42 protein-coding genes, 2 tRNA genes, 1 riboswitch and 1 other annotated feature are annotated in these 51,223 nt (G+C 34.2%); of the genes, 15 read left to right on the plus strand and 29 right to left on the minus strand.

All coding sequences use genetic code 11. The features are described from left to right. Nucleotides 1–9 precede the first annotated feature (9 nt). A complete protein-coding gene (locus tag KA909_RS09065; RefSeq protein WP_210130124.1) occupies nucleotides 10–231 on the plus strand; it encodes a hypothetical protein in 222 nt (73 codons plus the stop codon). A gap of 89 nt (nucleotides 232–320) precedes the next feature. Here the strand turns inward: KA909_RS09065 and KA909_RS09070 are convergent, their stop codons facing one another. The 19 genes from KA909_RS09070 to serS form a co-directional block, all read right to left on the minus strand. Further along, a complete protein-coding gene (locus tag KA909_RS09070) occupies nucleotides 321–2,876 on the minus strand; it encodes a DEAD/DEAH box helicase family protein (RefSeq protein ID WP_210130114.1) in 2,556 nt (851 codons plus the stop codon). 2 nt (nucleotides 2,877–2,878) lie between these two features. After that, nucleotides 2,879–4,807: a site-specific DNA-methyltransferase gene (locus KA909_RS09075; protein ID WP_210130115.1), complete on the minus strand. Its 1,929-nt coding sequence runs from the start codon at nucleotides 4,805–4,807 to the stop codon at nucleotides 2,879–2,881. A 137-nt stretch (nucleotides 4,808–4,944) separates the two neighbouring features. Beyond that, on the minus strand, nucleotides 4,945–5,424 hold the full coding sequence (gene rlmH, locus KA909_RS09080; RefSeq protein ID WP_037552500.1) for a 23S rRNA (pseudouridine(1915)-N(3))-methyltransferase RlmH: 480 nt from the start codon (nucleotides 5,422–5,424) through the stop codon (nucleotides 4,945–4,947). 402 nt (nucleotides 5,425–5,826) lie between these two features. Further along, nucleotides 5,827–6,627, minus strand: coding sequence for an MBL fold metallo-hydrolase (locus KA909_RS09085; protein WP_193839831.1), 801 nt, complete (start codon nucleotides 6,625–6,627; stop codon nucleotides 5,827–5,829). Nucleotides 6,628–7,419: 792 nt separating this feature from the next. After that, on the minus strand, nucleotides 7,420–8,211 hold the full coding sequence (locus KA909_RS09090) for a two-component system regulatory protein YycI (RefSeq protein WP_210130116.1): 792 nt from the start codon (nucleotides 8,209–8,211) through the stop codon (nucleotides 7,420–7,422). Continuing rightward, the gene (locus KA909_RS09095) at nucleotides 8,212–9,546 is read right to left on the minus strand and encodes a YycH family regulatory protein (protein ID WP_193839830.1); all 1,335 of its coding nucleotides are present in this window, start codon (nucleotides 9,544–9,546) and stop codon (nucleotides 8,212–8,214) included. It lies immediately after the preceding gene. Further along, nucleotides 9,536–11,362 (minus strand): cell wall metabolism sensor histidine kinase WalK, encoded by a 1,827-nt coding sequence (walK, locus tag KA909_RS09100; protein WP_193839829.1) that lies wholly within the window; start codon nucleotides 11,360–11,362, stop codon nucleotides 9,536–9,538. Before walK ends, KA909_RS09095 begins: the two co-directional genes overlap by 11 nt. A gap of 12 nt (nucleotides 11,363–11,374) precedes the next feature. Then, nucleotides 11,375–12,076, minus strand: coding sequence for a response regulator YycF (yycF, locus tag KA909_RS09105; protein WP_011274375.1), 702 nt, complete (start codon nucleotides 12,074–12,076; stop codon nucleotides 11,375–11,377). 518 nt (nucleotides 12,077–12,594) lie between these two features. Then, a tRNA-Asp gene (locus KA909_RS09110) sits at nucleotides 12,595–12,667 on the minus strand. A gap of 7 nt (nucleotides 12,668–12,674) precedes the next feature. Beyond that, nucleotides 12,675–12,749 (minus strand) — tRNA-Glu (locus KA909_RS09115). A 368-nt stretch (nucleotides 12,750–13,117) separates the two neighbouring features. Then, nucleotides 13,118–14,401, minus strand: a complete 1,284-nt coding sequence (locus KA909_RS09120; protein WP_053030338.1) for an adenylosuccinate synthase — start codon at nucleotides 14,399–14,401, stop codon at nucleotides 13,118–13,120. Nucleotides 14,402–14,680: 279 nt separating this feature from the next. After that, nucleotides 14,681–16,075: a replicative DNA helicase gene (gene dnaB, locus KA909_RS09125; RefSeq protein ID WP_053030337.1), complete on the minus strand. Its 1,395-nt coding sequence runs from the start codon at nucleotides 16,073–16,075 to the stop codon at nucleotides 14,681–14,683. 682 nt (nucleotides 16,076–16,757) lie between these two features. Next, nucleotides 16,758–17,204, minus strand: a complete 447-nt coding sequence (gene rplI / locus KA909_RS09130; protein WP_016930923.1) for a 50S ribosomal protein L9 — start codon at nucleotides 17,202–17,204, stop codon at nucleotides 16,758–16,760. Then, nucleotides 17,201–19,168, minus strand: coding sequence for a DHH family phosphoesterase (locus KA909_RS09135; RefSeq protein WP_053030336.1), 1,968 nt, complete (start codon nucleotides 19,166–19,168; stop codon nucleotides 17,201–17,203). The genes rplI and KA909_RS09135 overlap by 4 nt, the downstream gene beginning before the upstream one ends. Before the next feature lie 27 nt (nucleotides 19,169–19,195). Beyond that, the gene (locus KA909_RS09140; RefSeq protein ID WP_247878250.1) at nucleotides 19,196–20,122 is read right to left on the minus strand and encodes a YybS family protein; all 927 of its coding nucleotides are present in this window, start codon (nucleotides 20,120–20,122) and stop codon (nucleotides 19,196–19,198) included. Between the two features lie 122 nt (nucleotides 20,123–20,244). Beyond that, nucleotides 20,245–21,213 (minus strand): homoserine O-acetyltransferase MetX, encoded by a 969-nt coding sequence (gene metX, locus KA909_RS09145; protein ID WP_053030334.1) that lies wholly within the window; start codon nucleotides 21,211–21,213, stop codon nucleotides 20,245–20,247. A gap of 69 nt (nucleotides 21,214–21,282) precedes the next feature. Next, nucleotides 21,283–21,384, minus strand: a riboswitch (SAM riboswitch). A gap of 100 nt (nucleotides 21,385–21,484) precedes the next feature. Further along, nucleotides 21,485–21,814, minus strand: a complete 330-nt coding sequence (locus KA909_RS09150; protein ID WP_053030333.1) for an AzlD domain-containing protein — start codon at nucleotides 21,812–21,814, stop codon at nucleotides 21,485–21,487. Next, nucleotides 21,811–22,506, minus strand: coding sequence for an AzlC family ABC transporter permease (locus KA909_RS09155; protein ID WP_193839827.1), 696 nt, complete (start codon nucleotides 22,504–22,506; stop codon nucleotides 21,811–21,813). Before KA909_RS09155 ends, KA909_RS09150 begins: the two co-directional genes overlap by 4 nt. Nucleotides 22,507–23,017: 511 nt before the next feature. Next, a complete protein-coding gene (gene serS, locus KA909_RS09160) occupies nucleotides 23,018–24,304 on the minus strand; it encodes a serine--tRNA ligase (protein WP_193839826.1) in 1,287 nt (428 codons plus the stop codon). A gap of 86 nt (nucleotides 24,305–24,390) precedes the next feature. Beyond that, nucleotides 24,391–24,589 (minus strand) — a binding site (T-box leader). A 366-nt stretch (nucleotides 24,590–24,955) separates the two neighbouring features. Between serS and KA909_RS09165 the strand changes: the two genes are divergently transcribed. Next, on the plus strand, nucleotides 24,956–25,768 hold the full coding sequence (locus tag KA909_RS09165) for an NAD(P)H-hydrate dehydratase (protein WP_053030330.1): 813 nt from the start codon (nucleotides 24,956–24,958) through the stop codon (nucleotides 25,766–25,768). 97 nt (nucleotides 25,769–25,865) lie between these two features. Here the strand turns inward: KA909_RS09165 and gyrA are convergent, their stop codons facing one another. The 6 genes from gyrA to dnaA form a co-directional block, all read right to left on the minus strand. Beyond that, a complete protein-coding gene (gyrA, locus tag KA909_RS09170) occupies nucleotides 25,866–28,565 on the minus strand; it encodes a DNA gyrase subunit A (RefSeq protein WP_210130117.1) in 2,700 nt (899 codons plus the stop codon). A gap of 96 nt (nucleotides 28,566–28,661) precedes the next feature. Continuing rightward, nucleotides 28,662–30,596 carry a DNA topoisomerase (ATP-hydrolyzing) subunit B gene (gene gyrB, locus KA909_RS09175; protein ID WP_193839824.1) on the minus strand — a complete coding sequence of 645 codons (1,935 nt, stop codon included), beginning with the start codon at nucleotides 30,594–30,596 and terminating at the stop codon, nucleotides 28,662–28,664. A 9-nt stretch (nucleotides 30,597–30,605) separates the two neighbouring features. Next, nucleotides 30,606–31,721, minus strand: a complete 1,116-nt coding sequence (gene recF, locus KA909_RS09180; RefSeq protein WP_193839823.1) for a DNA replication/repair protein RecF — start codon at nucleotides 31,719–31,721, stop codon at nucleotides 30,606–30,608. Next, nucleotides 31,718–31,960, minus strand: a complete 243-nt coding sequence (gene yaaA / locus KA909_RS09185) for a S4 domain-containing protein YaaA (protein WP_174841934.1) — start codon at nucleotides 31,958–31,960, stop codon at nucleotides 31,718–31,720. Before yaaA ends, recF begins: the two co-directional genes overlap by 4 nt. A 393-nt stretch (nucleotides 31,961–32,353) precedes the next feature. After that, nucleotides 32,354–33,487 carry a DNA polymerase III subunit beta gene (dnaN, locus tag KA909_RS09190; RefSeq protein ID WP_053030325.1) on the minus strand — a complete coding sequence of 378 codons (1,134 nt, stop codon included), beginning with the start codon at nucleotides 33,485–33,487 and terminating at the stop codon, nucleotides 32,354–32,356. Between the two features lie 300 nt (nucleotides 33,488–33,787). Beyond that, nucleotides 33,788–35,146 carry a chromosomal replication initiator protein DnaA gene (gene dnaA, locus KA909_RS09195; RefSeq protein WP_210130118.1) on the minus strand — a complete coding sequence of 453 codons (1,359 nt, stop codon included), beginning with the start codon at nucleotides 35,144–35,146 and terminating at the stop codon, nucleotides 33,788–33,790. A gap of 683 nt (nucleotides 35,147–35,829) precedes the next feature. Between dnaA and rpmH the strand changes: the two genes are divergently transcribed. The 10 genes from rpmH (at nucleotide 35,830) to KA909_RS09245 (ending at nucleotide 43,836) form a co-directional block, all read left to right on the plus strand. Further along, nucleotides 35,830–35,967 (plus strand): 50S ribosomal protein L34, encoded by a 138-nt coding sequence (rpmH, locus tag KA909_RS09200; protein WP_000240855.1) that lies wholly within the window; start codon nucleotides 35,830–35,832, stop codon nucleotides 35,965–35,967. 112 nt (nucleotides 35,968–36,079) lie between these two features. Further along, nucleotides 36,080–36,430, plus strand: a complete 351-nt coding sequence (gene rnpA / locus KA909_RS09205) for a ribonuclease P protein component (RefSeq protein WP_174841452.1) — start codon at nucleotides 36,080–36,082, stop codon at nucleotides 36,428–36,430. Nucleotides 36,431–36,586: 156 nt separating this feature from the next. Further along, nucleotides 36,587–37,966 carry a tRNA uridine-5-carboxymethylaminomethyl(34) synthesis GTPase MnmE gene (gene mnmE / locus KA909_RS09210; protein WP_193839822.1) on the plus strand — a complete coding sequence of 460 codons (1,380 nt, stop codon included), beginning with the start codon at nucleotides 36,587–36,589 and terminating at the stop codon, nucleotides 37,964–37,966. Nucleotides 37,967–38,081: 115 nt separating this feature from the next. Then, nucleotides 38,082–39,959 carry a tRNA uridine-5-carboxymethylaminomethyl(34) synthesis enzyme MnmG gene (gene mnmG, locus KA909_RS09215; RefSeq protein WP_210130119.1) on the plus strand — a complete coding sequence of 626 codons (1,878 nt, stop codon included), beginning with the start codon at nucleotides 38,082–38,084 and terminating at the stop codon, nucleotides 39,957–39,959. Beyond that, nucleotides 39,959–40,681 (plus strand): 16S rRNA (guanine(527)-N(7))-methyltransferase RsmG, encoded by a 723-nt coding sequence (gene rsmG / locus KA909_RS09220; protein ID WP_210130120.1) that lies wholly within the window; start codon nucleotides 39,959–39,961, stop codon nucleotides 40,679–40,681. The genes mnmG and rsmG overlap by 1 nt, the downstream gene beginning before the upstream one ends. Nucleotides 40,682–40,726: 45 nt before the next feature. Then, nucleotides 40,727–41,566: a nucleoid occlusion protein gene (gene noc, locus KA909_RS09225; RefSeq protein WP_053030319.1), complete on the plus strand. Its 840-nt coding sequence runs from the start codon at nucleotides 40,727–40,729 to the stop codon at nucleotides 41,564–41,566. A gap of 158 nt (nucleotides 41,567–41,724) precedes the next feature. Beyond that, the gene (locus KA909_RS09230; RefSeq protein ID WP_053030318.1) at nucleotides 41,725–42,087 is read left to right on the plus strand and encodes a DUF3147 family protein; all 363 of its coding nucleotides are present in this window, start codon (nucleotides 41,725–41,727) and stop codon (nucleotides 42,085–42,087) included. 18 nt (nucleotides 42,088–42,105) lie between these two features. Continuing rightward, a complete protein-coding gene (locus KA909_RS09235; protein ID WP_210130121.1) occupies nucleotides 42,106–42,498 on the plus strand; it encodes a DUF3147 family protein in 393 nt (130 codons plus the stop codon). After that, complete coding sequence (locus KA909_RS09240; RefSeq protein WP_193839820.1) at nucleotides 42,467–43,003, plus strand: TetR/AcrR family transcriptional regulator; 537 nt, start codon at nucleotides 42,467–42,469, stop codon at nucleotides 43,001–43,003. Before KA909_RS09235 ends, KA909_RS09240 begins: the two co-directional genes overlap by 32 nt. A 260-nt stretch (nucleotides 43,004–43,263) precedes the next feature. Continuing rightward, nucleotides 43,264–43,836, plus strand: coding sequence for a helix-turn-helix transcriptional regulator (locus KA909_RS09245; protein WP_053030315.1), 573 nt, complete (start codon nucleotides 43,264–43,266; stop codon nucleotides 43,834–43,836). Nucleotides 43,837–43,922: 86 nt separating this feature from the next. On the opposite strand, the gene KA909_RS09250 is transcribed toward KA909_RS09245, so the two are convergent. Genes KA909_RS09250 through KA909_RS09265 form a run of 4 tightly spaced genes read right to left on the minus strand, consistent with a single transcriptional unit; the run spans nucleotide 43,923 to nucleotide 47,206 of the window. Next, complete coding sequence (locus KA909_RS09250) at nucleotides 43,923–44,117, minus strand: VraH family peptide resistance protein (RefSeq protein WP_053030313.1); 195 nt, start codon at nucleotides 44,115–44,117, stop codon at nucleotides 43,923–43,925. Nucleotides 44,118–44,143: 26 nt separating this feature from the next. After that, complete coding sequence (locus KA909_RS09255) at nucleotides 44,144–46,027, minus strand: FtsX-like permease family protein (protein ID WP_210130122.1); 1,884 nt, start codon at nucleotides 46,025–46,027, stop codon at nucleotides 44,144–44,146. Further along, the gene (locus tag KA909_RS09260; RefSeq protein ID WP_193839817.1) at nucleotides 46,017–46,775 is read right to left on the minus strand and encodes an ABC transporter ATP-binding protein; all 759 of its coding nucleotides are present in this window, start codon (nucleotides 46,773–46,775) and stop codon (nucleotides 46,017–46,019) included. The genes KA909_RS09255 and KA909_RS09260 overlap by 11 nt, the downstream gene beginning before the upstream one ends. A 23-nt stretch (nucleotides 46,776–46,798) precedes the next feature. Then, entirely contained in the window at nucleotides 46,799–47,206 is a 408-nt protein-coding gene (locus tag KA909_RS09265; protein ID WP_193839816.1) for a YxeA family protein, read from the minus strand. Between the two features lie 351 nt (nucleotides 47,207–47,557). On the opposite strand from KA909_RS09265, the gene lepB reads away from it, so the two are divergent. The 3 genes from lepB to KA909_RS09280 all read left to right on the plus strand — a co-directional run bounded on the left by lepB (nucleotide 47,558) and on the right by KA909_RS09280 (nucleotide 51,031). Further along, a complete protein-coding gene (gene lepB, locus KA909_RS09270) occupies nucleotides 47,558–48,133 on the plus strand; it encodes a signal peptidase I (RefSeq protein WP_053030309.1) in 576 nt (191 codons plus the stop codon). A gap of 418 nt (nucleotides 48,134–48,551) precedes the next feature. Beyond that, nucleotides 48,552–49,619, plus strand: coding sequence for a zinc-ribbon domain-containing protein (locus tag KA909_RS09275; RefSeq protein WP_193839815.1), 1,068 nt, complete (start codon nucleotides 48,552–48,554; stop codon nucleotides 49,617–49,619). Continuing rightward, nucleotides 49,619–51,031, plus strand: a complete 1,413-nt coding sequence (locus KA909_RS09280) for a zinc ribbon domain-containing protein (protein WP_210130123.1) — start codon at nucleotides 49,619–49,621, stop codon at nucleotides 51,029–51,031. The genes KA909_RS09275 and KA909_RS09280 overlap by 1 nt, the downstream gene beginning before the upstream one ends. Nucleotides 51,032–51,223: the final 192 nt, after the last annotated feature.

Below are 51,223 nucleotides of genomic sequence, written 5' to 3' on the forward strand. Positions count from 1 at the left end.
GGATTATCTATGAACCATGAAACCACACACTCAGACTGGCGAACAGTTGCTAATTGCTTAGCATCGCAAAATTATATTTCAATTGTAAAAGGTATAGTACATCATTTTACAGCGATTGAAGATGAAGAAATACTTCATAAAATCTATGAAGATTTTATGAATGATGATACTATAACAACGGTATTTAATAATGATTTACAGACAATTATTAACCATTATATATCAAAATGAAAACTATACTAATTACAATAAAAACAGAGCATCCTTCACTTTGCAGTGAGGGATGCTCTTATTAATTTATTTTTTTATGATAAATAAATTTAACTTAATAATTTGTCATTAAGTTGCTCTTTAAATTCTTGACGTTTTAACGCATCATCAGAATAAAAACATAAACCAACTAATCTAACACTTTCATTTTCAGCGAGTACTTCAATATCTTCTCTCTTATTGATAGATAACATAAACTGTTCTTTCCACTCATCATTTAATAATAAATGTTGGCCTTTAGGTTCTACAAATACTTGATAAGTATAATTATCATCTTTTAAGTAGAGTAAGAAATCAGGCATAAATCCTCTTACACCATTAATTTCTCTAAATTTAATTTTACGTTCATTACGAATTAAATAGATTTCATCATATTTTTTTTGTAAATCTTCCATCATATTATTAATTAAATCAATCAAATCACTCTCTAAACCATTTACAATCGCTTTATTATAAATATACCAATCATGTTGAATCATATTTTTGGGTCGTTTCTGACTCTCTAAATCTGAAACATCTCTATTAACATTATTAACTTCAACCACGTAATCATCGATTAATTCTGACATTTTAATACCTTCAAAAATTGTTGTACCTTTAACTTTTAGATAATTATTTTTTATTTTTGTTTCCAGTTTGCTCAAATACTCATTTAATACAGATAATTTGACTTTAGGCGTTATATCACTGACATCCATATCTTTAGGAATGGTTACGCTTATATCTAAATTGCCTAGAAAATCTTTTGATTCAATAAATGTCTGCATACTTGTAATACGCGGTACGTACTCTTTTAAATTAGAATATCTAAAAAACGGATTACTTCTTAATGCTTTTTGCAATAATGGTTTACTTAAACTTAGTTTCACTTCTTTTCGATTTTCTGCTATATTTTTAATCCCTTGAATTAAATTTGATTCACTCGTTTTATATAAGTCTTTTTTATAAATTCTTGTCGCACTGTAATCTTCTAGATTTTGATAATCTTCTGAGGTTGTCGGGACTGTTTTATTGATATATATGTTTCCATTCTTAAAAAGCTCTGTCTTTTTAAATTTACTTTTTACTTTGCCTTCGTACACTTCACTAATATCTGCGTTGGTTTGTACTTTTGCTTCTGTTAAAGATTGATGCAAATTTTTAATATAAGTAGAATCATTAATCGTGTGATAATGTAAAGTCTCGATAACTTTTAAATCACTAAGTTCATAGTCAAATCTACGTTTATAAGAGTTTTTCCTATTATAAATAAATGGATAATATCTAGCCCCTCGACCAATAAGTTGCGCTTCTGCATTTGTTGCAGCTTTATTCACTTTCTTCTTCTCATCAATTTTCACAATATCAAAAAGATTTAAAACATCCCAACCTTCATTGAGTTTGTACACTGCAAAAATAGCTCTTATTGGGTTATCTATATCTTCTAAATTATTCAGTAACTGAGCATTTTTTTCTTTTTCTTTATCATTATTTACATTTAATGTCGTTTGTTTATTAAAATCCCATTTCAAGTCATTTAATACTTTTGTTAAATTAGAGTGTTTATAAAAGCTAAAAACTTTACTCCAAATACTATTTTGGCCAGAGTAAAATTTATAGCCGTCATTAATAACCTTTTCTAATTGATCAAAGGTTAGATGTTCTAGATGATTTAACATCATTTGTTGTATTTCTTGGGAACCTTTAATAGAGGTAGATTGAAACATAATAACCGGTTTAAGTATAATGTCATTTTTTTCAGCTATATATTTTTTATATTCACTCATTAGCAAAGCATGTAAAATTTTTGATTCATTTTCTTCACTTGCATGTAGAAGCGTTACATTTTTTGAATAACCATTTTGCATGAATTCTTTTAAATCATATCGATATAAAATTTTATCTTTATATTTTTCAAAAATATCGTCTTCTAACTGTACCGTTGCTGTAAATTCTAGTAATTTATTCTTATTGTTTTGCTTCATAATTCGGTCAACAGTTACTTCCCAGTTCGTTTCTTCAATTTGTATTGTATCCTTTTTTCCTTTTTTCTTTGTACTTACATTCAAATGGTGCGCTTCATCAGCTAATAATACAAGTGGAAATTGAGCTAAATCCTCATATGTAATTTCATTTTCTCTTGGATAATTTAATTTATCGTGTAACGCATTAATTGTTGTTAATTTAAGATAAATCGTATTTTCATCAGGTAAAATAGGATAATTCTCTACTAATTGAATATTAATTGATTTACCGTCAATCACGATACCTTCTGGATTGAATAAATACTTACTAGATACTGTATTCGTTAAATTGTCATACGTTTTATTAACAATTGCTGTACTATTAACAAAAAATAAAAAATTTTGATATCCTTTTTCTTTAAATAAATATAATATTGAAGCGGCTAATACAAGTGTTTTTCCAGAACCTGTTGCCATATTAAACATCAATCGATCACATTTAATTTTAGCTTTTTCTTCTAAAAACATTAATCTTTCTACTGCTTCTTTTTGATATGGTCTTAATTTATGATTTAAATTGTCAACTATATAATTTGGCACTTGTTCATAAGGATTAAATATATCAAAACTATATGTAAGCTTATCATGTAATAATTCTGACATTACTACTCGCCTCCATAAAAACTATGATTAAATGCTATTTCATCTTCGGTAAAATTATATGCAGTATCCTCAATATCAGAGTAATTAACATATAGTTGATTACTATCTAAGACTCTAATTAATACTTCTTTTTGTTCATCAAGCTTCAATTCATTGAACTCTTTTTTTCTATTTACGAACTCGTTAAAGTCTACTTCATAATTAAGCACACCATTATCTAATAAATTATCAATTTGTTGGTTAAGCTCTTCTTTTGTTTTACTACTTATAATTCTATCTACAATATCTTGGTTTTCTTTTGCTAATTCAGCATATACAAAAGAGCCTCCTCCATGCCAATCAACATCTTTAGAAATACCACCTTGTTCGCCTTCAATTACTTTCTGTAATCTTGGAACTGAGACAGTGTTAATGTAGTCCATTTGTTCTATACCTATATACTGACGGTTCATCTTGTGAGCGACAGCTTGAGTTGTAGCCGAACCCATAAAGAAATCCAACACTAAGTCTTGTTCCCTTGTTGATATTTCTATAAAATCTTTAATCAATTCTTCTGGCTTAGCAAAATTAAAAATTTTTTCTTTAAAGAGATTCTTAATCTGATTGGTACCATTTCCACTACTATACGTCGGTTTGTACATCAGAGTTTTTGGCTTATATGATGGTAAATCCCCTATTTCTGGTCTTTGTTTTTTATAAAGACTTATATTATTATCATTATTAATCACAATAACATCTTCAATATTTCTTTCTAAAGTAGATTTTTGCCATCTCCAAGACATTTCTTGACCATTTGTAATTGGTAATATTTTTTCTTTATACCCCTCTTTTTCGATAGTACTAACACTACCATCGTCAAATAAAAATATTGGATAAAATAGGTTTGGTCTTTTATTTCTAGGAGCATTCACTCCGGTTGCTTTTAAATTCGCCCCTCTTTTATAGAAGCCTATTTCATCTTGTTGCCATTCTTCTAGTTTTTCAGAATTTTTTAAACTGAGTTGATAAAATTCTGCTTTCGTTTTATTTTTGCAATAAACTAAAACATATTCATGTGTACCTGCAAAAGCAAATTGATCTTGATTTCCTTTTAAGTTCATGACCACTGTCAAATTATTAATGAAATTTTCTCTACCAAAAATCTCATCTGCTAATACTTTTAAGTACGCTTGTTCGTTATCATCACATTGAATCATAATTATTCCATCGTCCTTCATAAAATCTTTAGCTAAAACTAAGCGATTTTTTATAAAGGTGAGCCATGTTGCATGATTAAACTTATCGTTATATACAAAACTATCACCTTTAGTATTATAAGGTGGATCTATATAAATCATTTTTACTTTACCGGCATACTTTTTTTTCAAGCTATATAATGCAATTAAATTATTTCCTTTGATAATCAAATTATCATTTTCTGAAAATTTTACATTTTTACATTTTTTGTTTTCGTCGTATTTTTTTATATTTGTAAATACCTTTGGTGACACTAATGTATCAATTTCTTCTTTAGCAATGACTTGATTGTAAAATTTTTCGTCATTTTTTAAAATACTGTCTTCTTTTGTCATTCCACCTTCAAGAACACAGTCCTTAAATGGAAAATCTAATACGATATCAGAATTATAATCTAAATATTTTCCTTCAGATGTTAACCCAATTTTATTAGCGTACTTTGTATAGCTGTCTTGCCAATAATTTTTATAGCGTAGCATTGAAATAAACGCTTCTTTATCAAATATTTTATAACCGTCAATATCTTGAACATATGTTTCATAGATAGATTGACTAGATAAAAGCCTAGAAATCAACTTGCTATTATTATCTCTTAAATCTTCTATTACCAATTGTTTTGCTAATTTCCCATTTATCCAATATCTTTCAATATTATTTAATATCTCGCTTATTTCATCGAGTAATCTTACATTCATATTATCACTCCATATTATGTGTTGAATATTAGTTTATATATTTATGATAATAGACATTGTAATATAGATATACTATGAATGTAGATTTTTTAGAAATTTTATGATGAAATTATAATTAAACTGCATAAAAAACCGCATCACTTATGATATGCTTCGCCTCGCATGATCTTAAATGCTCTGTATACTTGTTCGATTAAGACGACGCGCATCATTTGATGTGGGAACGTCATTTTGCTGAATGAGAGTGCGTAGTTGCTGCGTTTTAAGACGTCTTCATGTAATCCGTTTGATCCGCCAATCACAAAGACGAAGTCACTTTGTCCTTGTGTCATGCGTCGTTGCATTTCCTCAGCTAAACCTTCTGAGGACAACATTTTACCTTGTATTTCTAAAGTGATGACTGTGGCTTGCGGCTTTATTTTAGCTAATAAGCGTTGGCCCTCTTTTTCTTTCACTTGTTCTATTTCTTTATCACTCATATTTTCAGGTGCTTTTTCATCGGGTACTTCAATAATTTCAATTTTGGAATATGCACCTAATCTTTTTTCATATTCTGATATTGCTTGTTTCCAATATTTTTCTTTTAATTTACCCACAGCTAAGATTGTTATCTTCATAAAATCCTCCATAGATCTTAATAGTTATCCTACTTATCCACAAGTTATCAACTTGTTAACAGAATTCCCTCTAATTATAACAGTAATGTATACGAATTACGGGAAAATCTTTTAAAATATCCCGCTTTATGTGATTATCTTTGTATATCTGTGGATAAGTCTGTGAATAATGTGAGTATTTCTGTGTGTATTATACACAAAAGTGGATAACTCATCCTCGTTTTGGGGATAACTTTAAGTAAGTCTTAAATATTTATTCACAGATTTGAGCTAAATCTTGTTATAATAAGGTTCATTTTGAATAATCATGTATAGTCCAAATTATTAGATAATTAACTCAATACATAAAAAACAACCTACTTACAAATACTAAGTTTATAAGTAGGTCGTTCGTCTAAATAATTACAATGTATATATCGGTGTAGCTTGGGCTTTATCTGTATCACATAATAGCACTTCTTTTTCAGTGTCTATATCATGTTCATTTAATACTTGTCCAACGCTCATACGTGCTAAATCTTTCATATTGTTATCTTGTGATAAATGTGAAAGGTAGATACGTTTCGTATTACCTGTAATCACGTCTGTCATCGCTAGTCCTGCATCTTCATTAGACACATGCCCCATATCACTTAAAATACGTTGCTTCGTCTTCCAAGGATAGCGACACATACGTAACATATCCACATCATGATTACTCTCGAACATAAAAGCATCACTACCTTGAATCATACCTTTCATTCTATCTGAAACATAGCCTGTATCTGTGATCATCGTAAATTTCTTATAGTTATTGTGGAAAATGTAAAACTGTGGGTCAATCGCATCATGCGATACATTAAATGATTCAATATCAAAACCTGCAATTGATTTTGTTTCATACGGATTAAAAATGAATTTTTGATCCATTGGAATTTTACTATCCTTCTTCTCTATTGCTTTCCAAGTATTTTCATTCGCATAAATCGGTAAACCATATTTACGCGCAAGTACACCCAAACCTTTAATATGGTCACTATGTTCATGAGTAACTAGAATGCCGTTTAAATCTTTTATATTTCTATCAATTTGACTAAATAACGCTTCCATCTTCTTGCCAGTGAGTCCAACATCTACTAATAGACTGCCTTTATCACTTTCAACATAAGTGGCATTCCCTGTACTACCACTCGCCAATACACTCATTCGTATCAAGCGACTCATCCTTTCTACTTCCGACAACTTACACTATATTTTAGAGTGCCTTCAGTCTAATTCCTTATATTCTGCACTCTTTAATTAAAAAAATGAAGTTTCGAACAAACCATATCATTCGAAACATTCCAGTTCTCTAAAATACCTTTATATTATACTATACCAATACAAAAATTAAAGTTCCAATCCCTTGTTTATATACAACACTTACACATATAAATAAAATAAGTGCATGAGACACTAATAGACTCACACACTTACTATACTTTCCACACCAAATATCATTTCTTTCTAATTAAGAACAGAGAATGGTAATCTATTGAAAATAACCATTCACACACTCACATACGCAGTTCTAAGATAGATAACGAAACAGAGTTGCGGAAACTCCTAGGGGAGCAGTAGTTTCAAAGAACCTAAGTGCTTTAACACTTAGGTAAGTAGCTCTAATGATGGATAATAAATGGTGTTGCGCGACTCCTAGTGGAAAAGAAAGTGTCGAGTGACTACAGGCACGAGCCTTTCCCACAGGAAAGCGTCGCAACCAAAGAATATTATCCATCCAAGAGCTGCTTTAGAGACAGCACCCCAGGAACGCGAAGCAACTTAAACGAAATTAAAACATTTTAATTCGACAATAAGAGCCTGAGCATAATTCAATGTCTCAGGCTACATATATATTTGGCAGTAGTTGACTGAATTAAAAATGCACTTGTAACAAGCTTTTTTTAATTCTAGTCAACCTTGCCGGAGCAGGACCACGAAATAAATTTTGGAAAAATATTATTTCTGTCCTGCTCCCTAGTTATCAATCACTTTAGGATTTGATGATGTCGCTTCAACATAATAGGTCTTCACATCTTCCTTACCTTTATGCTTCACTTTAATTTCCCAGTTTGCTTGCAACAACTGCACGTTCGTTTCTCTCACAACAGAGTAATATCCTAATCGTGCATCCAACACTTCATCGCCTGATTTTAAGTAACGATTAAAGTATAACGTTTCAATCGCTTTACGTGGTGTAATGACCTGTTTCTTAGGATTATTATCACTCTTCGCAGGTTCAATCTTATTCATTGCAGATTGCTCATAACTTGTCGCTTTACCATCATTTACATTAAAACGTAAACGTGCTTTGTTATTATTCATCAAAGGATAACCTTCATACGTCTGCTCGTATGTCACAGCATTAGATGAAACATCGCCAAGTTGATACATCTTACCATTGTAGATGTTGCTCATGATATAGTCTTTTAAATCACTTAAATTACTATCACTCACATTAACCGTACTATCGATTTCACCTGTTAACGTATTACCTGAATACTCCGTTTCTAATGAGGACTTACCTTTCGCATAACTCTTAAAATCTTTAGACTTAGCCGTAATCATCTGCATCTTCGTACCACTCACATCTTTATTTAGCAGATCATTCGAAATTTTAATTTCTTCTTGTTGAAATTTCACTTCATTATCACTTTCAGATTCATTGATTTGAGACTTCGTAACCTTATTCACGTAAATCAATACAAGCAGGATATTGACTAGAATAAATACGAAAATAAACAATGTCTTCGTTCGTTTCCAATTCATTTATTCAAGCCTCCCATCCTCATAAGCATACCAATCGCCATCGTATTGAATATACCACGTTGGCACAAGCTCACTATTACGCTGCACTTCTATATCATCTTTATCAGGTCGATCATCCTCTTTATAGCCAATGACCATATTCGTAACCTTTTCAAAATCTAGGTTATGATTATTTGCCAATGAAGAACGCACACTTTCAACACTATCCAGTGACTTCGTTTCACCCTCTAGAGGTACACTAGAACGTAATAAAGCGCGTTTATAATCATAAATACCTTTGTCTCCCCAAGTCACTTCAATATCATTTAATTGCTGATCATTAAATGTTGGATAGCCATTGAGGAAGAGTTGATACGTTAATTCACCGGATAAATTTTCTGTATTGAACAGACGGAAATCATCGTTAAAGAAGCCACCATGCCCATTAATATATTCAAATGTGCTTGGAATGGTTGAGTCCATATCACTCGAACTTGATTCATCTTCAGATAAATTTTTATAATGATATTTTTTGCTTTCATCATTATAGTTCGCTACACCAGTGTTATTATTATACGTCGTCGAACCACTCTTACCGCTTCGGATAATCACTGAGTCGTCAAATAAAATCGCATTCATCGTTTCGACTGGAATCGTATCATAAACCATACGGTATGAACGCATATCTTTCGGATGACTTGGTGCGAATATATGTGTCGCTTTATCAATCGTATCTTTATTCGTAATCACTTCTGAATATTTCTGCATTTCATTATTTAAATGATCCATCACTTTAATAAAGTGATTTGCCTTTGCAGTCATCGTTACTTTCATGACTTCATGACGGTCTTCGCTAATCGCAAACAACTCTAAATTACCTTTAGGGTTTTGGCTAACGATGATTCGATTAAATTTGAAATTTTTAGGTACTTTCGCTGATGAATTTAACACTTGGCCTAAATACGTTGTTAAAGGCATATCATAAGTGAAATCCAGTACAGTAAAGTGGTGGTCATTTAACATAGGGATATTTAAATTATAATCTCGTTGAATGTGTTCCACTTTACTGACTTCGTGATTTTTCAATGTACCTATGACTTGAGACAACTGCGCTCGAGAAGGTGCCAAACCTTTCACTTTATCGCCTTTAACTTCTACAATTTGATACGGCGCTATGACATTTTCGATATTGGCAGACATTGGCTTGCCGATTGTCTTAGTATTGCTCTTTTTACTATCTGTACTATCGATGTTATTCAAGTCTGGTGAGAAATTCCATACCATAAACGTTAGTACCACACTCATCATGACTAATAGGAAAAGAATAATCGATTTAATATGTTCTTTACTCTTCATCCCAATCACCGTCGTCTATAACTTCACATGGAAGTGTAATAAATATCGATGTACCTTGTCCTTCAACACTGTTTGCCCAAATACGTCCATTGTGTGCTTCTACAATCTCTTTCGAAATGGCTAGTCCTAAACCAGTACCTCCCATTTTACGTGTACGCGCTTTGTCTACACGATAGAAACGATCAAAGATTTTATCTACTTTGTTAATCGGGATACCGATACCATTATCTTTAATACGAATCGTCATACGATTATATAACGCATTCTGTTTCACGTGGAACTCGACGCGTTTTTCACCACGAGAGTATTTCATCGCATTCGTAATAACGTTATCAAACACTTGCGTCATCTTATCTGGATCGATTTCTGTGAAGATCGTTTCAGATGGAATTTCACGTACAAATGTCGTGTCTTTAGCTGCCATTTCATGACGATTAATAATCTTATTGATGAACATGTTAAAGTCGACAATTTCTTTCGTAATTTGTTCAGATTCGTTATCCATTTTCGATAATTGAAGTAAATCATTAACAAGACGAATCATTCGTTCTGTCTCTTCACGTGTAACGGATAAGAATGATGGTGCTAAATTGTCATCTTTCCAAGCACCTTCTTCAAGTGCCTCTATATAACTGTTCATAGATGTTAAAGGTGTACGCAATTCGTGTGATACGTTTGCAACGAATTCACGACGTTCACGTTCAACTTGTTGTTGCTCAGTAACATCATGTAATACCGCTATGTAACCCGTCACAAATCCAGTTTCTTGAACAATTGTACTGAAATTCACACGTGCGATAATCCCTTCCTCTTCATTCATATCTAATAAGAAACTATCGTTATTCTCTTGAATTTCATCTAATGAGAACTCATCTTCTAAATTCAATACACTAAGCATATAGTAGCCAATTAAGTCTTCTCTAGCCATACCTAGCATTTTGATAGCCATATCATTGACGATACGTACACGACCACGTCGGTCTGTTGCGATAATACCGTCACTCATATGTGTGATAACTGAGTCTAATCGACGTTTCTCACTCTCAGTATTTGCTTGTGCTTCTTGAACACGCTTAGACAGGTTATTGAAGGCTAAAGCTAATTCACCGATTTCGTCATTACCATATATCTTAACGCGTTGTGTGTAATTACCTTTAGACATCTCTACCGTCTGATTACGCATATCTGTAATCGGCCTTGTAATCGTCCTTGCGATAAAGAAACCAAGTATCACTGTAATGAATAGGGAAATCGCAGTACCAATAATGAAGATTTGGTTGATGTTGTTCAACTGATTATAGACATCATTGATATTCGATTCTATGTAAATATTACCAATCGTCTCATTGCCATTTTTGACTGGCAAATTGTAAATCCAAATTCGTTCTTTACCGCTACCATAGTCTTTCAAGACATTGTGACTATTAGATTCACCTAGCGATAAGGCTTTTTGAACGGAGTTATCATTTACCTTCTGATTAATCATATTATGCGATGATACCTTCGCTGTAGCCATTATGATTTGATCTTTATCAATAAAACGAATTTCTTCAATTTCTTGACGGTTGGCATACTCATTTAATAAACTTTGAACTTCTTTTTGAGCGTTAGATGGATCATCTCTATATATCCGCTCAATATTAACTTCGAGCTGAGTCGCATATTGCTTAATATTCTTCATGAAGTTATTTGTCAGTTCTTTTTCTAAACTATTAGTGAAATACAGACCGATAATCTGCATTCCAATAATAATCAATAACACATAAACAATAACGAGCTTGGTGTGAAGGGATTGTAACTGTTTCAGCCACTTCATAGTCGCAAACTCCTAATCGTGTTGTTGGAGGAAGTATCCAACGCCTCTACGTGTCACAATATACTCAGGGTGTGAAGGATCGTCTTCAATCTTCTCACGTAAACGACGAATCGTTACGTCAACTGTACGCACGTCACCAAAGTAATCATAGCCCCATACAGTTTGTAATAAATGTTCACGTGTCATCACTTGACCCATATGTTTAGAAAGATAGTGGAAGAGTTCAAACTCTCTGTGTGTCAATTCAATATCTTCCCCGCGCTTCTTAATAGAGTAAGCGTCTGGATAAATCACAATATCTTTGATTGTAATTTCATTTGTCGTACCACTTACCTCTTGCGCTGGCTGAGAATAATGACGACGTAAGTTCGCTTTCACACGTGCGATTAATTCACGTGTACTGAACGGTTTCGTAACATAGTCATCTGCACCCAGTTCAAGGCCTAATACTTTATCGATTTCAGAGTCTTTCGCTGTTAACATAATAATAGGCATTTCGAATTTCTTACGTACTTCACGGCACACTTCCATACCGTCACGACCAGGTAACATGATGTCTAATAATACGATATCTGGTTCTTCTTCATATATTAAATCTACTGCATCATTACCATCATAGGCACAGTAAACATCATAACCTTCTTTTTTCAAATTAAACTCTAAGATGTCCGCAATTGGCTTTTCGTCATCGACAACAACTACTTTTCTTGCCATATCTATAAACCTCATTTCTCAAATTATAGTTCTATATTTCAATATTCATTCTTATAAATTAGTAAAGATTAAACTGTGATTTGATGCGTTTTAATAAGTTTATAGCGCATATTAATCTACTATATAATTTACCATTAATATTCATGTAATTCTATTTTCATATTTAAAATTATAGAATAATATTCGTTTAAAGTTTACCACTCTAATTTAATATTACAAATAAGTTGAACCCTTTGAATACGGGACAAAAGTCGTAGTGACGCCTATTCAACGCATTATTACAGAAAGATGATACGACTCAATAGTTGTGTAGCAAGCATTCTATTTTAAACCGATGATTAATATTAAGATTCTGTTGCGACGTCATCTATTTGTAATGCAAATGAATGTCTTACAATATTTTGATTTAGTTTGTATTGATTTTTTGGGAAAAGATTTCAAAAAGGGATTAAAAATAATATATGAAAAATAGCATGATGAAGGCATAAAAAAATGCCTATCCTTTTGGATAAGCAATACGGTCTCGACGGGAATCGAACCCGCGATCTCCTGCGTGACAGGCAGGCGTGTTAACCGCTACACTACGAGACCTAAAAAATGGTGACTCCTACGGGACTCGAACCCGTGTTACCGCCGTGAAAGGGCGGTGTCTTAACCGCTTGACCAAGGAGCCGTTCTTAAGCACAAGATAGATTATAGCACAGGCTTTATTTTGAAGACAAGACATTTTTTACATAATTTTAATATTTTTTTATAAATCCCTTAATTTTTAGAAAAGCATTATTGTAACAAGGATTTTAAGGTTATATATGTATCATTTTAAATCTTTTTACACTCATATTTGTATAAAAAATAGGCACTGAACGAATCAATGCCTACAAAAATAAATGGTATTTCCGGAATGATGAACGGGTTTCAGTGAGCAGGTTTTTCGGCAGAAATTCTCAAAGCTCGGCAAAACTTGAGAAACAGTTTTGCTCACTTTTCGATTCTGCTCAAAACCTAAACGCTCACTTCCACACCTTTTCTTCGCACCTTTTCTTACCACAATTGTTCTAATAAATTTGTTTGATCACGGTCTGGACCTACTGAGAAGATTGAAATACGTACATTACATAATTCAGAAATGCGTTCTAAGTATTTACGTGCATTGTCTGGTAATTCTTCCAATGTACGGCAACCAGTGATATCTTCTTTCCATCCTGGTAATTCTTCAAAGATTGGTTTACAACGACGTAATTGATCAAGGTTAGCTGGATATTCTGTAATTTCTTCTCCATCTAATTCATATGCAGTACAAATCTTCACTGTATCAAGACCTGTAAGCACGTCGATAGAGTTAATAGATAAGTCTGTAATACCGCTAACACGACGAGAGTGACGTAAGACAACTGAATCAAACCAACCTACACGACGTGGACGTCCTGTTGTTGTACCGTATTCACGACCAACCTCTCTAATATGATGTCCATCTTCATCAAATAATTCTGTAGGGAATGGACCGTCACCTACACGAGAAGTATATGCTTTACATACACCAATCACTTTAGATACGAAAGTTGGGCCTACACCTGTACCAACTGTTACGTTACCTGCAACAGGGTTACTTGAAGTTACGAAAGGATATGTACCGTGGTCAATATCTAACATGACACCTTGTGCACCTTCAAATAAAACTTTTTCTTCAGCTACAAATGCATCGTCTAAGATTTTAGAAGTATCCGTAACAAATTCTTTTAGACGTTGACCTGCAGCATAGTATTCATCAAAGATTTCATCGAAACGTGGGCAAGTTTCATTAAACATACCTTTGAAATATGCATTTTTAACTTCAATGTTTTCTTTTAAACGTCTTTCGAATGTTTCTTTTTCTAATAAGTCAGCCATGCGGATACCAATACGTTGTGCTTTATCAACATAAGCTGGTCCGATACCTTTTTTAGTCGTACCGATTTTATTATCGCCACGACGACGTTCTTCATATTCATCTTGTGCTAAGTGATATGGAAGAATGACTTGCGCACGGTTAGAAATACGTAAGTTTGAAGTAGATACACCACGTTCATTTAAAGCGTCTAACTCTTTTAATAATGCAACTGGATCTACAACAACGCCGTTACCAATCACTGCTAATTTATCTTTGTAAAAAATGCCTGATGGTACTAAATGTAATTTATAAGTTTCTCCACCAAATTGAATCGTATGACCTGCGTTATTACCTCCTGAAAAGCGCGCAATAACATCTGCTTGTTCTGCTAAGAAATCTGTAATTTTACCTTTACCTTCGTCTCCCCATTGTGTCCCAACAACTACGATTGATGACATGTGAGCACCTCCAAAGTTTTCTCAATTAACCATTAAGTATTCTATCAATACGAACCTTATAATGCAAATAAAAATCGAACATTAAATTTAAGACATATCACGTCATTACTTAAATATTATTCTATTCAATAAATCTTTTAAAACGTTGATATTAAGCGTATTAAAGTTCTTTTTATCAAAAATCATTATACATACTTACGCTTAAAAATCATTGCCAAAACAAAATAAAAACCGTACATTTAAGTTTACAAAACTTTTAATGTACGGTAAAAAATATTTTTATGACATATCCGCATGTGCATAATCAATGTCTGTAAATTTATTATATTGTTTCATAAAGTGTAGCTTCACAGTCCCTGTCGGACCATTACGTTGTTTAGCGATAATGATTTCAATTTCGCCATTTTCATCATTTGATTGTGGTTCGAAACCTGCGTCATCATCCTCACCCTCGCCACGATTATAATAATCATCACGATATAAGAAGGCAACGATATCAGCATCTTGCTCGATAGAACCAGATTCACGAATATCACTCATCATTGGTCGTTTATCTTGACGTTGTTCCACACCACGAGATAACTGACTTAGTGCGATAACAGGACATTCTAATTCACGCGCAATCGCTTTTAATGTACGTGAAATCTCAGATACTTCTTGTTGTCTGTTATCAGAAGCACGAGAACCACTACCTTGAATCAACTGTAAGTAGTCAATCACAATCATATCTAAACCGTGCTCTTGTTTTAAACGACGACATTTAGAACGTAAGTCTGTAATTCGAATACCAGGTGTATCATCGATGAAAATTTTAGTACGTGATAATTTACCGACTGCAATTGTAAATCGATTCCAGTCTTCTTCTGTCATCGTACCTGTACGTAATCGGTTAGAGTCCACATTACCTGAACTACAAATCATACGTGTTGCTAATTGGTCTGCCCCCATCTCGAGTGAGAAAATACCAACAGTATAATTACCTTCATGTGTCGCTACCTTTTGCGCAATATTAAGAGCGAAGGCAGTCTTACCTACTGAAGGACGGGCTGCTAAAATAATTAAATCATTTCGGTTAAACCCAGCTGTCATTTGATCTAAATCGCGATACCCGGTAGGAATACCCGGTGTTTGACCACTATTTTGATCGAGTTCTTCAGCTGTTTCATAAACTTGCCCTAATACATCTCTAATATCCTTAAATCCATCACTTTGTCGATTAGATGATAGTTCAAGAATGCGTCGCTCTGCATCACTTAAAATCGCATCTAATTCGAGTTCATTATCATAACCATCATTCGCAATGCTATCCGCAGTTTGAATTAATCTGCGCTTCAATGCATGATTTGAAACGATATTTGTGTAGTACTGAATATTACGTGTCGTTGGTACATTATTTGAGAGTTCCGCTAAATATTGAGGACCACCAGCCTCACTTAATGTACCTTCTTTAGTTAATTGATCCATTAACGTTACGACATCAATTTCATCACCATCTTCATTCAGATTCATCATCGCTCTGAAGATGTGTTGGTGGGCACCTCTATAAAAGGACTCAGGAAGAAGCACTTCCTGAGTCGAATTAATCAATTGTGGATCTAAAATAATTGCACCTAAGACAGATTGTTCAGCTTCATTGTTATGTGGCATTTGTTTTTGCTCATACATATTATCCATTGATTCATACACCTCTAAATCTAATCCATCTAAAGTTTCTCAAACACAGTGCAACATTGCTCAATTAAATTTTAATTCTAAGATAAATGGTCACTTGCTTAAGTTGTTTCGCTTTCCTGTGGGAAAGGGAGTGGGACAGAATTCTTTTAAATTCGTCGTCCCACCCCTGCAAGGGTGACTAGAACTGAGAAAAGCTTGATTTAAGCGCCTTCTCAGTTCAGTCAACTACTGCGAATTTGCTAAATAGCATTATTATATTATTTATGTCCCACTCCCGCTTTCTTTTCCACTAGGAGTCTCACAACTACGCTGCGTTATTTATCTTAGCATTATTTGTTTGAGTTACTTATCTTCCCAAATTATTATAATTAGCAATTAAAATTAAAAACTTGTTTTACTTTTTCAAGTTAAATAATAACTTTATTTTTAAAATTACGATTTTGAAGAATTCCACTTAAGATAAAATAATAAATTCTTTTTAGAAAAAGAGAAATTTTGTGGTTGGCTAACGAAGCGTAGTTGAAAGACTCCCGAGGGAACAGTACAAGTTGAAGACCTTAGAATTACCCACAGATTTATCTGTGAGGTAATTCTGGCTAAAACTGTACCCTGGGAAAGCGTATCAACTTAAGCGTAGTTAAAAGCCAACCAACAAAATTTCTTTCCGCTAGGAAAGGAAAACTTATTTTTCTACTGTATGAACACGAATAGTTCCTTCAACTTCTTTATCTAATTTAACAGGTACATTTGTATAACCTAATGCATGGATACCTTGAGGTAAATCCATTTTACGTTTATCAATTTTAATATCATGTTGTGTTTTAAGTGCTTCAGCAATTTGTTTCGTACTTACAGAACCAAACAATTTGCCACCTTCACCAGTTTTAGCACTTACTTCAACTTCGATTTCTTCTAATTTAGCTTTTAATGCTTTAGCGTCATCGATTTCTTTTTGTCTGTCCGCTTCAGCACGTTTATTTTGTTGTTCTAATTGTTTTAAATTACCTGGAGTTGCTTCAACAGCATAGTTATTTTTAATTAAAAAGTTATTTGCATAACCTACTGGTACATCTTTAATTTCGCCTTTTTTACCTTTACCTTTAACGTCTTGTGTGAAAATTACTTTCATGCGTCTTCACTCCTACTCATTTGTTCTGTAATTGCTTGTTGTAATTGTTCAATCGCTTCTTCAATTGATAATCCTTTCAATTGCGTTGCAGCATTCGTTAAGTGACCGCCGCCACCTAATGCTTCCATCGTTAATTGAACATTAATAGAGCCTAATGAACGTGCTGAGATACCTATTAAGTTATCTTCACGTTTAGCCACAACATAAGAAGCCTCTATACCTTCTAAACTTAACAACTCATCCGCAGCTTGTGCAACTGTAACAGGATGATAAATTTTTTCGTTAGAACCATGTGCTATCGCTATACCATTATCTTGAACTTCAACTGTTCGAATAAGCTCTGAACGATTAATATACGTATCGACATCATCTTTTAAGAAATGTTGTGTTAATATCGTATCTGCGCCGTGAGCACGTAAATAGCTTGCAGCGTCAAACGTTCTAGAACCTGTACGTAATGTGAAGTTACGTGTATCAACGATAATACCTGCATACATGACTGTAGATTCTAAACGTGTTAAACGTTGTTCAGTTGGTTGATATTCTAATAACTCTGTCACAAGTTCTGCTGTCGAACTTGCGTAAGGTTCCATATAAACTAATAACGGGTTAGAAATAAAGCTTTCTCCTCGTCTATGATGGTCAATGACCACTTTACGGTTAGCTTTATTTAAAATGTTCTCATCTAATACCATCTCTGGTTTATGTGTATCCACAACGACGATCGTAGATTTAGATGTCATCATATCCCAAGCTTCATCTGATGTGACGAATCGCTCTTTCAATTCTGGTTTCTTATCGATTTCATCCATTACACGACGTAATGTTGGATCAATATCTTCCTCATTCAAGACTACGTAGGCTTCTAAGTTATTCATTAATGCGAATCTTGATACACCTATCGCTGCACCAATCGCATCTAAATCGGGACGTTTGTGTCCCATAATAATTACTTTGTCGCCTTCGGTTAAGATATCCTTTAATGCATGAGAAATAACACGCGCTCTTACACGCGTACGTTTTTCCATCGGGTCAGTCTTACCGCCATAGAATCGTACATTTCCGTTCATATTTTTAATTGCTACTTGGTCACCACCACGACCTAATGCTAAATCTAAACCAGATTGTGATAACTCACCAAGATCAATTAAGTTCTCAGTACCTTCACCGACACCGATACTCAATGTTAATTGGGCACGGTAACCAACACTTTTTTCGCGTAGTTGGCTAAGAATTTCAAAGTTCGATTCTTCAACTTCGGCTAATATTTTTTGATTTAAATACGCAACGAACTGGTCAGAATTATAACGTTTGAAGAAAATATTATATTCTGATGCCCAACGACTAATCACTCGTGTTACCATTGAGTTGATTTCAGAACGTTGTGTGTCGTTCATATTTTGCGTGATTTCATCATAGTTATCTAAGAATAATGTTGCAATAATCGGTTTTGATTCTTCATATAGTTCATTGGTATGCACTTCATCTGTGATATCAAAGAAATATAGACAATTTTCCTCTTCAGAATGACGTACATGGTAATGATATTGGCCATGTTCGATTTCGACTTCTTGCACCTTTTCCAACTGCTTTAAAATATTCGGAAAAACTTCATTGACTGGTTCTGAGATGACATTCGTTTCTAAGTGTTCAGACATGTACTGGTTAATCCATTCAATATGATCATCAGCATCAAGAACGACCATGCCAATTGGCAATCGTTTAATTGCCCTATTGCTTCCAGCCGAGATATGACCACTTAAATTATCCACATAATTATCCATTTTCAACAAGGCCTGTCTTACTAATACAATGCCAATAATAATCATCACGACTAAAATAGCTGCTGCAATGGTCGCAACTAATGGTTTAAAGATAAACCATACTACGACAAGTGCAATTGAAGTAAGTACCATTAAAATAAATGGTATGAGTAATGCCTTCTTAGTGGATTGACGGTTCATTATTCCACCTCTATTCACTTTTTAAAGTCATTTTTTAATCATTCGTTTTAAATTAATTCCTAAATCAAGTACACCAAGTAATGCAATGATATGTGTTGCTGGTGTAATAATTGTCCCCACAACCATCAGCAATATCGTTACAACATTTGGAATACGTTTTGCTTTACCAAAGAAATGAATTAAACTCAATCCTTGGATATACATCAGTAATGATAACACAACTTCGAAATTTAATACGATGCTTTGGAAAGTACTTGGCCCTGTTGCGAACATTACGCATAATAAAACAACCATATAAACCCAAAGTAATGAACGGTTAAGCTGCCAAGCAAATAATGGTTTAAAAATTGGTGTAGCTACTTTAAATTTACGAAGAATTGGAAATGTAATAATTATGTTAATTAAGACTAAAATAAAGACTATAACGATTATAAAACTTGGAAGTTGGACTGCCATTTGACGGAACCCTTCTTCAAGAATCGTTTTATAATCTGATTCTACGCCTGTCGTTACAACCGCATTGTGCATTGCATCTTTGAAAGGCTTAATTAATGTCGTAGCGCTAGGTATCTTTTTAAACGTTTGTAATAGCATAAATGCGACTAAAGTAAATATACTTAAATATGTTGTAGCTATAAATAAGATGCGTTCTTTAGAGGCACGTTCTTTCAATAATTGGCCAATAATAAAGCTAAGCATTAAAACTAAAATCATGGCACTTAATACAAATGTATTACCCAATAATGTGGTAAGAATAACTGTGATTAGCGCTCCAATTCCAAATGATGGAATAGATTTATTCCATAAAATAATGCCTGGAATCGTAGCGAATAAACATAGAATCAGCCCTAGTATTGGTAATACATACGTAACTAAAGCAACCATAACAAGTGCAATTGTTCCTATAATTGTTGCTTTAGGATGTACTTTTGAAAACACATTCGCCACTCCTATACTTTTTTGACTATAACCTCTATTTTAACCTCTAAGCAAAATTAAAACAAATTGTGAAGATTGAGTAATATACGATTCCATCATTGCGTGTTTTCTTCTATATTCTAACTTACCCGCTTCATCTATTTTCGTTTGAAGTTCGTTACTTTAAGAAAATGATATAAGTTCGGTGCCCAGTCATTGAAATTTAATAAAAAGCCATCATGACCTACATTATCTGGAACGAAGAAATGGCGATGATATTTAAAACGCTCCCCTACTGCTCTCACTTGATCATCTGGATATAATAAATCATCCGTGAAGCCCATAGTTAAAACCTTTGTATCTAATGATTGATAAACATCATCCACATTTGTACGTCCACGGTCAACATTATGACTATCTAATACATTTAACATTGTCAGGTAGCAGGATAAATCATAAGTTTCTTTAAATTTATTACCTTGATGTCGTTGATAGCTTACAACTTCGTCGGGTGAAAAGCGTTGATCATAACTTTTAGATGACCGATACGTTAGAAATCCTAATTGTCGGGCAATACTAAGGCCTTCTTTGCCGCCAAGATGAATCGCCTCACGTGCAATTTCGTTGAACGCACGACTATACGATGATGTTTTATCCGTAGCCGCTAGAATAACCGCCTTATCCACTTGAAATTGATGGTTGTAGAGCAGTTCCATAACTTGCATACCACCTAAACTACCACCAATTAAAATATTAATCTTGTTGAAACCAAGCGCTTGAATCCCCATTTCAATTGCTTTCACAATATCCCTCAACGTTAAATGCTCCGGAAAATTAGGATCAGTTAAAGGAGAACTTGAACCAAAGGGGCTACCGATGACATTGAACGTAAGAAATTGATAATCATAAATCGGCATATAACCGCCATCTATGATTTCACGCCACCAACCAGGCGCATCATCTGTGCCATATGTTAAATGATTACCAGTAAGCGCATGGCAGACCACAACGAGTGGTTGCCCCGCATAGCCCACATGTTCATAACGCAATTGTAAGTTTTTAATCATTTCGCCTGATTCAGTTGTAAAAGGTCCTAAATTTAATGTTTCTACCGTGTAATTGGTCATGCGGTTACCTCCTTTGAATACTAAAAAAATCGCCTATACTCTTCAAAGTATGAGGCGATTCGTCTCTATTACTTATCATTCGAGTATCTCGTTGGTCGTAGCACCGTGCGTATGCATCGCCGGTTGCTGAAGTTTCTTAGGGCCGTGTCCCTCCACTTCTCTTAATAAGTTCTATTATCTCTATTCATTTACTTATTCAAATTGTAATTTGAATTTATTGTATCTAATTGTATAGCTAACTTCAATCGTTAGCTATTGGGTTCTGCCTTTTCTAAAAGAAAAAACGTAGGCCTGCAATCAGCACAATACCTACTAGAATGGTTGTAGTCAGACTACGCGTGAAAAGTGCAATAAACACCGTTGGAATCGTCACAAGAATAAACGGAATATTAAGGGTGTATCCTGCTACACCTTCCTGTTGTACGATAATGCCATCTAATATCAGTGCTGTAAATAATGTAATTGGAATAAATGATAGCCATTTAATTACCGTTTCTGAGAGTTGAATACGTGAAATCATTAAGAATGGAACTACTCGAATGATTAACGTTACAAGTCCACATAACACGATTAAGATAAACATATGCCAAGATGTTGTCATTTATCCATCACCACCCCTAATGTTGCTGCTAGCATCGATGCAATCAGAATTGCAACGTATGATGGCATAAACCAACTTAAGCTGAGCATCATCACGATAACAAATACGATAAGTACAAGGTATATGCGTAGTTTAGATGATGTGATTGACTCAAATTGTGCCATGGTTAAAAAGATAAACATTGCTGTAATCGCAAAATCGAGACCCAACATGTCTGGATTAGAGATATATTTACCAAGTAATGCACCAACAATACTGGCTAGTGCCCAAAATGCATATGCGGTTAAATTTAAGCCATGTAACCACCGATCGTTTATCTTCTCCCCTTTTAAATGCGGTGTGATAGCGACGCCAAATGTTTCATCTGTCAAAATTGAAGACAGACCTAGACGATTCCAAATACCATAGTCTTTATAATTGGGTGCTAACGTCATTGATAATAGGAAGAAACGTGAATTGACAATCAATGTTGTAAGAACAATAGCAGAAATCGGTGTGCCTGTAGCAACGAGTGCACAAATAATAAATTGTGCTGCGCCAGCATAGACAAGTAAACATAATAATAGTATTTCAATGATACTAAAATGTTGTGACGCAGCTACAATGCCAAACGATAAACCAATCCCAACGTATCCTAACAAAGTAGGTATACATTCTTTAACGCCTTGCTTAAACGTCACATGTGATGTCATCTTTGTAACCTCCCTTTATGCTTAATATTTTAGAACAGTATTTTATTAATAATTTTAGTCTAATATACGGATGCTAGAGTGGCAACAACGTTAGACATAGGGTTGTGTGATGTTAGACTAACAGAATACTTAGAACTACTGATTTAAAGGGATATCTAATGTGTCTATTTTTTGACAACAAAGCGTATATTACACCTCTGAAAGTAGTCTAAATCCATCCTTTTTACTTCATCACTTTATTAAGAAAAAGTGAATTTTTAACATGATTGATTGTATATTCAAGACATCATAGACCACAATTCAATGTAGTTTCATTGCAGCATTCCTGCCACCTATTCACTTTGTTTATGACATTCATATTGGTTTAACACCATAAAAAGAGAGCTGAAAAAGTGTTATATAAACACCTTCTCAGCTCAGTCAGCTACTGCGAATTTGCACTGTAGCTTTAGTATATTATCGCTTATTCCGTACTCTATAAATTAACGTTATAAGCTAACTAATAATCGAATTAATCGTTAACTGGACGGATTTCAGTTTTACCACCCATGAATGGTACTAATGCTTCAGGAATTGTAATTGAGCCATCTGCATTTTGGTAGTTTTCAACGATTGCTGCAAATGTACGACCTACTGCAAGACCACTACCATTTAATGTATGTGCTAATTCTGGTTTAGAAGCTGCATCACGTTTGAAGCGGATGTTAGCACGACGCGCTTGGAAATCAGTACAGTTTGAGCAAGAACTGATTTCTTTATAGTTGTCATAACTTGGTAACCAAACTTCTAAGTCATATGTTTTACTTGCACTGAAACCAATATCGCCAGTACATAAGATAACACGACGGTAAGGTAAACCTAATTCTTCAAGAATTGCTTCCGCATTTTGTGTCATATCTTCTAATGCATCCCAAGAATCTTCTGGTTTTTCGATACGTACCATTTCAACTTTGTCAAATTGGTGTAAACGGATTAAACCTCTTGTGTCTCTACCTGCTGATCCAGCTTCACTACGGAAACAAGCAGTTTGAGCAGTGAATTTTTCAGGTAGTACGCCTGGTTGAATGATTTCGTCTCTGTAGAAGTTTGTTAATGGTACTTCTGCAGTTGGGATTGTGTATAGACCTTCTTTTTCAACTTTGAATAAGTCTTCTTCAAATTTAGGTAACTGACCAGTACCAAACATTGTATCTGCGTTAACTAATTGAGGTGTCATCATTTCAGTGTAACCATGTTGTGTTGTATGTTTTGTAAGCATGTAGTTCATTAATGCACGTTCTAATAATGCACCATCTTTAGTTAAGTATACGAAACGCGCACCTGAAATTTTTGCAGCACGTTCAAAGTCTGCCATTTTTAATTCTTCAACTAAGTCCCAGTGTGCTTTAGGTTCGAAGTCAAACTCACGAGGTGTACCCCATTTTTTAACTTCAACATTTTCTTCATCAGAATCCCCTTGTGGTACATCTTCAGCAATTAGGTTAGGAATACGAATTAAGATATCTCTAACTTTATTATCCACTTCATTAAGTTTAGCGTCGTTTTCTTTGATTTCGTCACCAAGTTCACGCATTTCTTTAATAACGTCGTCTGCATTTTCTTTATTACGTTTCTTTTCAGCGATTTCTTCACTTACTTTGTTACGACGTGCTTTCATTTCTTCAGTCTTACCAATTAATTGACGGCGTTCATTATCTAATTCTAATACCTCGTCAACAACTTTAGGATCATCTCCACGTAATTCAATTTTGCTCTTAACTTTGTCAGCTTCTTCTCTGAATAGTCTAATGTCTAACATGTAACATTCATCCTTCCCAATTTTTTGAAAATTTTTATTTTGGATAACATGCGTCTTGCTCAATAAAAAAAGACCACATCCCCTTTACAAGGGACGTGGTCTACGCGTTGCCACCCTATTTAACAATTTGACACAATAGATGTATCGAATTGCACTTTCCTTAAAATAACGGTTATTACCGGTTGTTCACAATTGTAGGTAGATTCGCATAATCATCAATTACTTGTTCACACTCAACACAAGCTCTCTGAAATTAATTGATTATGTTACTTGTCCCACGAACAATAACTTATTAAGTTATTTTTAATATAGCAAACTCCTTTATAATTAGCAAGTAAATGCTAAATAATATTATATTTATCTTATTGTATACGCCCTCTATAAAGCCATGTAGGGACCTTATGATACGTATAATTAAATATTCTTCATAATAGTGTTGACGAAAGTCTTTCACAGGTATAATATTTTCTATTGTATTTAAAAAAGGTATAGACAAACAATCCAATTTAGAACTCAATCAACTAAGTCATCATGGATGCTATCGCTACGCATTTCATTGTCACTTGAAATTTGAGTTATATACAGTAATGGCGGTACACACATTTTTCTAACATTATACGTTCACAACGTCTTCAAGGGAGGGTTTAATTTATGGAAACATTAACAACTGTTAATATTCCGAAGAGAAAAGAAGAGACACATAAAGGTGACTATGGAAAGATTCTACTGATAGGTGGAAGTGCCAATTTAGGTGGCGCAATCATGTTAGCTGCGCGTGCATGTGTTTATAGTGGAAGTGGGTTAATTACAGTAGCTACACATCCTACAAACCATGCGGCACTCCATTCACGTTGTCCAGAGGCAATGGTAATCGATATTAACGACACTAAAATGTTAACGAAAATGATCGAAAACACAGATAGCATTTTAATTGGACCAGGGTTAGGTGTCGATTTCAAAGGTAATAACGCAATTACGTTTTTACTACAAAATATACAACCACACCAAAATTTAATTGTTGATGGTGATGCGATTACAATATTTAGTAAACTAAAACCTGATATTCCAACTTGCCGTGTCATCTTTACACCACATCAAAAAGAATGGGAACGTTTAAGTGGTATCCCTATTGAAGAGCAAACTTACGAACGTAATAGAGAAGCTGTTGATAAGTTAGGTGCTGCTGTTGTACTGAAAAAACACGGTACTGAAATATTCTTCAAAGATAAAGAATATAGACTGACAATTGGTACGCCAGCAATGGCAACTGGTGGTATGGGCGATACATTAGCTGGAATGATTACTAGCTTTGTTGGCCAGTTTGATGATTTTAGAGATGCAATTACAAGCGCAACATATACACACAGTTATATTGGAGAGAAATTATCTGAATCTATGTACGTCGTGCCACCTTCACGTTTAATTAGTGAAATCCCATATGTGATGAAAGAGTTAGAAAACTAATTGAATCAAATAAAAATAAGACTTCCCTAGCGAAAGGGAAGTCTTATTTTTATTAAATGAATCTATCCTGTTATCGCTGATCACTATGGATTAGCCTTTAATTCTCATCGTTTTCATCATCGTTAGATGCATTATCAATGTCTTCATTCACACGATCCATAAAGTCTTGTCTAACTTCAATACGTTCATCTGTTGCATTATCCTCAGTTACTGTTTCCGTATCTTCATCCGCTTCCGTATGAAGTGCATTACCTGGTGTATCATCATCTACAACTTCTTCGCTAGGGCTTTCTGTACTTTCTGCATTTGTTTCACCATCTTCAACTTGTGCTGCTTCAGTTGCATCTTCATCTTCTGTTTTATCAATGACTTTAGCAACCGTTGAAACAAATTGATCTTCGCCTAATTTCATTAAGCGTACACCTTGTGTTGCACGACCATTTTGAGAAATATCTTCTACTTCTAAACGAATAATCACACCACTATTGGTAACAATCATTAAATCTTCTTCACCAGTAACTGTTGTGATACAAACGATGTTACCATTACGTTCTGTAATCTTCGCAGTCTTAATACCTTTACCGCCACGGTTTGATAAGCGATATTCACTTACTGGCGTACGTTTACCATAACCATTTTCAGTGACAACAAGAATTTCATCTTCACTATCGGCATGGGCAACATCTAGACCTACTACAACATCATCTTCACGTAATGAGATACCTCTTACACCTGCAGCAGTTCGACCTAATGGACGTAAACTTGTTTCTGCAAATCTGATTAATGAAGCGTGAGATGTACCAATTAAGATGTCTTGGTGACCATCTGTAAGACGGACTGCAATTAATTCATCATCTTCTTTGAAACCAATCGCAATTTTACCATTCTTATTGATATGTGAGAAATTGCTTAACGCAGAACGTTTCACAATACCGTTTTTAGTTGCAAATACTAAGTAACTATCTTCATCTTCGAGATCTCTAACCGCAATCATAGTACTGATTGTCTCATCATTATCCAATTCAATCGCATTGATGACTGGAATACCTTTAGATTGTCGAGATAATTCTGGCACTTCATAACCTTTAAGTTTGTATACACGACCTTTATTCGTGAAGAATAAAACATGATCATGCGTACTTAACGTAACAAGTTGGCTGACGAAGTCTTCTTCCAATGTATTCATACCTTGAACACCACGTCCTCCACGGTGTTGCGAACGATACGTAGAAACAGGTAATCGTTTAATATAATTATTATGACTTAATGTAATAACAATTTGTTCTTCTGGAATAAGATCTTCATCTTCGAGATCATCTAAACCACCTAATTGAATTTCCGTACGACGTTCGTCACCGAAGCGTTCTTTGATGTCTGTTAATTCATCTCGAACTAATTGAAGTAACACTTCGTCATCGGCTAAGATTGCTTCTAATTCAGAAATATAGCCGAGCAATTCGTTATATTCATTTTCAATTTTATCTCGTTCTAAACCTGTTAAACGTCTTAAACGCATATCAAGAATAGCTTGTGCTTGGCGTTCAGACAATTTAAAACGCGATTGTAATGTTTCCATTGCGACTTTATCTGTTTCTGATTCACGAATTGTCGTAATAATCTCATCGATATGATCTAATGCAATGCGTAAACCTTCTAAGATATGTGCACGGTCTTTCGCTTTTTTCAAGTTATATTCTGTACGACGGCGTACGACAGTCTTTTGATGCTCTAAGTATTCAACTAAAGCTTGTTTTAAATTGATTAATTTTGGACGTCCATTAACCAGTGCAATCATATTCACACCGAATGACGTTTGTAATGGTGTTTGTTTGTAGAGATTGTTCAAGATAACATTGGCGTTTGCATCTTTACGTACATCAATAACTACTCTAACACCTGTACGTAAACTTGTTTCATCACGTAAATCTGTAATACCTTCGATTTTCTTGTCACGAACAAGTTCCGCTATCTTTTCAATCATACGTGCTTTATTAACTTGATATGGGATTTGAGTCACTACGATACGTTGGCGACCGCCACCACGTTCTTCAATTTCTGCACGTGCACGCATTTGAATAGATCCACGTCCTGTTTCATATGCACGTCGGATACCACTCTTGCCTAGGATTAAACCAGCTGTTGGAAAATCAGGGCCTTGAATATCTTCCATAAGTTCTGCAATCGTAACATCTGGATTCTTACTTAAATGTAAAACACCGTTGATGACTTCAGTTAAATTGTGAGGAGGAATATTTGTTGCCATACCTACAGCAATACCTGATGCACCGTTCACTAATAAGTTAGGGAAACGAGAAGGTAAGACTTCCGGCTCTCTTTCAGTACCATCATAGTTATCTAGGAAATCAATCGTATCTTTATTAATATCACGTAGTAGCTCTAACGTAATTTTAGTCATCTTGGCTTCAGTATAACGCATGGCAGCGGCACCATCACCGTCCATTGAACCGAAGTTACCTTGACCATCAACAAGTGGATAGCGATAGCTGAATGTTTGTGCCATTCTAACCATGGCATCATAAATTGATGAGTCTCCGTGAGGGTGATATTTACCCATTACATCCCCAACGATACGTGCTGATTTTTTATATGGTTTATCAGGGGTCATACCTTGTTCATTTAAGCCATATAAGATACGACGGTGTACAGGTTTTAAACCATCACGTACATCAGGTAACGCACGTGAAACGATAACGCTCATTGCATAGTCTAAAAATGATTCGCGCATCTCGCTGGTTATATTTCGTTCATTTATTCTTGATTGAGGTAAGTCAGCCATCAAGATATCCTCCTTCTATAATCAATTCACTTAAAATAGCAAGACTGCAAGCCATTCGCTATACAGTCTTCAACATGTTCATTCGTTCACGCTAATTTAGAAATCTAGGTTTGCATATACTGCATTGTCTTCGATAAATTGTCTGCGATTTTCAACGACATCACCCATTAACATTTCAAACGTTTGGTCCGCTTCAATCGCATCATCTAATTTAACTTGTAACATCATACGGTTTTCAGGATTCATTGTCGTTTCCCATAATTGATCCGCATTCATTTCTCCTAAACCTTTATAACGTGAAATTTTCCATTTAGGCGTAGGACTTAATTCTGATTTTAATTTATCAAGTTCACGATCGTTAAATACATAATATTTTTGTTTACCTTGTGCCAATTTGTACAATGGTGGTTGTGCGATATATACATATCCCGCTTCAATTAATGGTCTCATGAAACGATAGAAGAACGTTAGTAGTAGCGTTCTAATATGTGCACCATCGACATCAGCATCTGTCATAATTACAATTTTATGATAACGTGCTTTAGTGATATCGAACTCGCCGCCAATACCAGTACCAAAGGCTGTAATCATTTGACGTATTTCATTGTTATTTAGAATACGGTCTAGACGTGCTTTTTCAACGTTTAAGATTTTACCTCTTAATGGCAAGATTGCTTGTGTTTTAGAGTCACGACCTTCTTTTGTAGACCCCCCGGCAGAGTCACCCTCTACTAGGAAGATTTCACTTTCTTCAGGTTTCTTACTTGAACAATCGGCAAGTTTACCTGGTAAGCTTGAAATTTCTAAAGCTGATTTACGGCGTGTTACTTCACGTGCTTTTTTAGCTGCAACACGTGCACGTGATGCCATGATTCCTTTTTCCACAACAATACGAGCAACATTTGGATGTTCGTATAAGAAACGTTCAAAATGTTCAGCAAACAATCTATCAACAATTTGACGTACTTCAGAGTTACCTAATTTCGTCTTTGTTTGTCCTTCGAATTGAGGATCACCATGTTTAATTGATACGACAGCTGTTAAACCTTCACGTGTATCTTCACCAGACAATCTTTCTTTGTCATCTTTAATGATTTTACTTTGTGTGCCGTAACTATTTAATATACGTGTTAATGCACGTTTAAAGCCATCTTCATGCGTACCACCTTCATATGTGTGAATATTATTCGCATAAGATAATAAGTTCGTTGCATAACCACTGTTATACTGCATAGCGATTTCAATTTCTACATCATCTTTAGTTTGGTGAATATAGATTGGCTCTTCATGAATTGGCTCTTTATTTTCATTTAGTAATTCAACGTAAGATTTAATACCGCCTTCATAATGATATGTATCTTCACGTTGTTCTTCATCTTCACGTTCATCTCTTAAAGTGATTGAAATACCTTTGTTTAAGAATGCCAGCTCTCTAATACGTTTTTGAAGTGTTTCATAGTTATAAACGGTTGTTTCAGTGAATATTTCGCCATCTGCTTTAAAGCGAATCACTGTACCTGTTTTATCAGTGCTACCTACTTCTTTAAGATCAAATTGTGGTACACCTTTTTTATATGCTTGATGATAGATTGTATCGTTACGATGAACGTATACCTCTAAGTCTTCAGACAATGCGTTAACAACTGAAGAACCTACACCATGTAGACCGCCAGATACTTTATAACCGCCACCGCCGAATTTACCACCAGCATGTAGTACAGTTAAGATAACTTCAACTGCTGGACGACCCATTTTTTCTTGAATATCAACAGGAATACCTCGACCATTGTCAGTTACTTTAATCCAATTGTCTTTTTCAATAATCACTTCAATTTGATCTGCATAACCAGCAAGTGCCTCGTCGATACTGTTATCCACGATTTCCCATACTAAGTGGTGCAAACCTCTCTCTGAAGTTGAACCTATATACATACCAGGTCTTTTACGAACGGCTTCTAACCCTTCTAATACCTGTATCTGTCCAGCACCATAGTTATCTGTGTTGTTTACATCTGACAATGTATTCACCATCACTTTCTATTACTTTATAATTTCACCTTGATTGATTCGATAAAGCTTAGCATTGTTCATAATCTCATGATCTATGCCGTCTACGGATGTTGTCGTTACAAAGGTTTGTACTTTATGTTGAATCGTGCTTAGTAAATGTGTTTGTCGAGAATCATCTAATTCGCTTAACACATCATCTAGTAGTAAGATTGGATATTCTCCAACTTCAATGTTCATTAACTCTATTTCTGCTAGTTTAATGGATAATGCGGTCGTACGTTGTTGTCCTTGAGACCCATATGTTTGCGCATCCATATCATTTACATTAAAGCCTAAATCATCTCTATGCGGGCCAAATAAACAAACACCACGTTCCATTTCACGCTTAATATTGTCATTTAACAGTGTAATCACTTCGTCTAATAATGCTTGCGCGTCTTTATCCATATCACTGAGTTTTATACTTGGTAAATAAGTCAACGATAGCGTTTCTCTGTCATTAGTGATACCAGCATGAATCGGTTTAGCCAATGATTCTAATTCTTTGATGAAATGTGCTCGTCTCAACGTTACATTCAATGCATATTGCGCAAATTGTTGGTTTAAGACTTCTAACATCGTAGTGTCTTGTTTATGACCAAGTTGCAACTGCTTTAAGTAGTTATTCTTCTGTTTAAGAATACGTTGGTATTGAGCCAAGTCATTTAGATACACTGCAGAGATTTGGCCTAATTCCATATCAATGAACCGTCTCCGTATCTGTGGTGCCCCTTTGACAATATTTAAGTCTTCTGGCGCAAAAAGAACCACGTTAAGATGTCCAACATACTGCGTTAGTCGACTTTGTTCTAAGTGGTTCACTTTTACTTGTTTACCTTTTTTAGTTATAAACATCGTTAATGGCATCGTTCCATGTCTATAATTTAGTACACCCTCTATTTTAGCATACTCTGAGTTAAACCGTATAAGCTCCTTGTCATTTGATGTGCGATGACTTTTAGCTAAAGCTAATGTGTAAATTGATTCAAGTAAATTCGTCTTCCCTTGTGCATTTTCTCCGATCAGAATATTCACATCAGGATGACATTTAAGCGTAACTTCTTCATAGTTACGATAATTCTCTAATTGGAGTGTTTTAAGTTTCATTGTTCACCTTGATGAATAATGATTACAGAATCAATTTCAGGGATATCAGGGAAATCAATTCGATCTTGGTTGGCTAGTTTTTTACCACGACGTGTTTCGCGTTCACCATTAATTAAAACTTCATAATCTTGTAAGAACCATTTAGCTTGGCCACCTGATTCTATAATGCCTTCAGTTTTAAGAAACTGGCCTAACGTAATATCGCCTTCAACCACTACTTCTTGAACCAAAATAATCACTCCGTTTCTTTATGTGTCATTAATATATTATACCTTTTTTAGGTTTAAATTTCATTTAAAATGGAATGTGAAACCGTTTACTTCACAATATCTTTATACATATTTAAATTTTGAAGGAAAATTGCCTATATTTTTCAAATTGAAGCGGCTTTTTTTGAATAACAAAAGGCGTTAAAAATGATTTTATTACTCATATAGCCCTATTTTTAATTTTAAGGGCCATTTTTGCGTAAAAAGAAGTTGTTTAGAGTTATCCACTAGTTTTTAAGATTAACGTCTATATTGAAGGCTGAATGTGCTTATTATGCATTTTAAAAAGGAGTTAGACAACATTCTTTAAGAATGCATTGTCTAACTCCTAATTTTTGATGCTGAGGGTATGCCCCTCTAAAACTAATATGTTCTAATTGGTAAAATTAATTGCGTAACAGAGTCATCTGCTTTTGGTTTAAGAATGAATGGTTTCATCGTACCAAAGAATTCTACTTCAACTTCATCGTTATCAATTGCTTTCAGCGCATCCATCATATAACGAGAGTTGAATGAAATCTTCAAGTTGCCACCTTCCACATCAGTTGCTGTCACTTCTTCTTTTACAGTACCGATTTCAGGTGATGTTGATGATAATTCTACAACGTCATTACCTGTGCTCAACTTAATAACATTGTTACCACCTTCTCGTGCTAATAAAGAAGCACGATCAATTGCGTGATAGAATTCACCGTTGTCTAAACCTAATTTAATTTCATAATTCTCTGGGAATAGACGTGTCGTATCTGGATAATGACCTTCTAATAAACGAGAAATAAAATTTACATTACCAACTTTAAATAATACTTGGTTTGAAGCGAAGAAAATATCGATTTCTTCATCACTATCACTCATAATTTTATTCAATTCTGATAAAGCTTTACCTGGAATGATGACATTTTTGTTTTCTGACTCATCTTCCAACTTCAATTTTCTTACAGCTAAGCGGTGTGAATCAGTCGCAGTGCATATTAATTCATTATCTTGTATAAGCCAGTTCACACCAGTAAGTACTGGGCGTGTTTCTGAGGTGGACACTGCGAAATTTGTTTGTGCAATGATATTTTTTAAGACTTTTACTGATAATTGAATGGCGTCATCACGTGATACTTGAGGTAATAATGGATATTGATCAGGATCTAAGCCACTTAAGTTAAATTCTGAATGTCCAGATGTAATCAGTGTTTGGAATTGTTCGTTTGTTGATAATTTTACGTCTTTACCTGGTAATTTTTTAATAATATCTACGAAGAAACGACCAGGAAGCACGACTGAACCTGTTTCAGAAATAGTGACAATATCCTCACCATCAACTTGTTTAGGGATTGTAATTTCAATAGATATCTCAGAATCTGAACCAGTAAGAATGACCTCGTTGTCTTTAGCATCGATTTTGATACCTGTTAAAATCGGTAATGTTGTTCTTGGTGAGATGGCTTTTAATGTGTCATTTAATTGATTAATAAAATAATCTCTTCTAATTGTGAATTCCATTATTAATTTAAACTCCTTCCAGTCGTTTATATATAATTATATAGGTTTTAAATTCATAGTAATAGTAGTAGGGCTTGTGGATTAGTGGATATGTTAAGAAAATCCTTGTGTGCCAAAGTTATACACATGTGGATAAACTGTTGATGCTGTGTATTACTTTTTAACATTATCCACAATTACTAACAAAATCATCTTGTTCACTTGTCAGAGTTATTGGCGCTTAATTCAAGGTAACAGACCATTTACATTATTTCCCACTATTAAACGTCGTAATCTGTTGTATAACAGTTTCGACTATTTACATTATTGATTGCGAATTTCTTTTTCTAAATCTTCTACTTCTTGTTTAAAAATTGGATCTGCTTTGATATCCTTTGCAATTTTCTCATGTGCATGAATAACCGTTGTATGATCTCGACCACCGAATTCTTCACCGATCTTAGGTAATGAGAAATCAGTAAGTTCCCTTGATAGATACATAGCGATTTGACGAGGATACGCAATTGATTTGGTACGTTTTTTCGCACTAAAATCTTCAATACGAACGTTATAGTAATGCCCAACGACTTTCTGAATATCTTGAATTGTAATTTTTTTAGATTTAGGAACTTGAATAATATCTTTAAGTGCTTCTGCTGCTAATTCAGTTGTAATCGGTCTGCCTTGAAGCTTCGAATAGGCAAGTAAACGCGTGAGTGCACCTTCTAATTCACGAATGTTTGATTGAATTTGATTAGCAATATAATTTAATGCTTCAGCTGGAATTTCTAAATTTTCTTCTTCGATTTTTTTCTGAAGAATTGCCATACGTGTTTCATAATCAGGAGGCGTAATATCAACGATTAAGCCCCATTCAAATCGAGAACGTAAACGGTCTTCTAATTTAGCGATTTCTTTAGGTGGACGGTCACTTGAAATGACAATTTGTTTCTTATTTTGATGTAATTCATTAAATGTGTGGAAGAACTCTTCTTGCGTTTGTTCTTTATTTTGAATGAATTGAATATCGTCAATCAGTAACACGTCAATGTTTCTATATTTTTCTCTAAAAGCTTCTGGTTCATTGTTACGAATTGATTTAATGAAGTCATTTGTGAATTTTTCACTTGAAGTGTATAGCACTTTAGCATTTGGCTGATTACTGAGAACATGATGACCAATCGCATGCATAAGGTGCGTTTTACCAAGACCAACACCACCATAAATAAATAGAGGATTGTATGCTTGGGATGGTGCTTCAGCAACTGCAAGACTTGCTGCATGTGGAAATCTGTTACCAGGTCCAATAACGAACGTATCAAATGTATTATGTGTATTAAATTGATCTGTACCTTCATGAACATCCTCGATGATGTGACGTTGAGGTTCGTTGCTTGGCGATTTAGCTTTACGACTCTCTTCGTCAAGTTCTGCTAATTGTTCAGCAGTGAAAAATTTGGGTTCAACTTCATAACCAATAACATCTTTCATAATTGTTTGAATAACTTCTTTATAGTTAGAATTTAACCATTCTGCATAAAATTCATGTATTACGAAAATGATTGCAACGTTATCACGAATTTCTTTAAGCTCCGTATCTTTCAAAAAAGTATTAAATGTCGATTTAGATATTTCTGATTCAGCAACGTCTAATACTTTTTTCCAAATTTCTTGTTCTGACATATAATAAACTCCATCTTCTTTAAATTTAAGACTTATACACAGACATTTAGACAAGTGGATAAAAATAATCACAGCATGTTAATATTTATCCACAAGTTAATAACAATCGGTGGATAACTTTATATATGCTATGATTTATTCACACTAAAAACGTATATAAAATCAATAAATAAATCCTGTTAAAATAATGAATTAGACGACTTATCCACACAATTATACTTTTTAACCAAGAGAGATGTCAAATAGGTGTGAATATGTTGTTAAATTAGGTATAAATCTGTTAATAATGGTTATATTATCCACAATTATTGAATGGCCATCTGTGTATAAGTGGATAATTTTTAAAATGAAAGTACGATGTATTATAACAGCTTTGGGAAATAATTTATAAAGATGTATTTAAAATGAATAATGAAAGCACTAAGGACTCGGCGTAAAATGTATAAATATTAAAAAAATGATTTTGTGACGAAGTTTACTAAAAAAATATTATCTTACTGCAAATGCTGCTTGCTTTATAAATAGTAATTTGTTATATTGTAGTAGTTGCTTGAATTATGACTAGATAAAATTGAATTAAAACAAGAATTCTGATATCAGAAAGTATAATTTATCTATTAAAATAATCAGGATCACTACAAGAGCGAGTGAGCTGGATAAATATGTAGATGGAGGTGTTTTGCATGGTAAAACGTACTTATCAACCAAATAAACGTAAACATAGTAAAGTTCATGGTTTCAGAAAACGTATGAGCACTAAAAATGGCCGTAAAGTTTTAGCACGTCGTCGTCGTAAAGGCCGTAAAGTTTTATCAGCATAAGATCACTGACTTCTCAGTGGTCTTTTTTTTCGTTTCAATAGGTATAAATTGGGACACGCTATATCAGAACGAACATAAACTAGAATGGCAAAGAATAATATAAGCGAGTGATGTGAACGTGGAGAAAGCTTACCGTATTAAAAAGAATACTGATTTCCAAACCATTTATAAAAGAGGCAAATCGGTAGCAAATAGACAGTTTGTTGTTTATACCTATAATAGTAATAAAGATCATTTCCGATTAGGAATTAGCGTATCTAAAAAGTTAGGTAATGCAGTGACTCGAAACAGAATTAAACGTGCGATTAGAGAAAATTTCAAAGTTCATAAAGAAGATATCATCGCACGTGACATTATCGTTATCGCTAGGCAACCAGCTAAAGACATGTCTACACTTGAAATTCAAGGTAGCTTAGAACATGTACTTAAAATTGCGAAAGTGTTTAATAAAAGGATTAAATAAGCAGGGTAGGGGAGGTATTAAGACTACCGTCAGTCTGACGTCAGACAAACAGGAGTCTTCCTTTTATAACGCTCAATCAACTTGTTAGCAATTTTAATAGAAACAAATTACAATGTTATAATGAAATTTTACTTGAATAAGGAGGCGAGGATAATCATGGATTTCGATACAATTACTAGTATATCAACGCCAATGGGTGAAGGTGCAATTGGTATTGTCCGTTTATCTGGACCGCAAGCCGTTGAAATTGGAGATAAACTATATAAAGGAAAGAAAAAATTAGAAGATGTAGACTCCCATACGATTAACTATGGTCATATAGTCGATCCAGAAACAAATGAAGTTGTTGAAGAAGTTATGATATCTGTGTTGAGAGCACCAAGAACATTTACCCGTGAGGATATTATTGAAATTAATTGTCACGGTGGTATTTTAACCATTAATCGTATATTAGAACTAACAATGACGTATGGTGCTAGAATGGCAGAACCGGGTGAATATACTAAGCGTGCATTCTTAAACGGACGAATTGATTTATCTCAAGCTGAAGCTGTTATGGACTTTATTCGTTCTAAAACAGATCGTGCTTCTAAAGTTGCTATGAATCAAATTGAAGGGCGCCTCAGCGACTTAATTAAACGACAACGACAATCCATTTTAGAAATTCTAGCCCAAGTAGAAGTGAACATTGATTATCCTGAATATGACGATGTTGAAGATGCTACAACAGAGTTCTTATTAGAACAATCTAAAAAAATTAAAAACGAAATTAACCTTCTATTAGAAACTGGCACACAAGGTAAGATTATGAGAGAAGGTCTTTCAACGGTAATTGTTGGTAAACCAAATGTAGGAAAATCATCAATGCTAAATAATCTTATTCAAGATAATAAAGCGATTGTAACTGAAGTTGCAGGTACGACGCGTGACGTCTTAGAAGAATACGTTAATGTTAGAGGTGTACCTTTAAGATTGGTAGACACTGCGGGCATTCGTGACACTGAAGATATCGTTGAAAAGATTGGTGTCGAACGTTCACGAAAAGCCTTAAGCGAAGCAGATTTAATCTTATTTGTCTTAAATAATAACGAACCTTTAACACAAGAGGATCGTACTTTATATGAAGTTATCAAAAATGAAGATGCCATTGTCATTGTAAATAAAACAGATTTAGAACAACATTTAGATATAAATGAAGTCAAAGAAATGATTGGTGATACGCCACTTATTCAAACCTCAATGCTTAAACAAGAAGGCATCGATCAACTAGAATTACAAATACGTGATTTATTCTTTGGTGGCGATGTTCAAAACCAAGATATGACATATGTATCTAATTCAAGACATATTTCTTTATTAAAGCAAGCTAGAAATGCAATTCAAGATGCGATTGAGGCAGCGGAATCTGGTATTCCTATGGACATGGTTCAAATTGATTTAACGCGTACATGGGAACTATTAGGTGAGATTATTGGTGAATCCGCAAGTGATGAATTAATTGACCAATTATTTAGTCAGTTCTGTTTAGGAAAATAATGAAATTGCAGATCATAGCCATTCGGGAACGAAATAATAAACATTAAACAAATTAAGACGGTAGGAAGTCTTAGCAATAAATACAGATAATGGAAATTTAAAGGAGGTCAATCAGGTGGTTCAAGAATATGATGTAATTGTCATTGGTGCTGGGCATGCAGGAATTGAAGCAGGTTTAGCATCTGCAAGACGTGGTGCCAAAACGCTAATGTTAACAATTAATTTAGACAACATTGCCTTTATGCCATGTAATCCATCAGTAGGTGGTCCAGCTAAAGGTATTGTCGTTCGTGAAATTGACGCATTAGGTGGCCAAATGGCAAAAGCAATTGATAAAACGCATATCCAAATGCGTATGTTAAATACTGGTAAAGGCCCAGCTGTACGTGCATTACGTGCGCAAGCCGATAAAGTATTGTACCAACAAGAAATGAAACGTGTAATTGAAGATGAAGATCATTTAGATATCATGCAAGGTATGGTAGACGAATTAATCATTGAAGATGATGAAGTTAAAGGTGTGCGTACAAATATCGGCACTGAATATCGTGCACAAGCGGTTGTAATTACTACAGGTACGTTTTTACGTGGTGAAATTATTTTAGGTAATATGAAATATTCAAGTGGTCCAAACCACCAACTTCCATCTATTACGTTAGCTGATAATTTAAGAGAATTAGGCTTTGAAGTTGTACGTTTTAAAACGGGTACACCACCACGTGTGAATGCAAAAACAATCGACTACTCTCAAACTGAAATTCAACCAGGTGATGAGGTAGGTCGTGCATTTAGCTTTGAAACTACAGAATATATACTTGATCAATTACCATGTTGGTTGACGTATACAAATGATCGTACACATAAAGTCATCGATGATAACTTACACTTATCAGCCATGTATTCAGGTATGATTAAAGGGACAGGTCCACGTTATTGTCCATCAATTGAAGATAAATTTGTCCGTTTCAACGATAAACCTAGACACCAACTTTTCTTAGAGCCTGAAGGTCGTCATACGAATGAAGTATACGTTCAAGGGCTTTCAACAAGCTTGCCAGAACATGTGCAACGTCAAATGTTAGAAACAATTCCTGGTCTTGAAAAGGCCGACATGATGCGTGCCGGTTATGCGATTGAATATGATGCCATTGTACCAACGCAATTATGGCCAACATTAGAAACTAAAATGATTAAAAACTTATATACAGCCGGTCAAATTAATGGTACATCAGGATATGAAGAAGCGGCTGGACAAGGTATTATGGCGGGAATCAACGCAGCTGGTAAAGTGTTAGGAACAGGCGAAAAAATCTTAAGCCGTTCAGATGCATATATCGGTGTGTTAATTGATGATTTAGTTACGAAAGGTACAAATGAACCGTATCGTTTATTAACTTCTCGTGCTGAATATAGATTGCTATTACGTCATGATAATGCCGATTTACGTTTAACAGATATGGGCTATGAATTAGGTATGATTTCTGAAGAACGCTATGCACGTTTTAATGAAAAGCGCCAACAAATTCAAGATGAAGTTGAACGTTTAACTAATATTCGCATTAAACCAAATGAACATACGCAATCTGTTATTGAAGCACATGGTGGTTCACGTCTTAAAGATGGTATATTGGCGATTGATTTATTACGACGTCCAGAGATGACTTATGATACGATTTTAGAAATCTTAGAAGAAACGCATCAATTACCTGAAGCGGTTGAAGAGCAAGTTGAAATTCAAACGAAATATGAAGGTTATATCAATAAATCATTGCAACAAGTTGAGAAAGTTAAACGTATGGAAGCGAAAAAAATTCCTGAAGACTTAGATTATAGTAAAGTTGATAGTTTAGCGACTGAAGCACGTGAAAAATTAGCTGAAGTTAAACCATTGAATATTGCTCAGGCATCACGAATCTCTGGTGTTAACCCAGCAGACATTTCAATCTTACTTGTTTATCTAGAACAAGGTAAATTGCAAAGGGTGAAAAATTAATGAGTGGCGTAGAATGGCTAGCTAAAGAATTAAGTGAACATGGAATTGAGTTGTCAGATAAACAAAAAGAACAATTTCAGACATATTATCGTCTACTTGTTGAGTGGAATGAGAAAATGAATCTCACTAGTATTACAGATGAACATGAAGTTTATTTGAAACATTTCTATGATTCCATTACACCAAGCTTTTATTATGATTTTAATCAGCCCTTAGCCATCTGTGATGTTGGCGCGGGTGCTGGTTTCCCAAGTATTCCGTTGAAAATTGTATACCCTGAGTTGAAAGTGACGATTGTAGATTCACTAAATAAACGTATCCAATTTTTAAATCATTTAGCTGCCGAACTCGGCTTAACACAAGTTAGCTTTGTGCATGATCGAGCTGAAACATTCGGCAAAGACGTCAATAGAGAAACATATGATGTTGTAACCGCACGTGCAGTAGCCAGACTTACAGTGCTAAGTGAATTATGTTTACCTTTAGTTAAAAAGGGTGGCCATTTCATCGCATTGAAGTCTTCTAAAGGAGAAGAAGAATTAGAAGAAGCGCAATTTGGGATTAGTATATTAGGTGGCGTCTTTAGTGATTCTTACACTTTCGATTTACCTGAAGATGCTGGAGAACGACAAATGATTATAATTGATAAACGTCGTCAAACATCTAAAAAATATCCTAGAAAACCTGGTACGCCTAATAAATCTCCTTTACTAGAAAATTAATAGCACTTACATGTTAAAATTAATTTTAAGAGGAGTGAATGGATAATGAAAAAACCTTTTTCAAAATTATTTGGATTGAAAAATAAAGATGACATCGTTGGATACATTGAAGAAGATCGCAATTCTAGCGTCGAATCCATTCAAATTGAGCGTATTGTACCTAACCGTTATCAACCAAGACAGGTGTTTGACTCAAGTAAAATTACAGAACTTGCGGAATCCATTGATGAACATGGGCTATTGCAACCGATTGTCGTGCGACCAATTGAAGAAAATATGTATGAAATCATCGCAGGTGAACGCCGTTTCAGAGCGTTACAATCTCTGCATAAAGCACAAGCCGATGTCATTATTCGTCATATGAACGATGAAGAAACTGCTGTTGTTGCTTTAATTGAGAATATTCAGCGTGAAAATTTATCTGCAGTAGAAGAAGCGGAAGCATATAAAAAACTGCTTGAAATTGGTGGAACTACGCAAAGTGAATTAGCTAAAAGTTTAGGTAAAAGTCAGAGTTTCATTGCGAACAAGTTGCGTTTACTGAAGTTAGCACCTAAAGTCATCAGTCGTTTAAGAGAAGGTAAGATTACAGAGCGTCATGCTCGAGCAGTATTATCTCTTAAAGAAGAAGATCAAGAACAACTCATTGAACAAGTCATCAATCAAAAGTTAAACGTTAAACAAACAGAAGCACGTGTTAAACAAAAAATTGGGCCTGAAAAGGTTAAAGCCCAATCTTTCCAATTCTCCAAAGATTTAACACAAGCACGTGATGAAGTTGGAAAGAGCGTTCAAGCAATTGAACAATCTGGTATACGTGTAGAACAACGTGATAAAGATCATGATGATTATTATGAAATTAAGATAAAAATTTATAAAAGATAGTAAAACATCTCCTTTTAGGCACCGGCTGAAAGGAGATTTTTTTTATAAAAATTTGAAAATTAGTTTTATTTCGTACGCCATTTACATTATACTGAAATAGTTTTACAATATTATTAAACGAAACGTATCGTTTAATAATTAAAGAAGAAGGGTTTAATGTGTTTGGAATATCCGTTTCTAGTGCTATTCTTCATTTTGTTATTGGAGGTCTTGCAGTAGCATTTGCATCTATTATGGCTGAGAAAGTCGGCGGTAAAATGGGTGGCATTATCGCTACTATGCCGGCAGTCTACTTAGCTGCAATCATAGCGCTTGCGATAGATCATCGTGGTAATCAACTCGTGCAAATGTCAATTCATCTTAGTTCTGGTGCGATTATTGGTATTATATCGTGCATTGTTACTGTCTTTCTAACTTCTCTTTATATTAGTAAAAGAGATTATAAAAGAGGTACAGGTTTTGCATTGATATGTTGGCTTGTCATTTCAATTGGCATGTTTGTCGTTAGACATATGAATTAATCATTGGAGGCTTTTGTAATGAAATTAGCATTAATTAAATTCCTCGTTGGGGGATTAGCGGTTACACTTAGTTATATTATTTCTGTAATATTACCTTGGAAAGAGTTAGGTGGTGTCTTTGCGACATTACCGGCAGTATTCTTAGTTTCATTATTTATCACAGGTATGCAACATGGTGATGTTATTGCTAAACACGTAAGTAGAGGGGCAGTGTTCGGTATGACTGGCGTGTTAATTAGTATATTAGCAATATGGGGGATGCTTTATTACACAAATCAATGGCTATTAAGCATCGTTGTTGGCTTTATTGCGTGGTTTGTAAGTGCAGTAATTATATTTGAAATCGTTGAAATTATTTCGCATTTAAGAAGGGGAAAACATGGCTGGAAGACCGAAAGATCCGACAATTAATTATAAAATCTTTAATGAAATAGATAAATTGTTAACTAAGACGCATTTTAGAGAAATTACAATTGATCAACTATCTGAAAATACAGGCGTTTCCAAAGCGACGATTTACCGTCGTTGGAAAGATAAGTCATCTATTATTGTAGATATGTTTGTAAGTAGAACACAGATTTTCGAAAATAATGATAAAGATTTATATACGGGATTATATCAATATTTAATAAAAATAATGGAAATTTATAAAACGAATCTTGGACGAGCGGTAATTGAGATATTGATTAGTAATCAACAAAATGATGCACGTGAGTTGTTTATGAAAGGTTATTTTAAAAGTAACCGAAAAGTATTAAAATCGATTATCGCACAACATATCAAAGAAGAGGACCAAGATTTATTTATTGATTTAATTTTCTCACCTATTTATTTCAATATTTTAATTAAACCTGAAACTTTAGATGAAGCCTATATTAAAAAGATGCTTGATGTTATTTTAAAATCGTTTAATTAATAATGGCTTATAGCAAAGAGGAACTGCGTTTTAATAAATAGCGCAGCTCCTTTTTTTAGACGTCAGGAAGTCTTGTAAATGTTGATATTACAGCATGTAAAAGGATTTTGACAATGAAAAAGATGTGATTGTCAAAGAAATTTGGTAGTTTTTTATATACAGAGACGTTTCTATGGAGTTGAAGTGAGATACGATTATTCATTTCAATCTTGTTTCTATTCTAGACAAGATTAATCTAAATGGTTAAGGAGTTATGGGTGATGGAAATCGGTCAACAAATTCGAAAATATAGAGAAAAAGAAAATTACTCCCAAGAGTACCTAGCTGAAAAATTATATGTTTCAAGACAAACGATTTCTAATTGGGAAAATGAAAGAAGTTATCCAGATATCCATAATTTATTAATGATGTGTAATTTATTTAATGTTTCATTAGATGATCTTGTCAAAGGAGACGTGAAACGTATGGAACATGAAACTATTAAAAAAGACATGGATTTTTGGACGTGGATGATGTTGGTTTGGATGTTATTAGCATGTGTTTTAATAGGACCACTTTTATTTTATCTGAGTTGGTGGGGCGTTGCGATTACCTATGTCATTTTTTCTGTAGGTTTTTATAGTAGTACGCAAATCGACAAAATTAAATACAAGCACGGTATGGATAATTACGATCGAATCGTTGCATTTATGAATGGTCAAGATCCTAATGAAGTTCAGACAAGTAAAACACGTAATCTCATTACGAGCATCTTATCATTTGTCTTTGTAGTAGGCGCATTTGTAATCATATGTTGGTTGAGTATTTATTTATCATTTAAATTTTTACCATAATCAATGATAAAGACCTAAGAAGCGGAAATGCTTCTTAGGTCTATTAAAAATATCACTTTGAATTCTATTCATCTCTCTGTTGATTATTAATTGTCTTGTTTTTCTTCATAACGTTTCAAGAGATAACCGCCACCAAGTAAGCCTACCGGTACACCAATAAATGGCGTCGCAATACTACTCAAGACAAAGACGATAAGTACTAACATTAGGCCATTAAACCAGTTGACTTTTAAACTTAATAAATCCTCATAAGATTTACGAATTAATTCTTTAATATTCATTTAAAAACATCCTTTCTTCTTAATCATTATATAGCGTGTTTTACAATTCGATTTGCGTGAACAAACGATATCACAGCAAAGATAAGATACACAAGTGAATACACAATCATCACAATGATAATTGGTGTTGGAGAAAATTCTCCCATCAGTTTCATAAATACTAGTGCTGCAAATAAGGCGTGTAGTAACGCGATAATTAAAGGTAAACCAAAGTTGAATAATATCTTTAAGGCCAAACCTTTCATCATATCAGTATATGTGAAACCGATACGTCTTAAGATCCGGTAATTGTTAATTTCATCTTCAGTTTCGTCCATTTGTTTAATATAAATAATGCATCCAGCTGCGATTAGGAATGCTAATCCTAAGAATGAAGTCACAAACATTAAAATACCGTTACTTTCATCAAGCATTTGTTTTGTATCACTTTTCAGCGCTACAGTTGGACTCACTTTTTTAGCTAATTTTTCCGCTTTTGATATGTCTTGGTGATGTTTAATATCGAAACCATAATGATGTAATAATTGATCTTTCAGTTTCAATTTATTGTAAACGTCTGGACTCACTTTTAATACGGGACCACCTATAGACACATTTGATGGGATGACTTCATTGTCATTTTTTTGATTTACAAGTAATGTCACTTTCTGTTGGCCTTGAAGTGTCATATCATTATCTGTATGAACACTTACCATACCTGACAGTGGACCTTGTGTATTCGTAATTGTAGCATGGTTACCTTTGATTTGCGCATCTGACATAACAATGACACCAGCATTTTGTATACCGTTAGATGTTTTACTTTTTAATACATCATTTTTGAGCAGTTTCGTGTTACTTCCCTCTAATGTTTTAGTGTCATATTGAATATGATGCTGTTTTAATAATTGCTCGTATTTTTGAGCTGATTGCGATTTAGTAAAGTTAATGTCTTGAGGAGATGATGTTTGAATCATATAATCCGTATTGGCTTTACTAATTGCACCAAAACATAGAATCGTTACCGTTATTGCTGAAATAATCGCGATAATTGTTAGTGACATCGCATTTTTCTTCATGCGGTGCATAATAGATGATGTAAATACAACATCTGTAATTGAAACACGACCATGTTTTGATTTTTTCAGAGATTTAAATATGATAGATACTGAACTTCTAAAGAATAGATACGCTCCTACAACAGTTAGAAATAAAATGAGAAAAGGTGTTACTAAGGCCATCGTTAATCCTTGGAATTTGCCAAACATTTCAGTGGAGATGTAATAGCCTAAGATAATCATGACAATGCCTAGAATACCTGCAATAAGTTCAGGAACAGTAATTTTTGATTTAGTAGCTTCTGATTTTGTACTATCTTTCATCATTGACAGTATCGTTCTTCTTTTTAGAAAAAGGTAGTTCTGAAACATAATCAAGATAAATGCGAGTATAAGCATTACTATTGTTTGAATTAATGCAGGTAATTCAAATCCTATCGACACGTCTACTTTTAGATGCATCATTTTCACTAGAATATTAAGTAAAAGTTCGGAACCAACAATGCCTACTAAAATACCTATGATACCTGTGATAATAAAGAAAGTAAGCTGTTCAATTGCTAGCATTCGTAAAATATTTTGTCGTGTTAAACCGATGAGTTGAAATAATGCAAATTCACGTGTTCGACGTTTAATAAACAATTGGTTCGCATACATTAAGAAAATGATAATTGTAATAAATAAAAACACTGCGCCTACTTTAGCACCCTCTTGTATCACTTTTGGAGAACCACCGTTATTGATACTATGCGTATACTGCAAAGTGACAAAGCTAAAGTATAAAATAATACTAAAGATTAATGAAAAGAGATATAGTGCATAATTTTTAAAATTACTTTTTAAATTTTTGAGTGTAATCTGATTAAATGTCATTTGCGACACCACCTAAGGCAGACTGTAATTGAATAATTTCATCATAAAATTCACGTTTTGACTTATGTTCTTGGTGGATTTCTGAATGAATATGTCCATCTTTTAACATAATGACACGCTGTGCGAAGCTTGCAGCGGATGGATCATGAGTTACCATAATAATGGTACTATCGAATTGTGCATTCATTTCTTCAAGACGATTGAGTAAGTCTTGCGCACTTTTCGAATCAAGCGCGCCAGTTGGTTCATCCGCAAAGATGATCGATGGTTTATGAACGAAAGCACGTGCTGCTGCGGTACGTTGTTGTTGGCCACCTGATATTTCACTTGGATATTTATTGCTTAAATCATAAATACCGAGTGCTTCCGTTACTTCTTTATAATTGTGTTCCATTTCATCTTTACTCACTTTTTGAACAGACAACGGCAACATGATATTTTCTTTTACGGTTAACGTCGGTAACACACTGTAATCTTGGAAGATAAATCCGAGTTCTTTTTTGCGAAATTGTGCTAATTGTTTGTCCTTCAGCTTATTAATTTCATTGCCACTTACTTCGACAGTGCCTCCAGAAATACTATCGATCGAACTAATGACGTTGAGTAACGTCGTCTTTCCTGAACCAGAAGGGCCCATTATGGCGACGAATTCTCCTTTGTCCACTGAAAAGTTAATGTCGTTTAGCGCTTTATATTTTTGTTTATTTCCATATACTTTTGATAAATGATTGACGTTTAAAATTGGCATGTCCATCGCACTCCTTGTTCGTTTTATAATTTTTCTTTTGCTTGAGTTGGAATTTCTGATTGTTTGACTTCTTCATATGATGTAATAGTGTGAGATTTTTCACTTACAACTAGGTAATGATTCGTTTTTAATTTTTTAGATGCTGTATAATCAATCTTTTTAGCTTTACCGTCTTTGGTGTAACCTGTTTGGTTGTAATGGTAGATATAGAAGTCTTTTTCCTTATCAACGACTTCTACGTTTGATGGTTTTTGTGTCTTAACATAATAGTTATATGTTGGTGCTACGGGGTTCAATTTATTCCAATCATTGACTGCACGATTGTTAGGGTGTTGATTGGAATAGGCATCTAATCCAAATAATCCTCCAATTATGACAATTGCAATAATAACGACTGCAATGACTGTATTTCTTAAGGTTTTCAATATCATCACTCCTTATTTCTATTACATTTATAATTGTAGGAAGATTGCGTCAGTACTGCCTTTATCTAACCTTACAAAGTCGTCGTTATTTCTTACGAATATGAAAGATTGACTTTATTTTTGAAAATAAAAGTGAGAAGGCACACTTAAATGTAATAACTTGAATAGTAATCATCTAAGAGGTTTGTTACGATGAGGCTAACAATATGTTAGAGAAGACCTCATGATAGCATGCGGTGTCTTTAGTAAGAACTTGAGGGTAATAACGTTACCGGATTTAAAGATGAGTGAAACGACTTTGCAATGATTTTGTGATAAAGTAAGTTATGTTTATAAAAGATGATAGGCGGGGTTTAATTGAAAAAAGAGATAATTGAATGGATTGTAGCCATTGGTGGCGCACTTTTAATTGTAGGTATTGTATTAAAGTTTATCGGCACATCATACACAGTATCAGGGTCGTCGATGTATCCGACTTTTCAAGATAGAAATAAAGTGATTGTAAGTAAAATTTCTAAAACATTGAATCACATTGATAATGGTGATGTTGTTGTCTTCCATGAAGATGCACAACGTGATTTTATTAAACGTGTGATTGGTACGCCTGGTGATAAAGTAGAGTACAAAGGTGATCAATTATATGTGAATGACAAAAAGGTATCAGAGCCGTATTTAGATTATAATAAGAAACACAAACAAGGTAAGTATTTAACTGGTACATTTAAGACAAGCCAAGTGAATGGTGCTGACGGTAAGAACAAAATCCCTAAAGATAAATATTTAGTTTTAGGTGATAACAGACAAAATAGTATAGATAGCCGTTTCGCTGAAGTTGGTTTAGTAGATAAAGATCAACTTGTAGGTAAAGTTGTATTAAGATATTGGCCATTTAATAAATGGGAAGCTGGCTTTAACCCAGGTACATTCGAGTAAATAAAAATAGAGTATAGTAGTAGTTTTGGGAGTGGGACAAAAATTAAAATAATTTCGTTGTCCTGCTCCCAACTTGCATAGCTTGTAGCATTTCTTGATGAAATTCTCATTGCTAGGGCCCCTGCCCGTATGGATGACTAGATTTGAAAAACGCTTGATTTAAGCGCATTTTGAAATCAGTCCGCTACTGCCAAAATGATAACGAGGCTGAGACATTTTATTTTGTCCCAGCCACTTTTTTATTTCAATATTAAGCAAAGCAATATTTAGGCAAATGTATAAAATGCATATGTCGAAATATTGCTTTTTGGAATATATAATTTTTTTGATAGAAAGTTTAAAATAATGTAGAAAACAATACAAAATAAATGATATACTTTTTGAAGATTTAAAAAATTAAAAATTGGAGGGAACACCTATGCAATGTCCAAATTGCGGAAGTGCAATCGAGCCTAACGATTTATTTTGTGGCGAGTGTGGCCATAAAATAGATAAACAGTCCCAAACGGTTAATTCTGCTGAGAAAGATATCTCAAATGCAGAGGCGAATGGGCGACGATACGATACAAGTGCATCATTGGGAGAAGAACACGTAACGACATCAAATCATAATGAACAATTATCTAGAACAAACAACACAACACAAGATAAACGTAATAATGACGAAGACAAAGTGATAGATAACCAGCATGTATCTGAAGATCATTCAACAACACAACAACATCAAATGCATCAGCCACAATCAAATCAACAACCTCACAACAACGCATCACATACATATCACAGTCAACAACAATACAACGAGCCGTATTCAAACTATCAACAACCACAACAATCAAGCCAATTTAGTGAACATGCAAAAGAAGTGACAGAAGAAAGTAAAGGTTTCTTCAGAAGTGCTTTCGCAGCACCTGACCAAGTTCTAAAAAGCCAACAAGCATTTAGTTTTAAATTGTTATTTTCTTTACTCGTTATTGGTTTATTAGTCATCGCATTGTTACTTGCGATTGCAATACCTTCAACAATTGGTTTATTTGCGACACCTAAGAGTCAAATTATCTTTTCGATTATTGTAGCCATCATTTTATTCTTAGCGGTTATCGTAGGTGCGACGTATGGTATCACACGTTTAGTAGTGAGACAGCCAATTCCATTCAGAAAAGTATTGTCGGATTTTATATTGATCAATAGTGTTTCAGTCGCAGTATTAGTACTTGCATTGATTTTAATGTTTGCTAATTCTTATGGATTTGGTGGCGCATTATTTATGCTATCCATCTTGTTAATTGTTATTTCAGGTGTGTACATGATTGCTAAATATAGTGCCAATCATCATACGCGCTTTTCAAGTTTTTATGGTGTGATTATTTACATTATTGTTTTCTTCTTATTTGTAACGATTTTTGGGGAATCTTTATTTAACCAAATCTTTGCTAACTTAATCAGTGAGTTCAATAATCTATTTGATGGGAGTTCGATCTACTAATGAAATATTGTAGTAATTGTGGGCAACCGCTTCGTGAAGGTGTGAAGGTATGTACAAATTGTGGTAAGCCTGTTCACCAATCTAAGTCGAATAGCGCTAATACACAACATGATCATAACCAAAATCAGCATAACCAACGTCGACAAGATATGCATGAACAACATTTAAATCAGGAATACAATAATTATAATCAGCAAGGTTATGTCCCTAGACATGATCAACAACCACGTAAAGGCGATAATAAAAAGATGTGGATTATTATTGCTGTTATAGCTGTATTACTTATCGCTTTAATCGTTGCATTTTCATTATTAAAAAATCAATTTTCTCCGGAAAAGCAAGCATCAAATATTGCACAAGCAATCAAGAAAGACGACGAAAAAGCATTAGCCAAAGAAGTTACGACACAAAACGATCAAAAATTAAGTCAGGAAGAAGCACGCGCGTATTTAAATTATATTAAAACAGAAGATGATTTAAATAATGTTGGAAGCAATGTAGAACAAAGTGCGAAAGAAATTAAAGATAATCGCTTCAACAATTTGTCTGTCGATGCTAATGGGAACAATGTGTTAAATATTTCTAAGGATGGCAAGAAATTCTTATTCTTTGATAATTACACATTTAATGTTCCACAAAAATCCGTTAGTATTTATCCAAGTAGTAGTGGAGATATTACTTATGAGTATAATGGTAAAAAACGCACGACAACAGTTTCTGAAGATGAAGAAAAAACACTTGGTACGTTCCCAATCGGTGATTACAATTTAAAAGCCACGAAAGATATTGATGGTAAGAAATTCAAAGGGGCGTTAATGATCAATATGAGTGATAGTAATATTGCTTATGAATCATTTAAACAAAAACGTTTCACAGTTAGCGTTGATGGTGGTTATATGTTAAATAACGTAAAAATATATGCGAATGATAAAGAAATTGGAAGTGAAACATCTTCTGAGACATATGGACCATATGATCCTGATGAAGAAGTAACGGTGTATGCACAAGGCACATATGAAGGTAAAACGTTTAAATCAGATTCAGTGAATGTGACAAGTGCTGGAGACGACGATGATGATGTCACAGACGTCACAGTAACGTTTGATGATGATGAAATTGATAACTATATCGATGATAAAATGGATGCAGATAGTGACAGCGATGATTCTGATTCAAGTTCAGAAGAAGTAACGCGTGACAATGTCATTGATAAAGTAGAATCATATGAAGGTCATACATTAGATACGGACACTTACACATACAAAGAACCAGAGAAAACAGATGACGGCAAATGGGGCTTCTCATTTACTGATAAAAATGGAGATTTAGCCGGTTCTTATACCGTTGATACGGATGATGGTTATGTAACAGAATACGATGAAGACGGGGAAGAAGTCGGTTCAGGTTATTAATGATTTAATAGCAATAACAGTCTGGAACATAAATAATATAATAATGCTAATTAGCAAATTCGCAGTAGCTGACTGAACTGAGAAGGCGCTTAAATCAAGTTTTTCTCAGTTCTAGTCATCCTTGCGGGCGGGGCCCCAACAAAGAGAATTTCACTAAGAAATTCTACAAGCAAAGCAAGTTGGGAGTCGGGG

This window comes from Staphylococcus sp. GDX8P54P (assembly GCF_017893165.1).
Lineage (GTDB): Bacteria > Bacillota > Bacilli > Staphylococcales > Staphylococcaceae > Staphylococcus > Staphylococcus borealis.

Coding starts and splice junctions, on each gene's coding strand:
- KA909_RS09240 (WP_193839820.1), top strand. CDS start 42,467: ATGGCTGGAAGACCGAAAGATCCGACAATTAATTATAAAATCTTTAAT.
- KA909_RS09265 (WP_193839816.1), bottom strand. CDS start 47,206: ATGATATTGAAAACCTTAAGAAATACAGTCATTGCAGTCGTTATTATT.
- KA909_RS09075 (WP_210130115.1), bottom strand. CDS start 4,807: ATGAATGTAAGATTACTCGATGAAATAAGCGAGATATTAAATAATATT.
- KA909_RS09135 (WP_053030336.1), bottom strand. CDS start 19,168: ATGAACCGTCAATCCACTAAGAAGGCATTACTCATACCATTTATTTTA.
- rlmH (WP_037552500.1), bottom strand. CDS start 5,424: ATGAAGATAACAATCTTAGCTGTGGGTAAATTAAAAGAAAAATATTGG.
- walK (WP_193839829.1), bottom strand. CDS start 11,362: ATGAAGTGGCTGAAACAGTTACAATCCCTTCACACCAAGCTCGTTATT.
- gyrA (WP_210130117.1), bottom strand. CDS start 28,565: ATGGCTGACTTACCTCAATCAAGAATAAATGAACGAAATATAACCAGC.
- KA909_RS09250 (WP_053030313.1), bottom strand. CDS start 44,117: ATGAATATTAAAGAATTAATTCGTAAATCTTATGAGGATTTATTAAGT.
- KA909_RS09255 (WP_210130122.1), bottom strand. CDS start 46,027: ATGACATTTAATCAGATTACACTCAAAAATTTAAAAAGTAATTTTAAA.
- dnaA (WP_210130118.1), bottom strand. CDS start 35,146: ATGTCAGAACAAGAAATTTGGAAAAAAGTATTAGACGTTGCTGAATCA.
- metX (WP_053030334.1), bottom strand. CDS start 21,213: ATGACCAATTACACGGTAGAAACATTAAATTTAGGACCTTTTACAACT.
- KA909_RS09280 (WP_210130123.1), top strand. CDS start 49,619: ATGAAATATTGTAGTAATTGTGGGCAACCGCTTCGTGAAGGTGTGAAG.
- yycF (WP_011274375.1), bottom strand. CDS start 12,076: ATGGCAAGAAAAGTAGTTGTTGTCGATGACGAAAAGCCAATTGCGGAC.
- rplI (WP_016930923.1), bottom strand. CDS start 17,204: ATGAAAGTAATTTTCACACAAGACGTTAAAGGTAAAGGTAAAAAAGGC.
- KA909_RS09150 (WP_053030333.1), bottom strand. CDS start 21,814: ATGACAACATCTTGGCATATGTTTATCTTAATCGTGTTATGTGGACTT.
- KA909_RS09165 (WP_053030330.1), top strand. CDS start 24,956: ATGGAAACATTAACAACTGTTAATATTCCGAAGAGAAAAGAAGAGACA.
- noc (WP_053030319.1), top strand. CDS start 40,727: ATGAAAAAACCTTTTTCAAAATTATTTGGATTGAAAAATAAAGATGAC.
- KA909_RS09275 (WP_193839815.1), top strand. CDS start 48,552: ATGCAATGTCCAAATTGCGGAAGTGCAATCGAGCCTAACGATTTATTT.
- recF (WP_193839823.1), bottom strand. CDS start 31,721: ATGAAACTTAAAACACTCCAATTAGAGAATTATCGTAACTATGAAGAA.
- KA909_RS09245 (WP_053030315.1), top strand. CDS start 43,264: ATGGAAATCGGTCAACAAATTCGAAAATATAGAGAAAAAGAAAATTAC.
- KA909_RS09120 (WP_053030338.1), bottom strand. CDS start 14,401: ATGTCATCAATCGTAGTTGTTGGGACACAATGGGGAGACGAAGGTAAA.
- gyrB (WP_193839824.1), bottom strand. CDS start 30,596: ATGGTGAATACATTGTCAGATGTAAACAACACAGATAACTATGGTGCT.
- KA909_RS09095 (WP_193839830.1), bottom strand. CDS start 9,546: ATGAAGAGTAAAGAACATATTAAATCGATTATTCTTTTCCTATTAGTC.
- KA909_RS09085 (WP_193839831.1), bottom strand. CDS start 6,627: ATGAGTCGCTTGATACGAATGAGTGTATTGGCGAGTGGTAGTACAGGG.
- serS (WP_193839826.1), bottom strand. CDS start 24,304: ATGTTAGACATTAGACTATTCAGAGAAGAAGCTGACAAAGTTAAGAGC.
- KA909_RS09260 (WP_193839817.1), bottom strand. CDS start 46,775: ATGCCAATTTTAAACGTCAATCATTTATCAAAAGTATATGGAAATAAA.
- KA909_RS09235 (WP_210130121.1), top strand. CDS start 42,106: ATGAAATTAGCATTAATTAAATTCCTCGTTGGGGGATTAGCGGTTACA.
- mnmE (WP_193839822.1), top strand. CDS start 36,587: ATGGATTTCGATACAATTACTAGTATATCAACGCCAATGGGTGAAGGT.
- KA909_RS09090 (WP_210130116.1), bottom strand. CDS start 8,211: ATGAATTGGAAACGAACGAAGACATTGTTTATTTTCGTATTTATTCTA.
- rpmH (WP_000240855.1), top strand. CDS start 35,830: ATGGTAAAACGTACTTATCAACCAAATAAACGTAAACATAGTAAAGTT.
- KA909_RS09155 (WP_193839827.1), bottom strand. CDS start 22,506: ATGACATCACATGTGACGTTTAAGCAAGGCGTTAAAGAATGTATACCT.
- KA909_RS09070 (WP_210130114.1), bottom strand. CDS start 2,876: ATGTCAGAATTATTACATGATAAGCTTACATATAGTTTTGATATATTT.
- KA909_RS09065 (WP_210130124.1), top strand. CDS start 10: ATGAACCATGAAACCACACACTCAGACTGGCGAACAGTTGCTAATTGC.
- dnaB (WP_053030337.1), bottom strand. CDS start 16,075: ATGGATAATATGTATGAGCAAAAACAAATGCCACATAACAATGAAGCT.
- rsmG (WP_210130120.1), top strand. CDS start 39,959: ATGAGTGGCGTAGAATGGCTAGCTAAAGAATTAAGTGAACATGGAATT.